The organism is Micromonospora sp. WMMD882 (assembly GCF_027497255.1).
Lineage (GTDB): Bacteria > Actinomycetota > Actinomycetes > Mycobacteriales > Micromonosporaceae > Micromonospora.
Window position 1 is genome coordinate 5,516,243 of record NZ_CP114903.1, and the last position, 56,983, is coordinate 5,573,225.

General features: G+C 73.0%; 54 protein-coding genes and 1 riboswitch (2 of these 55 cut by a window edge). Of the genes, 36 read left to right on the plus strand and 18 right to left on the minus strand.

Features of this window, described 5'->3' with window-relative positions:
- The 15 genes from rpsE to truA all read left to right on the plus strand — a co-directional run.
- On the plus strand, nt 1–267 hold the final stretch of the coding sequence (gene rpsE / locus O7606_RS23770) for a 30S ribosomal protein S5 (protein ID WP_013288621.1). Its footprint begins 348 nt before the window's first position; the window shows 267 of its 615 coding nt (coding positions 349–615); its start codon lies off the left edge, out of view; the stop codon is at nt 265–267.
- A complete protein-coding gene (rpmD, locus tag O7606_RS23775; protein WP_088982062.1) occupies nt 267–449 on the plus strand; it encodes a 50S ribosomal protein L30 in 183 nt (60 codons plus the stop codon). The genes rpsE and rpmD overlap by 1 nt, the downstream gene beginning before the upstream one ends.
- The gene (gene rplO, locus O7606_RS23780; protein ID WP_281596224.1) at nt 449–892 is read left to right on the plus strand and encodes a 50S ribosomal protein L15; all 444 of its coding nucleotides are present in this window, start codon (nt 449–451) and stop codon (nt 890–892) included. The genes rpmD and rplO overlap by 1 nt, the downstream gene beginning before the upstream one ends.
- 241 nt (nt 893–1,133) lie before the next feature.
- Nucleotides 1,134–2,462: a preprotein translocase subunit SecY gene (secY, locus tag O7606_RS23785; RefSeq protein ID WP_281596226.1), complete on the plus strand. Its 1,329-nt coding sequence runs from the start codon at nt 1,134–1,136 to the stop codon at nt 2,460–2,462.
- A complete protein-coding gene (locus O7606_RS23790) occupies nt 2,463–3,116 on the plus strand; it encodes an adenylate kinase (protein ID WP_281596227.1) in 654 nt (217 codons plus the stop codon).
- A gap of 95 nt (nt 3,117–3,211) precedes the next feature.
- Entirely contained in the window at nt 3,212–4,063 is an 852-nt protein-coding gene (gene map / locus O7606_RS23795) for a type I methionyl aminopeptidase (RefSeq protein ID WP_281596228.1), read from the plus strand.
- Between the two features lie 75 nt (nt 4,064–4,138).
- Complete coding sequence (locus O7606_RS23800) at nt 4,139–4,753, plus strand: DUF1707 domain-containing protein (protein WP_281596229.1); 615 nt, start codon at nt 4,139–4,141, stop codon at nt 4,751–4,753.
- A 228-nt stretch (nt 4,754–4,981) separates the two neighbouring features.
- Nucleotides 4,982–5,203 (plus strand): translation initiation factor IF-1, encoded by a 222-nt coding sequence (gene infA, locus O7606_RS23805; RefSeq protein WP_007073013.1) that lies wholly within the window; start codon nt 4,982–4,984, stop codon nt 5,201–5,203.
- Between the two features lie 94 nt (nt 5,204–5,297).
- Nucleotides 5,298–5,411: a 50S ribosomal protein L36 gene (gene rpmJ / locus O7606_RS23810; RefSeq protein ID WP_012184307.1), complete on the plus strand. Its 114-nt coding sequence runs from the start codon at nt 5,298–5,300 to the stop codon at nt 5,409–5,411.
- A gap of 266 nt (nt 5,412–5,677) precedes the next feature.
- The gene (rpsM, locus tag O7606_RS23815; protein WP_043965541.1) at nt 5,678–6,058 is read left to right on the plus strand and encodes a 30S ribosomal protein S13; all 381 of its coding nucleotides are present in this window, start codon (nt 5,678–5,680) and stop codon (nt 6,056–6,058) included.
- 88 nt (nt 6,059–6,146) lie between these two features.
- A complete protein-coding gene (gene rpsK / locus O7606_RS23820; protein WP_030329919.1) occupies nt 6,147–6,554 on the plus strand; it encodes a 30S ribosomal protein S11 in 408 nt (135 codons plus the stop codon).
- A 14-nt stretch (nt 6,555–6,568) separates the two neighbouring features.
- A complete protein-coding gene (gene rpsD / locus O7606_RS23825; protein ID WP_281596230.1) occupies nt 6,569–7,195 on the plus strand; it encodes a 30S ribosomal protein S4 in 627 nt (208 codons plus the stop codon).
- A gap of 101 nt (nt 7,196–7,296) precedes the next feature.
- Entirely contained in the window at nt 7,297–8,319 is a 1,023-nt protein-coding gene (locus O7606_RS23830) for a DNA-directed RNA polymerase subunit alpha (protein WP_076466647.1), read from the plus strand.
- Between the two features lie 34 nt (nt 8,320–8,353).
- Nucleotides 8,354–8,914 (plus strand): 50S ribosomal protein L17, encoded by a 561-nt coding sequence (gene rplQ, locus O7606_RS23835; RefSeq protein WP_281596231.1) that lies wholly within the window; start codon nt 8,354–8,356, stop codon nt 8,912–8,914.
- Between the two features lie 71 nt (nt 8,915–8,985).
- The gene (truA, locus tag O7606_RS23840) at nt 8,986–9,816 is read left to right on the plus strand and encodes a tRNA pseudouridine(38-40) synthase TruA (protein ID WP_281596232.1); all 831 of its coding nucleotides are present in this window, start codon (nt 8,986–8,988) and stop codon (nt 9,814–9,816) included.
- Between the two features lie 128 nt (nt 9,817–9,944).
- On the opposite strand, the gene O7606_RS23845 is transcribed toward truA, so the two are convergent.
- Complete coding sequence (locus tag O7606_RS23845; protein WP_281596233.1) at nt 9,945–10,991, minus strand: hypothetical protein; 1,047 nt, start codon at nt 10,989–10,991, stop codon at nt 9,945–9,947.
- Nucleotides 10,992–11,103: 112 nt separating this feature from the next.
- On the opposite strand from O7606_RS23845, the gene O7606_RS23850 reads away from it, so the two are divergent.
- From O7606_RS23850 to O7606_RS23860, 3 genes are all read left to right on the plus strand, one after another.
- Nucleotides 11,104–11,709: a methyltransferase gene (locus tag O7606_RS23850; RefSeq protein WP_281596234.1), complete on the plus strand. Its 606-nt coding sequence runs from the start codon at nt 11,104–11,106 to the stop codon at nt 11,707–11,709.
- 40 nt (nt 11,710–11,749) lie between these two features.
- Nucleotides 11,750–13,423, plus strand: coding sequence for an ATP-binding cassette domain-containing protein (locus O7606_RS23855; protein WP_281596235.1), 1,674 nt, complete (start codon nt 11,750–11,752; stop codon nt 13,421–13,423).
- A gap of 191 nt (nt 13,424–13,614) precedes the next feature.
- Nucleotides 13,615–14,559: an aldo/keto reductase gene (locus O7606_RS23860; RefSeq protein WP_281599838.1), complete on the plus strand. Its 945-nt coding sequence runs from the start codon at nt 13,615–13,617 to the stop codon at nt 14,557–14,559.
- A 155-nt stretch (nt 14,560–14,714) separates the two neighbouring features.
- Here O7606_RS23860 and O7606_RS23865 read toward each other — a convergent pair whose 3' ends face one another.
- From O7606_RS23865 to O7606_RS23875, 3 genes are all read right to left on the minus strand, one after another.
- Entirely contained in the window at nt 14,715–15,572 is an 858-nt protein-coding gene (locus tag O7606_RS23865) for a hypothetical protein (RefSeq protein WP_281596236.1), read from the minus strand.
- Between the two features lie 149 nt (nt 15,573–15,721).
- Entirely contained in the window at nt 15,722–16,285 is a 564-nt protein-coding gene (locus O7606_RS23870; protein ID WP_281596237.1) for a hypothetical protein, read from the minus strand.
- Between the two features lie 79 nt (nt 16,286–16,364).
- A complete protein-coding gene (locus O7606_RS23875) occupies nt 16,365–22,217 on the minus strand; it encodes a ThuA domain-containing protein (protein WP_281596238.1) in 5,853 nt (1,950 codons plus the stop codon).
- A 434-nt stretch (nt 22,218–22,651) separates the two neighbouring features.
- A riboswitch (TPP riboswitch) is annotated at nt 22,652–22,760 on the plus strand.
- On the opposite strand from O7606_RS23875, the gene thiE reads away from it, so the two are divergent.
- The 7 genes from thiE to thiC all read left to right on the plus strand — a co-directional run bounded on the left by thiE (nt 22,757) and on the right by thiC (nt 28,584).
- The gene (gene thiE / locus O7606_RS23880) at nt 22,757–23,380 is read left to right on the plus strand and encodes a thiamine phosphate synthase (protein WP_281596239.1); all 624 of its coding nucleotides are present in this window, start codon (nt 22,757–22,759) and stop codon (nt 23,378–23,380) included. It overlaps the preceding riboswitch by 4 nt.
- Nucleotides 23,377–24,528: a glycine oxidase ThiO gene (gene thiO, locus O7606_RS23885; protein WP_281596240.1), complete on the plus strand. Its 1,152-nt coding sequence runs from the start codon at nt 23,377–23,379 to the stop codon at nt 24,526–24,528. The genes thiE and thiO overlap by 4 nt, the downstream gene beginning before the upstream one ends.
- Nucleotides 24,519–24,719, plus strand: a complete 201-nt coding sequence (gene thiS, locus O7606_RS23890) for a sulfur carrier protein ThiS (RefSeq protein WP_281596241.1) — start codon at nt 24,519–24,521, stop codon at nt 24,717–24,719. Before thiO ends, thiS begins: the two co-directional genes overlap by 10 nt.
- Nucleotides 24,716–25,492, plus strand: coding sequence for a thiazole synthase (locus O7606_RS23895; protein WP_281596242.1), 777 nt, complete (start codon nt 24,716–24,718; stop codon nt 25,490–25,492). The genes thiS and O7606_RS23895 overlap by 4 nt, the downstream gene beginning before the upstream one ends.
- Before the next feature lie 35 nt (nt 25,493–25,527).
- Nucleotides 25,528–26,187, plus strand: a complete 660-nt coding sequence (locus O7606_RS23900; protein ID WP_281599839.1) for a thiamine phosphate synthase — start codon at nt 25,528–25,530, stop codon at nt 26,185–26,187.
- Nucleotides 26,184–26,972, plus strand: coding sequence for a bifunctional hydroxymethylpyrimidine kinase/phosphomethylpyrimidine kinase (thiD, locus tag O7606_RS23905; RefSeq protein WP_281596243.1), 789 nt, complete (start codon nt 26,184–26,186; stop codon nt 26,970–26,972). The genes O7606_RS23900 and thiD overlap by 4 nt, the downstream gene beginning before the upstream one ends.
- Before the next feature lie 16 nt (nt 26,973–26,988).
- Nucleotides 26,989–28,584: a phosphomethylpyrimidine synthase ThiC gene (thiC, locus tag O7606_RS23910; RefSeq protein WP_281596244.1), complete on the plus strand. Its 1,596-nt coding sequence runs from the start codon at nt 26,989–26,991 to the stop codon at nt 28,582–28,584.
- Nucleotides 28,585–28,621: 37 nt separating this feature from the next.
- Here the strand turns inward: thiC and O7606_RS23915 are convergent, their stop codons facing one another.
- The 4 genes from O7606_RS23915 to O7606_RS23930 form a co-directional block, all read right to left on the minus strand.
- The gene (locus O7606_RS23915; RefSeq protein ID WP_281596245.1) at nt 28,622–30,421 is read right to left on the minus strand and encodes a hypothetical protein; all 1,800 of its coding nucleotides are present in this window, start codon (nt 30,419–30,421) and stop codon (nt 28,622–28,624) included.
- 87 nt (nt 30,422–30,508) lie between these two features.
- The gene (locus O7606_RS23920; protein ID WP_281596246.1) at nt 30,509–30,829 is read right to left on the minus strand and encodes a cupin; all 321 of its coding nucleotides are present in this window, start codon (nt 30,827–30,829) and stop codon (nt 30,509–30,511) included.
- On the minus strand, nt 30,826–31,776 hold the full coding sequence (locus tag O7606_RS23925; protein WP_281599841.1) for an LLM class F420-dependent oxidoreductase: 951 nt from the start codon (nt 31,774–31,776) through the stop codon (nt 30,826–30,828). Before O7606_RS23925 ends, O7606_RS23920 begins: the two co-directional genes overlap by 4 nt.
- Before the next feature lie 2 nt (nt 31,777–31,778).
- Nucleotides 31,779–32,567 (minus strand): ABC transporter ATP-binding protein, encoded by a 789-nt coding sequence (locus tag O7606_RS23930; RefSeq protein WP_281596247.1) that lies wholly within the window; start codon nt 32,565–32,567, stop codon nt 31,779–31,781.
- Between the two features lie 270 nt (nt 32,568–32,837).
- On the opposite strand from O7606_RS23930, the gene O7606_RS23935 reads away from it, so the two are divergent.
- On the plus strand, nt 32,838–33,872 hold the full coding sequence (locus O7606_RS23935; protein ID WP_281596248.1) for an ABC transporter substrate-binding protein: 1,035 nt from the start codon (nt 32,838–32,840) through the stop codon (nt 33,870–33,872).
- Between the two features lie 88 nt (nt 33,873–33,960).
- Nucleotides 33,961–34,806, plus strand: a complete 846-nt coding sequence (locus tag O7606_RS23940; protein ID WP_281596249.1) for an ABC transporter permease — start codon at nt 33,961–33,963, stop codon at nt 34,804–34,806.
- Between the two features lie 61 nt (nt 34,807–34,867).
- On the opposite strand, the gene O7606_RS23945 is transcribed toward O7606_RS23940, so the two are convergent.
- Nucleotides 34,868–36,049 (minus strand): ABC transporter substrate-binding protein, encoded by a 1,182-nt coding sequence (locus O7606_RS23945; RefSeq protein WP_281596250.1) that lies wholly within the window; start codon nt 36,047–36,049, stop codon nt 34,868–34,870.
- A gap of 446 nt (nt 36,050–36,495) precedes the next feature.
- On the opposite strand from O7606_RS23945, the gene O7606_RS23950 reads away from it, so the two are divergent.
- The 5 genes from O7606_RS23950 (at nt 36,496) to O7606_RS23970 (ending at nt 42,272) form a co-directional block, all read left to right on the plus strand.
- Nucleotides 36,496–39,714 (plus strand): nitrate- and nitrite sensing domain-containing protein, encoded by a 3,219-nt coding sequence (locus O7606_RS23950; protein WP_281596251.1) that lies wholly within the window; start codon nt 36,496–36,498, stop codon nt 39,712–39,714.
- Nucleotides 39,711–40,118 carry a roadblock/LC7 domain-containing protein gene (locus tag O7606_RS23955; protein WP_088982086.1) on the plus strand — a complete coding sequence of 136 codons (408 nt, stop codon included), beginning with the start codon at nt 39,711–39,713 and terminating at the stop codon, nt 40,116–40,118. The genes O7606_RS23950 and O7606_RS23955 overlap by 4 nt, the downstream gene beginning before the upstream one ends.
- 57 nt (nt 40,119–40,175) lie before the next feature.
- A complete protein-coding gene (locus O7606_RS23960) occupies nt 40,176–40,541 on the plus strand; it encodes a DUF742 domain-containing protein (RefSeq protein ID WP_281596252.1) in 366 nt (121 codons plus the stop codon).
- Entirely contained in the window at nt 40,522–41,145 is a 624-nt protein-coding gene (locus O7606_RS23965; RefSeq protein ID WP_275032006.1) for an ATP/GTP-binding protein, read from the plus strand. The genes O7606_RS23960 and O7606_RS23965 overlap by 20 nt, the downstream gene beginning before the upstream one ends.
- 164 nt (nt 41,146–41,309) lie before the next feature.
- On the plus strand, nt 41,310–42,272 hold the full coding sequence (locus O7606_RS23970) for a ferritin family protein (RefSeq protein ID WP_281596253.1): 963 nt from the start codon (nt 41,310–41,312) through the stop codon (nt 42,270–42,272).
- A gap of 210 nt (nt 42,273–42,482) precedes the next feature.
- On the opposite strand, the gene O7606_RS23975 is transcribed toward O7606_RS23970, so the two are convergent.
- The 4 genes from O7606_RS23975 to O7606_RS23990 all read right to left on the minus strand — a co-directional run bounded on the left by O7606_RS23975 (nt 42,483) and on the right by O7606_RS23990 (nt 46,182).
- Nucleotides 42,483–43,130, minus strand: a complete 648-nt coding sequence (locus O7606_RS23975) for a hypothetical protein (protein WP_281596254.1) — start codon at nt 43,128–43,130, stop codon at nt 42,483–42,485.
- Between the two features lie 225 nt (nt 43,131–43,355).
- Nucleotides 43,356–45,119, minus strand: a complete 1,764-nt coding sequence (locus O7606_RS23980; RefSeq protein ID WP_281596255.1) for a tetratricopeptide repeat protein — start codon at nt 45,117–45,119, stop codon at nt 43,356–43,358.
- Nucleotides 45,116–45,613 (minus strand): hypothetical protein, encoded by a 498-nt coding sequence (locus O7606_RS23985; RefSeq protein ID WP_281596256.1) that lies wholly within the window; start codon nt 45,611–45,613, stop codon nt 45,116–45,118. The genes O7606_RS23980 and O7606_RS23985 overlap by 4 nt, the downstream gene beginning before the upstream one ends.
- A gap of 329 nt (nt 45,614–45,942) precedes the next feature.
- Nucleotides 45,943–46,182 (minus strand): winged helix-turn-helix domain-containing protein, encoded by a 240-nt coding sequence (locus O7606_RS23990; RefSeq protein WP_281596257.1) that lies wholly within the window; start codon nt 46,180–46,182, stop codon nt 45,943–45,945.
- A gap of 339 nt (nt 46,183–46,521) precedes the next feature.
- On the opposite strand from O7606_RS23990, the gene O7606_RS23995 reads away from it, so the two are divergent.
- Together O7606_RS23995 and O7606_RS24000 are read left to right on the plus strand one after the other, a co-directional pair.
- Complete coding sequence (locus tag O7606_RS23995; protein ID WP_281596258.1) at nt 46,522–46,797, plus strand: DivIVA domain-containing protein; 276 nt, start codon at nt 46,522–46,524, stop codon at nt 46,795–46,797.
- A complete protein-coding gene (locus O7606_RS24000; RefSeq protein WP_281596259.1) occupies nt 46,794–47,069 on the plus strand; it encodes a hypothetical protein in 276 nt (91 codons plus the stop codon). The genes O7606_RS23995 and O7606_RS24000 overlap by 4 nt, the downstream gene beginning before the upstream one ends.
- A 15-nt stretch (nt 47,070–47,084) precedes the next feature.
- Here the strand turns inward: O7606_RS24000 and O7606_RS24005 are convergent, their stop codons facing one another.
- From O7606_RS24005 to O7606_RS24025, 5 genes are read right to left on the minus strand one after another with little or no spacing between them, the layout of a single operon-like run.
- Nucleotides 47,085–48,173: a uroporphyrinogen-III synthase gene (locus O7606_RS24005; protein ID WP_281596260.1), complete on the minus strand. Its 1,089-nt coding sequence runs from the start codon at nt 48,171–48,173 to the stop codon at nt 47,085–47,087.
- The gene (gene nirD / locus O7606_RS24010; RefSeq protein ID WP_281596261.1) at nt 48,166–48,555 is read right to left on the minus strand and encodes a nitrite reductase small subunit NirD; all 390 of its coding nucleotides are present in this window, start codon (nt 48,553–48,555) and stop codon (nt 48,166–48,168) included. The genes O7606_RS24005 and nirD overlap by 8 nt, the downstream gene beginning before the upstream one ends.
- Complete coding sequence (nirB, locus tag O7606_RS24015; RefSeq protein WP_281599842.1) at nt 48,552–51,062, minus strand: nitrite reductase large subunit NirB; 2,511 nt, start codon at nt 51,060–51,062, stop codon at nt 48,552–48,554. Before nirB ends, nirD begins: the two co-directional genes overlap by 4 nt.
- A 32-nt stretch (nt 51,063–51,094) precedes the next feature.
- Nucleotides 51,095–52,576, minus strand: a complete 1,482-nt coding sequence (locus O7606_RS24020; protein ID WP_281596262.1) for an FAD-dependent oxidoreductase — start codon at nt 52,574–52,576, stop codon at nt 51,095–51,097.
- On the minus strand, nt 52,573–54,696 hold the full coding sequence (locus tag O7606_RS24025) for a molybdopterin oxidoreductase family protein (RefSeq protein WP_281596263.1): 2,124 nt from the start codon (nt 54,694–54,696) through the stop codon (nt 52,573–52,575). Before O7606_RS24025 ends, O7606_RS24020 begins: the two co-directional genes overlap by 4 nt.
- 241 nt (nt 54,697–54,937) lie before the next feature.
- Between O7606_RS24025 and O7606_RS24030 the strand changes: the two genes are divergently transcribed.
- Nucleotides 54,938–56,320, plus strand: a complete 1,383-nt coding sequence (locus tag O7606_RS24030; protein WP_281596264.1) for a nitrate/nitrite transporter — start codon at nt 54,938–54,940, stop codon at nt 56,318–56,320.
- A gap of 226 nt (nt 56,321–56,546) precedes the next feature.
- Nucleotides 56,547–56,983: the 5' portion of a 50S ribosomal protein L13 gene (gene rplM, locus O7606_RS24035; RefSeq protein ID WP_281596265.1), read on the plus strand. 7 nt of this gene lie beyond the right edge of the window; 437 of the gene's 444 nt are visible here — the first part of the coding sequence; it begins with the start codon at nt 56,547–56,549; its stop codon lies off the right edge, out of view.

Here is a 56,983-nt window from a genome sequence, read left to right on the forward strand (position 1 = left end):
GCCGGTGTGGTGCTGCTCAAGCCGGCCTCCGCCGGTACGGGCGTCATCGCCGGTGGTCCGGTGCGTGCCGTGCTGGAGTGCGCGGGCATCCACGACGTGCTCTCCAAGAGCCTCGGCTCGTCCAACCCGATCAACATCGTGCACGCCACCGTGGCGGCCCTGAAGGGGCTGGAGTCCCCCGAGCAGGTCGCGGCGCGTCGTGGCCTGCCGGTGGAGGACGTCGCGCCGGCCGCCATGCTGGCGTCGCGTGCGGGGGTGGCGTCCTGATGGCGCGCCTGAAGGTCACCCAGGTCCGGTCCGGGATCGGGACCAAGCACAACCAGCGTGAGTCGCTGCGGTCGCTCGGTCTCAAGCGGATCAACGACGTGGTGGTGAAGGAGGACCGCCCCGAGATCCGGGGCATGATCTTCGCGGTCAACCACCTCGTGAAGGTCGAGGAGGTCGAGTAATGACGATCAAGGTCCATCACCTGCGCCCGGCTCCGGGAGCCAAGACCGCCAAGACCCGCGTGGGTCGTGGTGAGGGCTCCAAGGGCAAGACGGCCGGTCGCGGTACCAAGGGTTCGAAGGCCCGGAAGAACATCTCGCCGGCGTTCGAGGGTGGTCAGATGCCCATCCACATGCGCCTGCCGAAGATGAAGGGCTTCAAGAACAAGTTCAAGGTGGTCTTCCAGGTGGTCAACCTGGACCGGCTCGCCGAGCTCTTCCCCAACGGTGGCCAGGTCGGCCCGGCCGAGCTGGTCGAGGTCGGCGCGGTCCGTAAGGGCCACCCGGTCAAGGTGCTCGGCACCGGGGATCTCGGCGGGGTGGCGCTCCAGGTGTCGGCGCACGCGTTCAGCGCGTCGGCCAAGGACAAGATCGCCGCTGCCGGTGGTTCGGCCACCGAGCTGTAGGGCATCCAGGACCGTGGCGCTCGTCCAGTTGGCGACAACTGGCGGGCGTCACGGTCTACTGCGTGTCAGTGGTCCGAATCACATCGTTACTGATATATGTTCCCGGGCAAGCCTGCCCGGATGGCGGTCGGGCTGTTAGAGTCCGTTCCCAGCTATGCATATCGGGCGCTCGCCCGAAGCCACGCCACCCCACCCCGCCCGGGACCACCACCGGCGGCCCGCCTCGCGCAGGAGGAAGAAGTTGCTGTCCGCCTTTCTCAGTGCGTTCCGTACGCCTGACCTGCGCAAGAAGCTGCTGTTCACAGTCGGCATCATCGCGGTCTACCGGCTCGGCGCCACGCTGCCCAGCCCGGGCGTCTCGTACGCCAACGTCCAGAAGTGCATCGACAGCATGGAGGGCGGGTCGAACGGGGTCTTCAACCTCCTCAACCTCTTCTCCGGCGGCGCGCTGCTGTCGCTCTCGGTCTTCGCGCTGGGCATCATGCCCTACATCACCGCGTCGATCATCCTGCAGCTCCTGACCGTGGTCATCCCGCGACTGGAGCAGCTCCGCAAGGAGGGGCAGGCCGGTCAGGCGAAGATCACCCAGTACACCCGCTACCTGACCCTCGGCCTGGGCGTGCTCCAGGCGTCGGCGTTCGTCGCGCTGGCCCGCTCCGGGCAGCTCTTCAACAACCAGTGCGACCAGTTCCCGATCATCCCGCAGGGCACCGGCATCCCGGACTGGCTGACCCTGACGATCCTGGTCATGACCATGACCGCGGGCACCGGCATGGTGATGTGGCTCGGCGAGCTGATCACCGACCGGGGCGTCGGCAACGGCATGTCCGTCCTGATCTTCACCTCGATCTCCGCCCGCCTCCCCAGCGAGGGCTGGCAGATCAAGCAGACCAAGGGCTGGGGCTGGTTCGCGCTGGTCGTCGCGCTGGTCCTGCTGGTCATCACCGCGGTCGTCTTCATCGAGCAGGCGCAGCGCCGGATCCCGGTGCAGTACGCCAAGCGCATGATCGGCCGGCGGATGTACGGCGGCACCTCGACCTACATCCCGCTGAAGGTCAACCAGGCGGGTGTCATCCCGGTCATCTTCGGTTCGTCGCTGCTCTACCTGCCGCAGCTCGCGCTCCAGTTCTTCGACCAGACCGACCCGGGCAAGACCCAGGCGTGGATCCAGAACAACCTGGTCGACCCGACCAGCCCGATCTACATCTCGGTGTACTTCCTGCTGATCATCTTCTTCACGTACTTCTACGTCTCGATCACGTTCAACCCGACCGAGGTCGCGGACAACATGAAGAAGTACGGCGGCTTCGTGCCGGGCATCCGCCCTGGCAAGCCGACCGCCGAGTACCTCGACTTCATCCTCAGCCGGATCACCCTGCCGGGCGCGCTCTACCTCGCGGCCATCTCCGTCCTGCCGAACTTCTTCTTCATCTGGCTCGACAGCCAGGCGTACGTGAACTTCCCGTTCGGCGGCACCGCTGTGCTGATCATGGTCGGCGTCGGTCTGGAGACCGTGAAGCAGATCGAGAGCCAACTCATGCAGCGGAACTACGAAGGGTTCCTGCGGTAGATGCGACTCGTTCTGGTTGGACCGCCGGGGGCGGGCAAGGGCACACAGGCGGAGTTCATCGCCGCGCACCTGTCCGTCCCGAAGATCTCGACCGGCGACATCTTCCGGTCGAACGTCTCGCAGGGCACCCCGCTGGGGGTCGAGGCCAAGCGCTACATGGACGCCGGCGAGCTGGTGCCCGACGAGGTCACCATCAACATGGTCCGGGACCGGCTCGCCGAGCCGGACGCCGGTGAGGGGTTCCTGCTCGACGGCTTCCCGCGCACCACGCCGCAGGCCGCCGCGCTGGACAAACTCCTCGCCGACCTCGGTACCGCGCTGGACCTCGTCCTGGAGCTGGTCGTCGACGACGACGAGGTGATCCGGCGGCTCTCCGGCCGCCGGACCTGCCGGGGCTGCGGCAAGATCTGGCACGTCGAGTTCGACGCCACCACCCGGGACGGTGTCTGCGACCGGTGCGGCGCCGAGCTGTTCCAGCGCGACGACGACCGGCCGGAGACCATCGCGACCCGGCTGCGCGAGTACGCGGACAAGACCGCGCCGCTGGTGGACTACTACGGCGCCCAGGGCAAGCTGGTCGGCATCGACGCGACCGGCCCGGTCGAGGACGTCACCGTCCGGGCGATCGACGCCCTGCGCTCGTACGGCGGCTGACGTTTCGCCGTCCGCACGCTGGATAGAGTGCGGGGAGCGGAGCGCGCAGCTTCCGGCGTGCCCCCGCCTCCCCGTCGACGAAAGGTGATCGCGTCATGCGCCGCCAGCAGCTGGACATCCAGCTGAAGACTCCCGAGCAGATCGAGAAGATGCGGGCCGCCGGTCTGGTGGTGGCCGCCGCGTTGCAGCGGATGCGCGAGGCGGTGACGCCCGGCGTGAGCACCGCCGACCTCGACGCGATCGCCGAGTCGGTGATCCGGGAGGCGGGCGCGGTGCCCTCCTTCAAGGGCTACCACGGCTTCCCGGCGTCGATCTGCTCCTCGGTGAACGAGCAGGTCGTGCACGCCATCCCCGCGGCGGACCAGGTGCTCCGCGCGGGTGACCTGATCTCCATCGACTGCGGCGCGGTGCTGGACGGCTGGCACGGCGACGCCGCGATCACGGTCGGGGTCGGCGAGGTCGACCCGGCGCTGCTGCGGATGGCCGAGGTGGCCGAGGACGCGATGTGGGCCGGGATCGCGGCGGCGGCCCGGGGCGCGGCGAACGGTCGGGGTCGGCTCACCGACATCTCGCACGCGGTGGAGACGGCGGTCCGCCGGGGCGGCCGGTACGGGATCGTCGACGGCTACGGCGGGCACGGCATCGGCACCGAGATGCACCAGGACCCGCACGTGCTCAACCACGGCCGGCCGGGCAAGGGGCCCCGGCTGGTGCCCGGGATGGCGCTGGCCATCGAGCCGATGATCACGATGGGCTCGCCGCGGACGGTGGAGCTCGCCGACGGCTGGACGGTGGCGACCCGGGACGGGTCGGTCGCGGCGCACGTCGAGCACTCGATGGCGTTGCTGGAGGACGGGGTCTGGGTGCTCACCGCCGTGGACGGCGGCCGGGCCCGCCTGGGCGACCTGGTGACCGCCCGCCAGCCCGCCGGCACGCCGGCTTCCTGAGCGCTTCCGGCGGCCTGCCCGGTCCCCGTTGCTCGGCGGCAGGGGGCCTGGTGACCGGCTGGCATGCTTGGTGGCATGGAGCGACGTGACGGGATGCGGGCCGCCGACCCGGATCGGGAGGCGGTGGCCGGCCGGTTGCGGGTGGCGCTCGACGAGGGCCGACTGGATCTGCACGAGTACGACGACCGGCTGCGGCGGACGTACCTGGCCCGGACGTACGGCGAGCTGGACGCCCTGGTGGCCGACCTGCCCAGCCCGGCGGGCGGCGTGGCGACCGGCGCGGACCGGGGCGGGTTGGCGTCCCGCGAGGAGGCCGCGACCCGCTCGGTGACGGCGCGGTGGCTGGCGGAGACCTGGGAGTCGTACCTGACGGTGGTGGCGGTCACCGTGTCGGTCTGGGCGATGGTCTGCCTGCTCGACGGTCGACTGCTCTACTTCTGGCCGGCCTGGGTGGCCGGACCGTGGGGCGCGGTCCTGTTGGTGCGGACGGGGCTCGGCCTGTCCCGGGGCGAGCCGCGGCGGTGGGCGGTCGAGCAGGAGGGCAAGCGACGGCGGCGGGCCGAGAAGCGGCAGCGGAAGCGGGAGCTCCGGGCGGACGGACGGGGCCGGGACATCACCGCCGGCGGGGTCACGGATCCGCCGGGAGGGGTCGCCGATCCGCCGGGCGGGGTCGTCCGGGGCGACGACTGACCTGTCATCGTTCGTCCGGTTTCCGGGTGACCGGGGTGGCCGGTTTGGCGAGCGCCGGACGCCCGGCGTACACTTTCAGATCGGCGCACAGCGTCCACTCCGGCATGCCCATCCTGCGCTTCGGTGGGGCCGGAGCCGCGGCTGGTCCGGACAATCTGATCATGGTCAGTGGTTCGGGTAAGACGTTGTGGGCCGTCCGGAGGAACCGACGTCAGGACAGCGGAGGACATGCCGAAAAAAGACGGAGCCATCGAGATCGAGGGTCGAGTCATCGAGCCCCTACCGAACGCCATGTTCCGGGTGGAGCTCGCGAACGGTCACAAGGTGCTGGCTCACATCAGCGGCAAGATGCGGCAGCACTACATCCGCATCCTGCCGGAGGACCGGGTCGTCGTCGAACTCTCGCCGTACGACCTGACTCGCGGCCGCATCGTCTACCGCTACAAGTAACCGCCTGACGGCGGCCGGGTCGTCCCGTGTCCGTCCTCGACGTCCGGTGTCGCGCCTCGTCGCGTCGTCGGGCCAGATGGGAAGTAAGGCAACCGTGAAGGTCAAGCCGAGCGTCAAGAGGATCTGCAACAAGTGCCGGGTGATCCGCCGGCACGGCCGGGTCATGGTCATCTGCACCGACCCGCGCCACAAGCAGCGCCAGGGCTGATCCGGCGTCGCCCGACCGCACGCCGGTCGGTCGTGGTCGGTTCGGGCCGCAGGTCCTGACAGCACATCATCAGCTCGTCCCAGCCGCGGGCGGTGCGCGTCGCGTACCGGATCGTGGCTGACCCCCGGTCGGAGGCCGGGGCCCGCTCGGGCAGCGACCGATCCCGGTCGCCGGCGCGGCAAGCGCCGGAAGGACAGGGACGGCCGGTAGCGGGGCGGGACGGGTCCACACCTCCGCCAAGAAAACCAGAGGGAGTACGCCCGCACATGGCACGTCTAGTCGGCGTCGACCTTCCCCGCGAGAAGCGGATGGAGATCGCGCTCACCTACATCTTCGGCGTGGGCCGCACCCGCGCCCTGGAGACGCTCGCCGCCACCGGCATCTCGCCGGACAAGCGCGCCCGGGACCTCACGGACGAGGAGCTGGTCCAGCTCCGCGACCACATCGAGGGCAACTACAAGGTAGAAGGCGACCTGCGCCGCGAGGTCGCCGCTGACATCCGTCGCAAGGTCGAGATCGGCTGCTACGCGGGTATCCGGCACCGCCGGGGCCTGCCGGTGCGCGGCCAGCGGACGCGGACCAACGCCCGCACCCGCAAGGGCCCGAAGCGGACCGTCGCCGGCAAGAAGAAGCCCGGCAAGAAGTAAGACGTGAACCGGGATCCGGGTCGGCGCCCGCCGAGGTAGGCCGGACTCCAACCCGAACCGGTAAGTCAACTAGGAGCGCAGAAGACTTATGCCACCGAAGGCTCGTGCCGGAGCCGCCGTCAAGAAGGTCCGGCGCAAGGAACGCAAGAACGTCGCCCACGGGCAGGCGCACATCAAGAGCACCTTCAACAACACGATCGTGTCCATCACGGACCCGACCGGCGCGGTCATCTCGTGGGCCTCCGCCGGTCAGGTCGGCTTCAAGGGCTCGCGCAAGTCGACCCCGTTCGCCGCGCAGCTCGCCGCCGAGGCGGCCGCGCGTCGGGCGATGGAGCACGGCATGCGCAAGGTCGACGTCTTTGTGAAGGGCCCCGGCTCCGGCCGGGAGACCGCGATCCGTTCGCTGCAGGCCGTCGGGCTGGAGGTCGGCCAGATCGCCGACGTCACCCCGCAGCCGCACAACGGGTGCCGTCCGCCGAAGCGTCGCCGGGTCTGAGAGGTTAGAGAGAGATGGCTCGTTACACCGGTGCTGACTGCCGCCGTTGCCGGCGGGAGAAGATGAAGCTGTTCCTCAAGGGCAGCAAGTGCGATGGCCCGAAGTGCCCGTTCGAGTCCCGGCCGTTCCCGCCCGGGCAGCACGGCCGCGGCCGGACCAAGGAGACGGAGTACCTGCTCCAGCTCCGCGAGAAGCAGAAGGCCCGCCGGGTGTACGGCGTGCTGGAGAAGCAGTTCCGCGGTTACTACGAGGAGGCCGTGGCCAAGCAGGCCAAGACCGGCGAGATCCTCCTCCAGATCCTGGAGTCGCGGCTCGACAACGTGGTCTACCGGGCCGGCTACGCCAAGTCCCGGGACATGGCCCGCCAGCTCGTCAAGCACGGGCACTTCACGGTCAACGGGAAGAAGACCGACATCCCGTCGTTCCGCGTGAAGGAGCACGACATCATCGAGGTCCGGGGCAAGAGCAAGGAGCTCACCCCGTTCATCGTGGCCCAGGCCGAGGCCGGCTCGAAGTCCGTGCCGGCGTGGCTGGAGGCCATCCCCAGCCAGATGAAGATCCTGGTGCACTCGCTCCCGGCCCGGCAGGTCATCGACACGCAGGTCCAGGAGCAGCTGATCGTCGAGCTCTACTCCAAGTAGTCGGAGCTCGTTGCGGTGGTCCGTCCCGGTCGCGGGGCGGACCACCGGAACACTTTGTCGTGGGCGTCATATGGCGGGCGCCCCGGAAGAGAAGAGACACCATGCTCATCAGTCAGCGACCGACCCTCTCCGAAGAGTCGATCAACGAGACCCGGTCCCGGTTCACCATCGAGCCGCTGGAGCCCGGCTTCGGCTACACCCTCGGCAACTCGCTGCGGCGTACGCTGCTGTCGTCCATCCCGGGCGCGGCGGTGACCTCGATCAAGATCGACGGGGTGCTGCACGAGTTCACCACGATCCCCGGCGTCAAGGAGGACGTGGTCGAGCTCGTCATGAACATCAAGGAGCTGTGCGTCAGCTCCGAGCACGACGAGCCGGTCAGCATGTACCTGCGCAAGCAGGGTCCGGGCGACGTGACCGCGGGCGACATCCAGCCCCCGGCCGGCGTCTCGGTGCACAACCCGGACCTCAAGCTCGCCACCCTCAACGGCAAGGGCCGGCTCGACATGGAGCTGACCGTCGAGCGGGGTCGCGGCTACGTCACCGCCGCGCAGAACAAGCAGGCCGGCGCCGAGATCGGCCGGATCCCGGTCGACTCGATCTACTCGCCGGTGCTGAAGGTGACGTACCGCGTCGAGGCGACCCGGGTCGAGCAGCGGACCGACTTCGACCGGCTGATCATCGACGTCGAGACCAAGCCGTCGATGGGCCCGCGTACCGCGCTGGCCTCCGCCGGCTCGACGCTGGTGGAGCTGTTCGGGCTGGCCCGGGAGCTGGACGAGACCGCCGAGGGCATCGACATCGGGCCGTCCCCGCAGGACGCCCAGCTCGCGGCGGACCTGGCGCTGCCGATCGAGGAGCTGGACCTGACCGTCCGCTCCTACAACTGCCTCAAGCGCGAGGGCATCAACACCGTGGGTGAGCTGATCGGGCGCACCGAGGCCGACCTCCTCGACATCCGCAATTTCGGTCAGAAGTCGATCGACGAGGTCAAGATGAAGCTCGCCGGGATGGGGCTGGGTCTGAAGGACTCCGCGCCCAACTTCGACCCGGCACACGTCGTGGACACCTTCGGCGAGGCTGACTACGACACCGACGACTACCGCGAGACCGAGCAGCTGTAAGCCCGGCTGAGCATCTAAACGAGGAGCACCAACCATGCCCACGCCCACGAAGGGCGCCCGCCTCGGCGGCAGCCCCGCGCACGAGCGGCTGATGCTGGCCAACCTGGCCATGTCGCTGTTCCAGCACGGCAAGATCAAGACCACCGAGACGAGGGCCCGGCGGCTGCGTCCGCTCGCGGAGCAGCTCATCACCAAGGCCAAGCGTGGTGACCTGGCCTCCCGTCGGCGGGTGCTCGCCGTCGTCAAGGACAAGGACGTGGTCTACACCCTGTTCGACCAGATCGCGCCCCGGTACGCCAACCGTCCCGGTGGCTACACCCGGATCGTGAAGACCGGTCCGCGCAAGGGTGACGCCGCGCCGATGGCGATCATCGAGCTGGTCGAGGAGCTTCAGGTCGCCGAGCCGAAGGCGAACAAGAAGACCGCCGCCCGCAAGGCCGCGCAGCAGGACAAGGTCGAGGCGCTCGCGCCGACCGAGGAGGCCCCGCAGGCCAAGGCCGACGACCAGGACGCCGAGGCGCCCGTCTCGGCCTCGGGGGACACCCCGGCCGCCCGTGAGGACAGCGACGAGGCCGGCGAGAACGACAAGGCCTGAGTTCGTGGCACCATCGGGCCCGACATCCCATCCGGATGTCGGGCCCGACGCATGAGCGGAAGAGGTACGAGGTGGACGAACGGATCCGGCTGCGGCTGGACGTCGCGTACGACGGCACGGGGTTCTCCGGGTGGGCCGCGCAGCCGCAGCGGCGCACGGCGGCCGGGGTGCTCGTCGCGACGCTGGACCAGATCCTCGGCGCGGGCGTCGCGACCGGCCTGACCGTGGCCGGGCGGACCGACGCCGGGGTGCACGCCTCCGGCCAGGTCTGCCACCTCGACCTGCCCGCGCAGGTGTGGCGGGCGTATGCCGGCTCGCTGCTGCGCCGGCTGGCCCGGGTGCTCCCGACGGACCTGCGGGTCCGGGCGCTGACCGAGGCGCCGGCCGACTTCGACGCCCGGTTCTCGGCGACCTTCCGCCGGTACGAGTACCGGGTCACCGACGCCCCGTGGGGGGCCGAGCCGCTGCGCCGGCACGAGGTGCTGGCCTGGCCCCGGCCGTTGGACCTGACCGCGCTGGAGCAGGCGGCGGCCGGGCTGGTCGGCGAGCACGACTTCGCGGCGTACTGCAAACGCAAGGAGCACGCGACCACGCTGCGCGAGGTGACCCGGCTGGACTGGCGACGCGACCCGGACGGCCTGCTGGTGGCCACGGTGCAGGCCGACGCGTTCTGCCAGGCGATGGTCCGGAGTCTGGTCGGTGCGATGCTGTCCGCCGGGGACGGCCGGCGGCCCGTCGACTGGCCGGCGGGCCTGCTGACCCGGCGGGAACGGTCCAGCGAGGTGACCGTCGCGCCCGCGCACGGGCTGACCCTGGTCGCCGTGGGCTACCCGGACGACCCGGCCGAGTACGCCCGCCGCGCCGACCTGACCCGGCGGCTGCGCGTACCGGCCGCGTCCTGACCGGTCCCGGCGGTACCGGCCGCGTCCTGACCGGTCCCGGCGGCGCCTGAGCCGGCCCCGGGGAACGCCGGCGCGGGTCTGCTGGATCCCGGGCGCCGGGCAGGGTTCGTCACGTGCCCCGCGGCGCGTCAGTCGTTGGGGTCGGGGCGGTGGGTGGGGCCGTCCTGCGTCAGGTCGGGGTCGGGGGCGGCCCGGCGGCCCAGCACCGTCTTGTCGAGGTGGGTCTGGACCAGGTCGGCGAGCACCTGTCGGGCGTTCTGGTCGGCCGGATCGAGCGCCTCGCCGTCGGCCCGCACCACCATGCAGTACGCGACGTAGTGGCCGCGCGCCTGCCAGGACACCCGGGCCGGGGCGGCGCCCAGGGCCTCGGTGTCCTCGTCCTCGTCCTCGCTCACCAGGCCGTTGAACCGGCCCCGCTGCTGTTGGAGGATCTCCCGGATCCGTTCCTGGACCCGGTCGGCGGTGGCCCGGTCGGTGACGTTGAACAGCCCGGCGGTGGCCAGGTACTTCTCGTCGGAGGTACGCAGGGTGCCGCGTACCACCTGGTTGCAGCCGAGCCGGACGAGCAGGTCGGCGATGTCGTCGGTGGCCGCGACGGCGCAGCTTCCGCTGGACTGGGTACGCAGCACCTGGTAGGCCGGTCGTCCCCGGTCGACGACGAGTTGGCTGCCGGGGAAGACCTCCTTGGCGGTCAGCGGCAGCGGATCCGTGTCGCGGGAGTCCAGGTCGGTCTCGTCGGGGGCGTCGGTGCGGGCGGCTGCCGGCGGCGCGCTCGGCTCGGCGGGTCCCGGCGTGTTGTCACGTTCCGCCAGGTACACGGCGGTGCCGAGGCCGCCGAGGCCCAGCAGCATCAGGACGGCGGCGGCGCCGAGGAGCGCCTGCCAGAGCCGGCCGCCGGAGCCCCGGGGCCGGGGCGGTCGGCGCGCCGTCCGGGCCGGGTCGTCGTAGCGGACGGGTTCGGTGGCGAAGCGTCCCGCCGGTTCCGTTCCGCCCACCGGGGGGCCGCCGAAGCCCGGCGCCGGGTCGGGGGTCCGGGGGAGGGCCGGGGGTGGGAAGCGGGAGGGCGAAGGGCCGGTGGGCGCCGGCGCGCGTCGGGCATCGGGGGCCTCCGGGTCGGCCTCGTGGCCGGGGAAGCCTGCTGTCGCGTCCTCATCGGACTCGTACCGGTACACCATGACCCCTAGATTAGGCTCATTGCCTCTTTAAGGGATAAAAACCAAAAAAACCGGCGTACTTCGTTCCCGGTCCCCGATCCGCCCTGGCCGGGCCGTGGGAGAGAATGCGGGCGTGACCGCCGACCACTACTTCAGCCCGCATCCCGGCAGCCCGTCCCCACCGCGTGCGGTCGAGTTCAACGTCGCCGGTCGGGACTACACACTGGACTCGGCGGGCGGGGTCTTCTCCGCCGACCGGCTCGACCCCGGCACCGCCGTCCTGCTGCGCAAGGCCGACCTGCCCGACGCGGGCACCGCCGGGGCGCTGCTCGACCTCGGGTGCGGCTTCGGGCCGATCACCTGCGTGCTGACCACCCACGCGCCGACGGCCACCGTCTGGGCGGTCGACGTCAACGAACGCGCCCGGCGGCTGACCACGGACAACGCCGCCCGGGTCGGCGCCGCCGACCGGGTCCGGGTGGTCGAGCCGGACGACGTGCCGGACGGGCTGACGTTCGCGCAGCTCTGGTCCAACCCGCCGATCCGGATCGGCAAGGACGAGCTGCACGCCCTGCTGCGCCGGTGGCTGCCCCGGCTCGCCCCGGACGGGGTCGGCTGGCTGGTGGTGGCCCGCCACCTCGGCGGCGACTCGCTGCACCGCTGGCTCACCGAGCAGGGCTGGCAGGTCCACCGGCACGCCAGCCAGAAGGGCTACCGGGTGCTGCGGGTCACCCGGTAAATCGATGTCCCGGCCCGGGCCGGTCGGGCAGGATGCCGGCGTGGGATACGTGGACGTGGCCGGGGTGGCGCACACCCTGCCGGACGGTCGGGAACTCTTCGCCGAGGTGTCCTTCCGGGTCGGCGAGGGAGCGAAGGTGGCCCTGGTCGGCCCGAACGGGGCGGGCAAGACCACCCTGCTCCGGATGGTCGCCGGTGACCTGCCGGTCCGGGTCGGCGGCATCGCCCGGGCCGGCGGGCTCGGCGTGATGCGCCAGTTCATCGGCATGATCGGCGACGACTCCACGCTCGCCGACCTGGCGTTGAGTCTCGCCCCGCCCGCGCTGCGCGACGCCGGCCGCCGACTGGCCGAGACCGAGGCGGCGATGGGGGCCGCCGAACTGCGCGGCAAGTACGGCGCCGCCGCCGCGAAAGCCCAGATGGCGTACGCGGACGCGCTCGCCGCCTGGGGCGAGGCCGGCGGGTACGACGCCGAGGTGCTCTTCGACACCGTCGCCACCATCGTGCTCGCCCTGCCCTGGGAGACCGCCCGGTCCCGGCCGGTCCGGACCCTCTCCGGCGGGCAGCAGAAGCGCTTCGCCCTGGAGCTGCTGCTGCGTGGCCCGGACGAGGTGCTGCTGCTCGACGAGCCGGACAACTTCCTCGACGTGCCGGGCAAACGCTGGCTGGAGACGCGGCTGCGCGAGTCGGCCAAGTCGGTGCTCTACGTCTCGCACGACCGGGAGCTGCTGGCCCGCAGCGCCGACCGGGTGGTCGCGGTGGAGGGCGGCAGCGCCTGGGTGCACCCCGGCGGCTTCGGGACCTGGTACGAGGCGCGGGTGGCCCGGCACGCCCGCCTCGACGAGCAGCGCCGCCGGTGGGACGAGGAGCACCAGAAGCTGCGCGAGCTGATGCTGATGTACAAGCAGAAGGCCGCGTACAACGACGGGCTGGCGTCGCGGTACCAGGCCGCGCAGACCCGGTTGCGCAAGTTCGAGGAGGCCGGGCCGCCGCCCGTACCGCCGAAGGAGCAGGACATCCGGATGCGGCTGACCGGCGGACGCACCGGCAAGCGCGCGGTGATCGCCGAGCAGCTTGAGATCGACGGCCTGACCTACCCCTTCGACCTGGAGATCTGGTACGGCGACCGGGTGGCCGTCCTCGGCGCGAACGGCACCGGCAAGTCGCACTTCCTGCGGTTGCTGGCCCGGGGCGGCACCGACCCGGACCCGGCGAACGGTCCGGTCGACGGGGCCGCCGCGCTGGCCCCGGTCGCCCACGACGGGGTGGTGCGGCTCGGCGCGCGGGTCCGCCCCGGGCACTTCTCGCAGACCCACGACCGGCCGGAGCTGACGGCGCGGACCCTGGTCGAGATCCTGTGGCGGGGCGACGAGCACCGCGCCGGCATGGACCGGCACGCGGCGATGGCGGCGCTCGGCCGGTACGAGCTGGCCGGCCAGGGCGACCAGCGCTTCGGCACCCTCTCCGGCGGCCAGCAGGCGCGTTTCCTGGTGCTGCTGCTGGAGCTGTCCGGGGCGACCCTGCTGCTGCTCGACGAGCCCACCGACAACCTGGACCTGGCCAGCGCGGAGGCGCTGGAGGAGGGGCTGAAGGCGTTCGCCGGCACGGTGGTGGCGGTGACCCACGACCGCTGGTTCACCCGGTCCTTCGACCGGTTCCTCCTGTTCGCCGGTGACGGCGAGGTCCGCGAGACCCCCGAGCCGGTGTGGGGCTGAGCACCGACCCCGGACGCGCCGACCCCGGACGCGCCGACCCCGGACGCGCCGACCCCGGACGCGCCGCCCTCGGACGCGTTGCCCCCGGACGCGGGATGCCGGGGTGTCCGCCCGCCGCGAAGGCCCCTTTTCCAGGAAGTGGATCCGGGCCGGCGGGGGCGCGATGGGCATAGGGTCGGGGCGTGACTGAGATGACCTATCGCCGGCTGGGCGACTCCGGGCTCGTGGTGTCCGTGGTCGGGGTCGGCTGCAACAACTTCGGCCGCAAACTCGACCTGGACGGCACCCGGGCGGTGGTGGACGCCGCCCTGGACGCCGGCATCAACCTCTTCGACACCGCCGACATCTACGGCGAGCCGCACGGCGGGTCCGAGGAGCTGCTCGGCGCGGCGCTGCGCGGGCGGCGGGACGACGTGGTGGTGGCCACCAAGTTCGGCATGGACATGGCGGGCATGAACGGCCCCGACCACGGGGCGCGGGGCGCCCGCCGCTACGTCGCCCGGGCGGTGGAGGCGTCGCTGCGTCGCCTCGGCACCGACCACATCGACCTGTACCAGATGCACGAGCCCGACCCGGGCACCCCGATCGAGGAGACCCTCGCCGCCCTCGACGACCTGGTCCGCGCCGGCAAGGTGCGGTACCTGGGCAACTCCAACTTCACCGGCTGGCAGATCGCCGACGCCGACTGGACCGCCCGGACGGCCGGCACCAGCCGGTTCGTCAGCGCCCAGAACCACTACAGCCTGCTGGAGCGCGCCGTCGAGGCCGAGGTGACGCCGGCCTGCGAACGCTTCGGGCTGGGGCTGCTGCCGTTCTTCCCGCTCGCCAACGGGCTGCTCACCGGGAAGTACCGGCGGGACGAGCAGCCGCCGGCCGGCAGCCGGCTCGCCGGCGGCGGGCGGTACGCGGCCCGGTTCGCCGCCGCCGACTGGGACACCATCGAGGCGATCGAGGCGTACGCCGGGCAGCGGGGGCTGAGCCTGCTCCAGGTGGCGATCGGCGGGCTGGCCGCCCAGCCGGCGGTGACCTCGGTGATCGCCGGGGCCACCACGCCGGAGCAGGTACGCGCCAACGCCGCCGCCGGGGTCTGGCAGCCGGACGCCGACGACCTCGCCGCCCTGCCGACCCCCGGCTGAGCCGCCGGGGCTTCCCACAGCCGGACTGAGCCGCCGTGCCGGCCTCCGGCTGAGCCGAGAGCCGGCAGGGGGCGGCAGCCGACCGCCCACGGCCGGCGGGGCGGCCGGCGACAGCGACGGGTCGGCCGGCGACAACCGACCGCCCGGCCGGCGGGTCAGTGGGGGCTGGCCGCCCGGGGGTTGGGGCGCACCCGGAGCGCGCCGGCCACCATCCGCGCCGTCCGGGCCGGATGCCGGAGCACGTCGTCGGCGGTGCACCGGACCACCCGCCAGCCCGCCGCCCGCAACGCCTGGAACCGGGACGCCTCCTGGCGGACCTGGGCCGGCTCCCGGGACGGCGTGCCCTCGTACTCGACGGCGACCCGGCGGGCCGGGTAGGCGAGATCCACCCGGCAGACGAACCGGCCGGCGGCGTCGTGCACGTCGTGCTGGGTGGCCGGCGGCGGCAGCCCGGCGTCCAGCAGCAGCAGGCGCAGCCGGGACTCCATCGGCGACCCGGCGAGCGGGTCGGCGAGGGCGAGCACCTCACGTAACTGGGGCAGGCCGGGCCAGCCGGAGCGCGCGGCAGCGTACTCCCGCAGGGTGGGCAGGTCGACCACCCGGCGGCGCAGCAACGCGTCGACGGCGACCACCGCGTCCGTGCGCGGCGGCCGGCGGGCCAGGTCGAAGGCGGTGCGGACCGTGGTGGTCACCGGCAGCCCGGCCTGGGTGGTGAGGTCGTCGTCGGCGAGGACGGACCGGGTGACCGACACCCGGGCGTGCGGTCGCATCCGGGCCGCGCGGGGCAGCACCACCGTCACCGGCGCGCCCGCCGGGAGCCCGCCGGCCCCCCACAGGTACGCGGCGCTCAGCCCGGCGATCGCCGCGCCGGGCGGCAGCACCAGCGCCACCGCCTCGCACCAGAGGCGGTGGTCGTCGGACTGGTGGCCGGCGCGGTGGACGTACACGTCGGGCAGCAGGCGCTGCCAGGCCCGTCCGCGCAGCATCGTCCAGGTGAGAAGCCCGTCGGCCACGGCTGTGCTGCCCCGGAAGGGGCGAGAGGCCAATGTGGACGGTACCTGGGGAGATCGCGGCATCAGGACAGCATGCCGTGACCGGACGGTCACGCGCTGCCCCGTAGTAAGGATTGTGAGATTTTCTCTTCCCGCGCCGGGGCGGCGGCTCAGCTCCGGCGGCGTCGGCCGGTGAGCACGGTGACCGCGCCGGCCACCACCAGCAGCGCCACCGCGCCGATACCGACCGGGAACCACCAGGCCCGCTCGTCGGCGCGTCCGTCGGCCCGGATCCGGGTGACGTCGGGGGCGCCGGCGAGCGCCCGCGCGGTCGGCGGCGGCGGGACCGGCTCCGCCGCGGTGGCCTCGACGGTGGCGGTGGCCGTGCCGCCCGGCGGGTTGGGGGCGGCGACCGTCACCTTCCACCGGCCCGGGGTGAGCAGTGGGCCGGTGGCGTAGAAGCCCCGTCCCTCGCCGGCCGGTTCGAGTGGCCGCGGGCCGAGTTTGCGGCCGTCCGGCCCGGTGGCGGTGAGCACCAGCCGGATCGGGAGGTCCGGCCGGCGACCGTCGGCGTGCACCGCCTGGACGGTGACCCCGTCGGCGCCGTCACCGGCCACGGTGAGCTTCAGCGTGCCGGGGTCCGCCGCGACCGGAGCCGCCGGCAGGAGGGCCAGGGTCGGGACGACGAGCGCGGCGAGGGCGACCCGGGCGCGCCGGGAGGTGCGGGTACGCATGGGGCAGGTCTCCTGGAGGTGGCGGGACGGAAGGGGCCCCTTCCCGACGCGTCAGCGCCGGAAAGGGGCCCCGGGGGAACTACAGGCCGCGACCGCGGGCGAGCCGGGTCGGGTCCTCGCCCAACCGGCCGGCGCCCTTGACCGATTCGCCGTCGTTCGCCTTGACGCCGGCCTTGCTGGCCGTGCCGCCCAGGCGGACGATCATCGCGTCGGCGTCCCGGACCAGCACGTCCCGGACCTCCGCCTCACCCACGAGCGAGGTGGTGCCGGCGAGCGTGCGGAACTCGGTGAGCTGCTTGATCGCCTTGGTGTCGTTGCCGTTCGCCTCGGCCTTGCGGGCCGCGTCGAGCTTGGCGGTGAGCTTCTTGTGCGCGTCGGCGGACAACCGCCCGGTCGCCTTGAACCGGTCCAGCAGGTTCTGCATGTCCCGGAACGAGGTGGTGACGAAGAACCGGACGTTCGCGGTGGTCCGGTTCCCGGCCTTGTCGGTGGCGGTCACGGTCAGCTCGTGCAGGCCGAGCGACAGCTCGTACATGGCCTGCAGGGTGCCGCTGTCGTACCGCTCGCCGTCCAGCCGGCCGACCACGCTCTGCAGGCCGGACGTCGGGTCGACCGCCTGCCAGGACACCCGGACGTCCTGGCTGTCGCCGTAGAGCTGACCGTCGGCCAGCCCGGAGACCAGCAGCGTCGGCTTCGTACCGTCGATCTTGATGATCGCGGACTTCAGCGTCTCTTCGTTGCCGACCTTGTCGGTGGCCCGGTAGAGCAGCTCGTGGCTGCCGTCCCCGGTCACCGCCACCGGCTCGGTGTACGCCGTCCAGTCGCCACCGTCGAGCGACCACTGGAGGGCCTTCACCCCGGAGCCGGCGTCGGTGGCCGTGAGGACCACCGGCACCGTCCCGGCGTGCCAGCCCTCGTCGTTGGCCGGGGCGAAGGTCGCGGTGCTGACCGGCGCGGTGGCGTCGATCCTCACCGGGACGGACTTCGTCTCCTCCACGTTGCCGGCTTCGTCGGTCGAGCGGAACCGCAGCTCGTGCTCGCCGTCACCGGAGACCGCCACCGGGGCCGTGTAGTCGGTCCAGGTGGTCGCGTCGTCCAGTTGGTACTGGGTGCCGGCGACCCCGCTGCCACCGTCCTCGTCGGTCGCGGCCAGGGTGACCGTGACCGGACCCGGGTACCAGCCCTCGACGGCGGTGCCGGAGACCGTGGCGGTGGTCACCGGCGCGGTCTCGTCCGTCTCGCCCTGCCCGGCGGTGAGCCGGAAGTAGTCGAACGTTACGGGCTTCGACGCGGTCTGGTTCCCGCTGAGGGCGAACACCCCGACCTTCGGGGTCTCGCCGACGACGGCGCTGGTCAGCGTGCCCAGCTCGGTCCACTCTTCACCGTCGGCCGAGTAGGACGCGGTGAAGTCGTCGCCGGACCGGGCCAGCCGCAGGTGCCACACCCCCTGGGTCAGCGCGGTGACCCCCGGCTGCGGGTCCTGGATCACGCCGGCGATCTCGCTGAGGAACTCGATCCGCCGGCTGACCGTCGAACCCGGGGAGTTGTCGACGACGTAGTCGAACTTGAGGTAGTTGTCGTCGTCGGCGTACACCAGCAGACCGCCCTGCTGGTACTGCTCGTTCAGGGCGCTGCCGTCGACCTTCGTCTCCATCGTCCAGTCGCCGCTCGGCGCGGTCTGCAGGATGAAGTTCGTCGGCCCGGTGTTGTCGGTGCCGTAGATGTCACCGTTCGGCACGTCGATCCGGAGGGCGCCACCGGTCACCTGGTACTTCGTGGCGTCCTCGCGGAGGATCGCGTTCCACCGGCACTTGTCCAGCGTGGCGCCGTCGAACTCGTCCGACGGGTCCACCGACCCGGCCGGCTCGTCCGGCGTCACCTGGAACCAGTCGAAGACCGCGTCCACCACCGGGGCCTCGGTGCCGCCGTTGAGGGCGAACACCCCGATCCGCGGGTTGGTGATGCCGGCCAGCGCGGCGGACCGGCCGACCGGGGTGAAGGTCTGCCCGTCGGCGGAGAACGCCGCGGTCAGGTTCGTCCCGTCGCTGATCAGTCGCAGGTGGACGGTGTCACCGGCCGGCGCGGCGGCGCTGTCGCCGCTCTCGTTGCGCGGCGTGCCGTCGGTCTCCCGGATGAACTCGACCACGCGGCTGCCGTTGTACAGCAGGTCGACCTTGGCGTAGTTGTCGTCGTCGCCGTAGACGATCAGACCGGCCTGCTGGTACGTGGCGGTCACCGGCACGGTGACCTTGGTGGTGGCCTGCCAGGCCCCGCCCGGCGCGGGCTGGAGGACCAGGTTGGTGGCGTCGTTGCGGGCGCCGTAGAGGTCACCCACCGCGGTGGGCAGCCGCAGCGCGCCGTCGGCCACCGAGTAGAGCTGGTTCTCCCGGACCACCGTCCAGCGGTCCTTGTCCAGGCCGGAGCCGAGGAAGTCGTCCGAACGCGCCCCGAAGCAGGACGTGCTCGGCGCCTCGACCTTCACCGGCACCGTGGCGTACGCCTTCGCGCCCTTGGCGTCGGTGACGGTCAGGGTGGCGGTGAAGTTGCCCGGGGCGGTGTACGTGTGGCTGGCGTCCAGGGTGGTCGCCGTGCCGCCGTCACCGAAGTCCCAGGCGTACGTCAGCGGGGTGTCGCCCTCGGCGTCGGTGGCCGTGCCGTCGAACGCCACGGTCAGCGGCGCGGTGCCGCTGGTCGGGGTGGCCGTGGCGCTGACCTGCGGCGGCGCGTTCTCCGTGACGCCGCGACCGAGGAAGTCCATCCAGTTGACGTTGAACAGCGAGTCCGTGCCGCCGGTCGGGTCCTCGGCCACGAAGTACAGCGTGCCCGAGGTCAGCTCACCGGTGATCTCCGCGGTGACGTCGACGTACGTCTGCCACGCCCCGGTGCCCGGCACGTCCACCGAGCCGACCAGCGGGCCGTCGGCGGCGTTCGCGCGGATCTCGATCCGGCCGCCGGCGTTGGCCGAGGCCACCCGGAAGCGGATCGAGTCGATGTTGGTCAGGCTGGCCGGGTCGACCGACCACCAGTCGCCGTCCTCGATGAAGCCGATGTTCTGGCCGCCACCGGCGGTGTCGCTGCCGGTCTCCTTCTGCACGCCCGGGTCGCCGCCGCCGGTGCCGCCGTCGACGCGGCCGGTGGCGGTGAAGTACTCGGCCTGCTTGCGCTTGGGCTGGAGCACCTCGATGGCCCGGCCGGTCAGCGGGCTGGCCCCGCCGGCCCCGCCGTCGTCGGTGTAGGTCGCCTCGAAGACCGCGAACACGTTCGCCTCGGCGCCGTGCCCGGAGGCCAGCGACGTCTGCACCAGGCCGGTGCAGCCGGTGTGCTGCTCCAGCGGGTGGGCGTGCTCGTCGTGGCCGAGCAGCACCTGGAGCTGCACCCGGTCACAGTCGATCTCGCCGTCCTCGGGGTCGGTCACCTTGATCGTGTAACGGACCTGGTCGCCCCACTCGAAGAACCCGCCGGCCGGCGGGAACTCGATGGTCACCGTGGGCGCGGTGTTGCCGACCGTCACCGGCACGTTCGCCACCGCGGTACGACCCTTGGGGTTGGTCACGGTGAGCTGCGCGGTGTAGTCGCCGGCCTCGGCGTACGTGTGGGTCGGGTTCGCCTCGGTGGAGGTGCCGCCGTCGCCGAACGCCCAGGCGTAGGTCAGTTCGCCGCCGTCCGGGTCCCGGGAGCCCTCGCTGGAGAAGCTCACCGTCAGCGGGGCCGCCCCGGAGGTCGGGTCGGCCTTGGCCACGGCGATCGGGGCCCGCTCACCGGCGATGTAGTCGATCCGGTAGACGCCGGAGTTGTCGTTGTTGCCGCCGAAGCCGGTGCCCCACTCGATCATGTAGAGGGCGCCGTCCGGGCCGAACTCGAAGTCCATCGGCCGCAGGAAGCTCATGCCGGTCAGCAACTGGTTGATGTCGACCAGCTCCTTGCCGTCCGCGCTGACCTGCATGGTGTACATCTTGTTCTGGTTCCACTCGCCGAGCAGCGCCTTGCCGTCGTAGTAGGCCGGCCACTTGCGGGTCGAGTTCAGGTCCGCGTCGTACCGGTAGACCGGGCCGCCCATCGGCGCGCCGCCGCCGCCGATCTCCGGGAAGAGCGGGTTCGCGGCGTAGCCGTACCAGACGGTGGCCGGGACGGCCGGCGGGAGCTGGGTCAGACCGGTGTTGTTGGGCGAGTTGTTGACCGGGGCGGCGCAGTCGAACTTCGCGCCGCTCGGGCCGGACGGGAACTGGTAGTCGTTGTACGCCGAGTTCGCCCCGGTGCAGTACGGCCAGCCGTAGTTGCCGGGCGCGCCGACGATGTTCCACTCGACCAGGCCCTCCGGGCCACGGTTCGGGTTCGCCGAGTTGGCGTCCGGTCCGTAGTCGGCCACGTACAGGGTGTCGGTGAGCGGGTCGATGCCGAGCCGGAACGGGTTACGGAAGCCCATCGCGTAGATCTCGGGACGGGTCTTCTCGGTGCCGGCCGGGAAGAGGTTGCCCTCCGGGACGGTGTACGTGCCGTCGTCCTCCGGGTGGATCCGGATCACCTTGCCGCGCAGGTCGTTGGTGTTGCCCGAGGTGCGCTGGGCGTCGTAGTCCTGCCGACCCGGCCGCTCGTCGATCGGGGTGTACGCGCTCGACTCGAACGGGTTGGTGTTGTCCCCGGTGGCCAGGTACAGGTTGCCGGCCGAGTCGAAGGTCATCGTGCCGCCCGCGTGGCAGCAGGTGTTGCGCTGGGTGTCGACCTGCAGGACCCGCTTCTCGCTGGACGCCGCGATGGTGTCCCCGGTGACGGTGAACCGGGCCAGCACGTTGCGCGGCGCCCCGTCGTTGGGCGCGTAGTAGAGGTACACCCAGTTGTTGGTGGCGAAGTCCGGGTCGAGGCGGATGCCGATCAGGCCGTCCTCGTTGCCGGTGAAGACGTCCAGGTCGATCGCGGTGACCGTGTTGCCGGTGTCCGGCTTGACGATCTGCACCCGGCCGTCGCGCTCGATGTAGAAGACCCGCCCGTCGGGAGCGACGTCCAACTCCATCGGGTTGCTGGTGTTGCTGTCCAGGGTGACCTTCTCGAAGTTGCCGGTCTTCGAGGCGCCGCAGTCGGCGTCCAGCACCCCGGCCGCGGTCTGGATGCCGCCGAGCAGGTGGGCGAGGAAGTCGGGCTCGGCGTACGACTCGTTGGTGTGGCCGCCGCCGGTGTACCAGGCCCGGCCGCCGTCGTAGTCCTGGCACCAGGCGATCGGGTGGTCCGCGCCCATCGCGCCGGAGCCCGGGGTGTACGACTTCTCGTCCAGACTGGCCAGGACGTGCACGTCGCCCCGGGGGTTGGTGCGGTAGTTGTACCACTCGTCGTACCGGCTCCACCGGTCCGGCAGGTCCGCCGTGGACGGGTGCGCCGGGTCCTCGACCTTGACCGTGGCGGTCTGGTTGGCCGGGTGGCTGTTGAAGTACGCGCCGACCAGCTCGCCGTACCACGGCCAGTCGTACTCGGTGTCGGAGGCGGCGTGGATGCCGGCGTAGCCGCCGCCGGCCTGGACGTACCGCTCGAACGCCGCCTGCTGGTCGGCGTTGAGCACGTCACCGGTGGTGGAGAGCCAGACCACCGCCTGGTACTTGGCGAGGTTGGCGTCGGTGAACGCGGCGCCGTCCTCGGTGGTGTCGACGGTGAAGTCGTTGGCCGCGCCGAGTTGCTTGATGGCGGTGATGCCGGCCGGGATGGAGCCGTGCCGGAAGCCTGCGGTCTTCGAGAAGACCAGCACCGAGAACGGGTCGGTCTCGGCCGCCACGGAGGGCGCGGTCGGCGCGGCCACCGTGTCGTTCGCGCCGGGCCGGGCGACCGGCCCCTTCGGCGCGGCCTGCGCGGCCGGGACGCTGAGCAGGGCGGTGGTGGTGAGGGTGAGGGACAGCAGAGCAGCGGTCAGCGGGGCACGTGGTGTGCGTCCCCGGTGGAGTCGGGACACTAAGGTCTCCTTTGTCCTGATGGACAGGGCGTACGCGAGGGCCGGTTCGCCGAAGACCGCCCCGGTGGCCGGTACGGGCGCCGTGCCAGGGCGTTCGTACCGGATTTTGCTTATTCGATGAACAAATTAGCGTTGCTCGAAGTGTGTCGGGCAAGGCGTGGCTGTGTAACGTTTGCGTAACGGGCGGGCGCAATGTGCCGCAAAAGCGGACGGAAGCCTGCCGGGCCGCTGCACAGTGACCGGTCCGGGCCCTGCCGGCAGTCGCGGCCGGAGAGCGGCCGGCAGGTCGTGGCCGGACAGGCGGCCGGGGCAGGTGGTGGCTGGGGCAGGTGGTGGCCGGTGCCGGCCAGCCACCGTGACCACCTTCACGGTTATCCGGAAAACCGGACCCGGCCCCTTGGCGGACACCGCGGACCCGACCTATGGTGGCAGCCAAGTGACCCACGGGAGCCCGGTGGACCGGGCTGAGAGGGGGGCTGCGAGCCCCCGACCGTCGAACCTGATCCGGGTAATGCCGGCGCAGGGAGGAGAGAGCTGCCGTGCCGTCCCTCGGACGACTGCATCTGATCACCGACACCCGACCCGGGCGCGGCCCGCTCACCGTGGTCCGCGCCGCCCTCGGCGTCGCCGGCCCCGAACTGGTCGTGCAGGTCCGGGTCGCCGACGACGCCACCGACCGCGAGGCGTACGAGCTGGCCCTGCGGATCCGCGAGCTGTGCGCGGCGGCCGACGCCACCTGCCTGGTCAACGACCGGCTGCACGTGGCGCTCGCGGTCGGCGCGGCCGGCGGCCACGTCGGCGCGGACGACCTGCCGGTGGCCGCCGCCCGCCGGGTCCTCGGCCCGCAGGCGGTGCTCGGCGCGACCGCCCGGGAACCGGTCACCGCCGCCCGCGCCGTCGACGCCGGCGCGAGCTACCTCGGCGTCGGACCCTGCCACGCCACCACCACCAAGGACGGACTGCCCCCGCCGATCGGCCCGGACGGGGTCCGGGCGGTCGCCGAGGCCGTACCCGTGCCGGTCGTCGCCATCGGCGGCGTCACCGCGGCGACCGTGCCGGCGCTGCGCGCCGCCGGGGCGTACGGGGTGGCGGTGGTCGGCGCGCTCTCCGCCGCCGCCGACCCGGCCCGCGCCACCGCCGACCTGCTCGCCGCCCTCCGATGAGCCCGACGCGCGGATCCGGCCCGCCCGCGCCCGCCGCCGGTACGCCGGAGGTGGCGGTGGTGGGTGGGGGAGTGATCGGGTGGGCGGTCGCCTGGCGGTGCGCCGCCCGGGGGCTGACGGTGACCGTGCACGACCCGGCCCCCGGCTCCGGGGCGTCCACGGTGGCCGCCGGGATGCTCGCCCCGGTCGCCGAGGCGTACTTCGGGGAGACCGAGCTGACCGGGCTGCTCGTCGAGTCCGCCGCCCGCTGGCCGGCGTTCGCCGCCGAGCTGACCGCCGCCAGCGACGTCGACCTCGGCTACCGTACCGAGGGCACCCTGGTCGTCGGGCTCACCGGCGACGACCTGGCCGAGGCGCGCCGGCTCTGGGCGTACCAGCAGGGGTTGGGGTTGCCGATCACCCCGCTGCGCCCGAGCGGCCTGCGGGACCGCGAGCCGGCGCTGGCCCCCCGGGTGCGCGGCGGCGCGTTCGCCCCCGGCGACCACCAGGTCGACCCGCGCCGGCTGCTCGTCGCGTTGCGCGCCGCCGCCGAACGGGCCGGCGCGCGGCTGGTCCCCGGCCCGGTCCGGGCCCTCGCCGAGCTGTCCGCGCCGGTCACCGTGGTCGCCGCCGGCTGCGGCGCCGCCGCCCTCACCGGCCTGCCGGTCCGCCCGGTCAAGGGCCAGATCCTCCGGCTCCGCGCGCCCGCCGGCGGGCCGCCCGGCTTCCGGCACGTCATCCGCGGGTACGCCGACGGCGAGCCGGTCTACCTGGTGCCCCGCGCCGACGGCGAGGTGGTCGTCGGGGCGACCGTGGAGGAACGCGCCGACGACGCGGTCACCGCCGGCGCGGTGCTGCGGCTGCTCCGGGCGGCCGTCGACCTGGTCCCCGAGATCGCCGAGTACGACCTGGTGGAGACGGCCGTCGGGTTCCGCCCCGGCACCCCGGACAACGCGCCGCTGATCGGGGCGCTGCCCGGCCGCCCCGACGTGCTCGCCGCGACCGGCCACCACCGGCACGGCATCGTGCTCACCCCGGTCACCGCCGACCTGGTCGTCGACCTGGTCACCACCGGCGTGCCCGACCCGCTGCTGGCCCCCTTCACCCCGGCCCGCCTGACCCCGGTGGCCGGCCCGCGCGCCCGACAGGAGGACGACAGGTGGAACTGACGGTGAACGGCGTCGGCCGTACCGTGCCCGGTGGCGCGACGGTCGCGGACCTGGTCCGACTGGTCACCGCCGCGCAGCGCGGCGTGGCGGTCGCGGTGAACGGCGAGGTGGTGCCGCGTACCGGCTGGCCGGCGACCGAGCTGCGCGACGGCGACCGGGTCGAGGTGCTCAGCGCCGCCCAGGGCGGGTGATCCCGGTGACCTTCCTGCTCGGCGGTACGACGTTCGGGTCCCGGCTGATCCTCGGCACCGGCGGCGCGGCCAACCTGCACGTGCTGGAGAAGGCCATCCGCGCCTCCGGCACCGAGCTGGTCACCCTGGCGCTGCGCCGGGTCGACACCGCCGCCACCGCCGGCGGCCTGCTCGACCTGCTGGACCGGTGCGGGGTGGGCCTGCTGCCCAACACCGCCGGCTGCTACACCGCGGGCGAGGCGGTGAAGGTCGCCCACCTGGCCCGGGACGCGTTCGACACCGACCGGATCAAACTGGAGGTGATCGGCGACGAGCGCACCCTGCTGCCCGACGGGGTGGAGCTGCTGCGCGCCGCCGAGCAGCTCGTCGACGACGGGTTCACCGTGCTGCCGTACACCTCGGACGATCCGATCCTGGCCCGTCGGCTGGCCGACGTGGGCTGCGCGGCGGTGATGCCGGCCGGCGCGCCGATCGGCTCCGGCCTGGGGATCTGCAACCCGCACCACATCGCGCTGATCCGGCAGGGCGTCGACGTGCCGGTGATCCTGGACGCCGGCATCGGCACCGCCTCCGACGCCGCCCTGGCCATGGAGCTGGGCTGCGACGCGGTGCTGCTGGCCAGCGCGGTCACCCGGGCCGCCGACCCGGAGGCGATGGCCACCGCGATGCGGCACGCCGTGCGGGCCGGTCGCCTCGCGTACCGGGCCGGCCGGATCCCCCGCCGCACCCACGCCCTGGCCTCCACCCCCGACGACGGTCGGCCCGACCTGTGACCGCCCTACCCGCCCACCCCGTCCCGGCGCGGCCGGTGGATCGCGCGGCGCCGCCGTCAGGGGTGGTGCTGCTCACCGAGCGGCGGCTGGCCGGGAAACCGCTCGCCGCGGTGGTCGCCGGGGCCGTGGCCGGGGGAGTGCGCTGGGTGGTGCTGCGCGAGCAGGACCTGCCCCGCGCCGAGCGCGCCGCCCTCGCCGCCGACCTGCGGGCCGTCCTCGCCGAGGCGGGCGGGACGCTCGTCGTCGCCGGCCCCGACCCGCTCGACGGCGACGCCGTGCACCTGACCGCCGCCGGCCCGTACCCGCCGCCGGCGGTCGCGCTGGTCGGCCGCTCCTGCCACGACGCGGCCGAGCTGGGCCGACTCACCACCGAGGACTACGCGACCCTCTCACCGGTCTACCCGACACCCACCAAACCCGGGTACGGCCCGGCCCTGCGCCCCGCCGGGCTGGCCGACCTGGTCCGGGTCAGCCCGGTCCCGGTCCTGGCCCTCGGCGGCGTGCGGACCCCGGAACAGGCGTACGCCTGCGCCCGGGTCGGCGCCGTCGGCGTCGCCGTGCTCGGCGCGATCATGCGCGCCCCCGACCCCGCCGCCGTCGCCGCCGAACTCACCCGAGCCCTCACCGACGCGCCCACCCCGCCGACGGTCTCCACCCCGTCGGCCACCGCGCCCGCCCCCAGGGAGAACCCGTGACCCCGACGACAGTGCTCACCATCGCCGGCTCGGACTCCGGGGGCGGGGCCGGCATCCAGGCCGACCTGAAGGTCTTCGCGGCCCTCGGCGCGTACGGGACCAGTGTGCTCACCGCCGTCACCGCGCAGAACACCCGGGGCGTGGACGCCGTCCTGCCGCTGCCGCCGCGCACCGTCACCGACCAGCTCGACAGCGTGCTCGCCGACTTCGCCGTACGCGCGGTGAAGACCGGCATGCTGGGCAGCCCGGCGATCGCCGACGCGGTGGCCGAGGCGGCGAAGGCCGGCCGGCTGCCGAACCTGGTCGTCGATCCGGTGCTGGTCGCCACCAGTGGACACCGGCTCGGGGTGGTCGGGGCGGTCGAGCGGCTGCTGCCGTACGCGGTGGTGGCGACGCCGAACCGGGCGGAGGCCGAGGCCCTCACCGGCGCCCCGGTGACCACGGTGGAGGAGATGACCGCCGCCGCCGTGGCGCTCGCCGCCGGTGGACCGGCCTGGGTGGTGGTGACCGGCGGCGACGTGGACGCCGACGGCGAGGCGGTCGACGTGCTGCACGGCGACGGGGGCACCACGGTGCTGCGGGCGTCCCGGGTGGACACCCGGCACAACCACGGCACCGGCTGTTCGTTCTCGGCGGCGATCGCCGTCCGACTGGCGGCCGGTGACCCGGTGCCGGTCGCGGTCCGGGCCGCCAAGGAGTACGTCACCCGCGCGCTGACCGGCGCGCGGCACTGGGCGCTCGGTTCCGGGAGCGGCCCGCTGGACCACTTCGGCTGGTCCCGCTGATCACCAGGAGGCTGTCATGCAGGCACGTCGCAAGGTCTACGTCACCGGGAGCCGGCCGGACGTCCGGGTGCCGTTCGCCGAGGTCGAGCTGAGCGGGGACAATCCGCCGGTCCGGCTCTACGACACCTCGGGGCCGGGTTCCGACCCGGAGGTCGGGCTGCCGCCGCTGCGCGGCCCGTGGATCGCCGAGCGCGGTGACGTCGCCCCGGCGCGCGGCGCGGGCACCCCGCTGGCCGGCACGGACGGCGCGCGGCCGACGCAGCTCGCGTACGCGCGGGCCGGGGTCGTCACCCCGGAGATGGAGTTCGTGGCGGTCCGGGAGAACATGGCCCCGGAGTTCGTCCGGGACGAGATCGCGGCCGGGCGGGCGGTGCTGCCGCTCAACGTCAACCACCCCGAGTGCGAGCCGGCGATCATCGGCAAGGCGTTCCTGGTGAAGGTGAACGCCAACATCGGCACCTCGGCGGTGACCTCGTCGGTCGCCGAGGAGGTGGAGAAGCTGACCTGGGCGACCCGGTGGGGCGCGGACACCGTGATGGACCTGTCCACCGGGAAGCGGATCCACGAGACCCGGGAGGCGATCGTCCGCAACTCGCCGGTGCCGATCGGCACCGTGCCGATCTACCAGGCGCTGGAGAAGGTCGACGGCGACCCGGTCAAGCTGAGCTGGGAGGTGTTCCGGGAGACCGTGATCGAGCAGGCCGAGCAGGGTGTGGACTACATGACCGTGCACGCCGGGGTGCTGCTGCCGTACGTGCCGCTGGCCGTGGACCGGGTCACCGGCATCGTCTCCCGGGGCGGCTCGATCATGGCGGCCTGGTGCCTGGCGCACCACCAGGAGAACTTCCTCTACACCAACTTCCGGGAGCTGTGCGAGATCCTGGCGAGGTACGACGTGACGTTCTCCCTCGGCGACGGGCTGCGTCCCGGGTCGATCGCGGACGCCAACGACGAGGCGCAGTTCGCCGAGCTACGCACCCTCGGCGAGCTGACGAAGGTCGCCTGGGAGTACGACGTCCAGGTGATGATCGAGGGCCCCGGGCACGTGCCGATGCACAAGATCAAGGAGAACGTGGACCTCCAGCAGGAGTGGTGCCACGAGGCCCCGTTCTACACGCTCGGCCCGCTGACCACCGACGTCGCGCCCGCGTACGACCACATCACCTCGGCGATCGGCGCGGCCATGATCGGGATGTTCGGCACCGCCATGCTCTGCTACGTCACCCCGAAGGAGCACCTGGGCCTGCCGGACCGCGACGACGTGAAGGCCGGCGTGATCGCGTACAAGATCGCGGCGCACGCCGCCGACCTGGCCAAGGGCCACCCCGGGGCGCAGGCCTGGGACGACGCGCTCTCCAAGGCCCGGTTCGAGTTCCGCTGGGAGGACCAGTTCAACCTCTCGCTGGACCCGGAGACCGCCCGGTCGTACCACGACGCGACGCTGCCCGCCGCGCCGGCCAAGACCGCGCACTTCTGCTCGATGTGCGGACCGAAGTTCTGCTCCATGAAGATCACCCAGGAGCTGAAGGAGTACGCGGCACGCGGCATGCAGGACAAGTCGGACGAGTTCCTCGCCTCCGGCGGGCGGGTCTACCTGCCGCTGACGCAGTGACCCGTCGCCCCGTTCGGCGGGACCGGGCGGAACGGGGTCAGTCGGGTCGGTGGTGCCGGCCGCCGGACCGCAGGCTGCGCCGCTCGTCGGGGTCCGGTCCGGGTCTCGGCTCGGGTACGGGCTGACTCAGTCCGGTGACCCAGTCGACGTACTCGGCGTCGTCGGCCGGCACGGTCGGCTGACCCCGGCCGTCGTCCCCGTCGTCGGGGGCGGCGGTCCCGCCGCGCCGGTTCCGCCGGAACAGGCCCCGCCGGCCTCGACCGGCCCGGCTGCGGTCGTCCCCGGCGGTGGTCTCCTCCGGGTCGACCCCGGCGGTCTCGTCCTGGCTGACCTCGGCGGTCCCGTCCCGGTCGACCTCGGTGGCGCGGGTCTCGGCGGGACCGGCCTGGGTGGCGCCGGCCTCGGTGGGACCGGCCCCGGTGGCGCGGGCCTCGGTGGGACTGGTCGGGACGGTGCCGGCCCCGGCGGGGACGGGCGGAGCGACACCGCTCGCGGGTGGGGCGCCGGATTCGTCGTCGGGGTCGGAGCTGGCGTGCCGGCCCCGGCTCGGCATCGACCAGTCCAGCGTGCCGAGGTCGACGGTCGGGCCCCGGCTGCCGCCGGGCCGCGTCGGCCGGTCGGCGACCGGCCCCGGCTCCGGCCAGTCGAAATGGACCGGGAACACCGACGGCCGGGCCGGGCCGCCGCCACCGGTCCGGTCGTCGTCACCGGTCCGGTCGTCGTCACCGGTCCGGTCGCCGCCGGCGATCGGGTCGGCGGGGCTCCGTTCCTGGTCGCTCCGTTCGACGCTGAGCAGGGCTCCGGTGGCCTGGTCCCCGGTGGGCTGCGGGGTGGTCGCGCCCGGCGTGTCGGGGGAGCCGGGCGGACCGGCGAGGGGCGGGAGCGGACGAAGGATGTCGGTGGGCTCGATGGCGTCGCTCGCCGACCGGCGTCGCCGCGACAGCGCCCCCGGCAGCAGGGCCCCCGGCAGCAGCGAGCCTGACCGCAACGAGCTCGGCAGCAGCGGCCACCGCAGATAGGCGGCGGCGGCCGAGCCGAGCGCGCCGGTGCCGACGGCGGCCAGCGCCGCCCGGTACGGCGTCGACTGGTGCCCGCCGTCACCGGGCCCGGCGGCGAGGTACGCGCCCAGCACCAGCAGCGGCCCGGCCAGTCCGCTCAACGCGCCGACCAGCGGCGGCCGGGCGAGCCACCGGGCCACGCCGGCTGCCGCCGCCCCGACGAGCAGCGCCAGGACCGGCAGGACCAGCATCGCCAGCCGGTCGGCCAGGGCCGGGTCGATCGACGCCGGGTCGACCGCGCCGAGTCGCACGGCGGGCGGCGGGTCGACCACGTCCAGCGACGGCGTCACGGAGAGCAGCGCGAGCAGCCAGAGGACCGCGACGTGCGCCGCGACGTTCCACCGCACGGGCGCGTACCGGAACGCCAGCACGGCGGCGACCGCCCCGGTGAGCGCGCCGCACGACGCGACGAGCACGACGGAGAGCGCCGGGTCACCGGCGGCGGCCTGGGCGTCGCGGGCGGGGAGCAGGCACAGTGGGGCGACCACCAGCGCGCCCAGCGCGGCGGCGACCGCTAGACCCGCCTGCACGGCGGCGCTGACCGGGCCGTCGTCGCGGCGGGCGTAGCGTCCGGCGAGCAGCGCGCCGACGAACGCGGCTACGGCGGCGGACCAGCCCACCCAGACGAGCTGCGCGGGCCACTGGTCGGGGGTGGGGCCGAAGGACCGGGCGAGCCGGAGGACGCCGAGCCCGTACCCGATGCCGAGCTGACCGGCCCCGGCCAGCAGGCTCGACCCGAGCGCCAGCGGCAGCCATCTACCCCAGGTCCGATTGGCCATGTGCGGAACGTTACGGCTCACGGACCCCGATCGCCACCTTGACCAGGCGGGGCGCGTCCGGCGTGCCGCGCCGGGCGGCCGGCCACCTCACAGCAGCTCGACCAGCCGGGCCAGGTACGTGGTGTCGCCCACGTTGGTGAGCATGTGGACCGCGCCCGGATCCCGGTAGACCACCCCGCCGGTCGGCTCGTCGGCGTCGATCCGGACGCCGTCGACGGTCTGGATGACGTTCTTCGCGCCCTGCACCGCGACCACCAGGTAGGGGTGGTCGTGGCGGTGCAGCGGCTGCCGCTCACCCGGTTCGAGCCGGATGTGCCAGACCCGTATCCGGTCGTTCTCCAGGACGATCTCCTGCCCGACCGGCGCGAGGGGGCCGTGGTCCGCCGGCGGGGCGGCTGGCGCGCTCACCGGGCGCCGCCCAGTTGCGGTAGCACCTCGGTGGCGATCAGTTCGAGGTGGTCCAGGTCGTCGAGGTCGATCAGCCGCAGGTGGACGCGGGTGGCGCCGATCGCGGCGAACTCGCCGAGCCGGTCGACGAGCTGGGCGGGCGAGCCGACCACCGGGTCCTCCGGCGGCAGCGCGCTCTTGACGTGCAGGGGCGCGGCCCGACGTCGGGCCTCGGCGTCGGTGCGTCCGACGGCCACCACGATCCCGGCGGAGAGCACCAGCGGGGCCCGGTCGGACTCGGTCCGGCCGTGCCGGTCACACGCCTCGCGTACCCGCTCGTACGCCGCCGCGGTCTCGGTGACGCTCTTGAACGGCATGTTGAACTCGTCGGCGTACCGGGCGGCGAGCTCGGGGGTGCGCTTCGGCCCCTTGCCGCCGACGATGACCGGCGGGCCGGGCGTCTGCACCGGCTTCGGCAGGGCCGGCGCGTCCCGCAACCGGTAGTGCTCGCCGAGGTGGGTGAAGTTCTCGCCGGGCGGGGTGCGCCAGAGGCCGGTGACCACCGCCAACTGCTCGGCGAGCCGGTCGAAGCGCTCCACGACGGGCGGGAACGGGATGCCGTACGAGACGTGCTCGCGCTCGTACCAGCCGGCCCCGATGCCCAGCTCGACCCGGCCGCCGCTCATCTGGTCGACCTGCGCCACCATCACGGCCAGCGGGCCGGGCAGCCGGAAGGTGGCCGAGCTGACCAGGGTGCCGAGCCGGATCCGGGTGGTCTCCCGGGCCAGCGCGGCCAGGGTCAGCCAGGCGTCGGTGGGGCCGGGCAGGCCGGGGTCGGCGCCCATCGACTGGTAGTGGTCGGCGCGGAAGAACCCCTCGAAGCCGCCCGCCTCGACGAGCCGGGCGAAGCGGAGCTGGTCGTCGTAGCTGGCGCCCCGGTGCGGTTCGGTGAAGACGCACACCCGCATGGTCATCGTCCCGCCGTCCCGGCCGCGACCGGCGTCGGGTCGCGTTCCATCAGCAGCTCGTGCAGCTCCGCGCTGACCCGGGCGACGTCGGCCAGGTGGTCGTTGCGGCCGAGGCTGCGGGGCCGGGGAATGTCCACGTCGACCACCTTGCGGATCCGGCCGGGGCGCGGGCTGAGCACGACCACCCGGTCGGCCAGCAGCACCGCCTCGTCGATGGAGTGGGTGACGAACACGATGGTGGCCCGGTTGTCCATGTGGACCCGTTGCAACTCGACGGAGAGCTCCTCGCGGGTGAGCGCGTCCAGAGCGGAGAACGGCTCGTCCATCAGCAACACCCGGGGCTCGGCGATCAGCGACCGGCAGAGCGAGACCCGCTGCTGCATGCCGCCGGACAGCTCGTGCGGCAGGCGTTTCTCGAACCCGGCGAGCCCGGCCATCTCCAGCAGCTTGCGGGCACGTTCGCGGTGCGCGGCGCGACGCCAGCCGAACATCTCCACCGGCAGCAGGACGTTGTCGAGCACGCTGCGCCAGGGCAGCAGCGCCGGCCGTTGGAAGAGCATGGCGATGTCCGGCCGGGGTCGGGTGATCGGCGTGCCGGCCACCTCGATCAGCCCACCGGTGGGCGGCAGCAGCCCGGCGATCAGCCGGAGCAGAGTGGACTTTCCGCAACCGGAACGTCCCACCACCGCGACGAACTCACCGTCGGTGACGTCGAGGTCGATTCCGCGTAACGCCTCGACCTCACCGGAGCGTCCACTGAAGGTGCGGGACACTCCCGACAGTCGGATCATCCGACGCTCTCCCATCCCTGGTCATCCCGAGCCTCGCAAGGCTAACGGGAACCCAAGGTATTGACACCGTCCGGAATGGACAACAATCTGTTGTCGTTCCGTAACCGGATCCACCTGGTGTCGCAAAGGTGACTCTCTCGTACGCTGTGCCGGCGAAGAGTCCCCCGCGACGGTGACGCCGGTCCCCACCCCCTCTCACCACGGCGTCGTCGGGTTCGACAACTCCTCCGGTGGCCGTCGCTACCGGTCTGGAAAGGACATGGTGCACAAATGAGAAGGTTGACCCGTACTGCTGCCGCGGCTGCCCTCGCCGCGGCGCTGGCTCTGGTCTCCGCCTGCAGTAGTGGCTCCGACTCCTCCGACGCCGCCAGCGGCGACGGCTCGTCGCTGCGCAAAGTGACGTATCTCACCTCTTTCGGTAACTTCGGCCGGGACTCCTACGCCTGGGTGGCGAAGGAGAAGGGCTTCTTCAAGGAGGCCGGCTTCGACGTCGACATCAAGCCGGGCCAGGGCACCGGTGGCGTGATCACCACCATCGTCGGCGGCCAGGCCGACTTCGGCCCGATCGACCTGACCGGCGGCATCCTCCAGCTCGGCGGCGACGACCCGAAGAACAAGGAGTTCGTCGCGGTCGCGGCCATCCAGCAGCGCACCATGGCGGCCATCGTGACCACCCAGGACAAGGGCATCGCGTCCCCGAAGGACCTGGAGGGAAAGACCCTCGCCGACACCCCGGTGTCCGTCGTGCGCAACCTCTTCCCGACGTACGCGAAGCTGGCCGGCATCGACGCCAGCAAGGTGACCTGGGTCAACGGCCAGGCGCAGGAGCTGATCGGCACGCTCGCCGCCGGCAAGGTCGACGGCATCGGCCAGTTCGTCGTCGGCGCCCCCACCGTCAAGGCGGTGGCCAAGAAGGAGCCGGTGCTGCTCCCGTACAGCAACGTGATGACCGACCTCTACGGCAACGCGCTGATCACCTCCAAGAAGCTCGCCAAGGAGGAGCCGGAGATGGTCAAGCGGTTCACCGCCGCGCTGCTCAAGGGCCTGGAGTACAGCCTGGCCAACCCGAAGGAGGCCGGCGAGATCCTGAAGAAGAACGTCGAGGCCGCCAACCCGCTGGCCGCCGCCGCCGAGCTGGAGCTGATGGCCGCGTACGTGCGGTCCAGCAACTCCGGCACCGCGATCGGCGCGCTGGACAGCGGCCGGGTCGCCAAGAGCATCGCGATCCTGCAGGGCGCCGGGGCGCTCAAGCAGAACATCACCCCGGACCAGGTCGTCGACTTCAACCTGGCCCCGAAGGCCTGATCGATCCGTACGGGGGCGCGTCCGCCGCAGGTGGCGGACGCGCCCCCGGTTCGGCGTCGCGCCGACGGACCGACGAGGAGAAGGAGACATGACGGAGTTACGGGCACAGGCCGTCGATCCGCCCACAATCAGGCCGACCCTCGTCCGGGCGGCGTCCCGCCGGCTCGGCGCGGGGTCGGCGACCGTCGGCCTGCCGCTGCTCGGCGTGGTCGTCGCGCTCACCGTGTGGTGGCTGGTCACCTCGGTGTTCCAGCTCATCCACCCCGCGTCGCTCCCCCCGCCGCAGGACGTGTTCCGGTCCCTGACCGAGTACTGGCCGCTGCTGCTGCGCTCCACCGGAGCGACCACCCTGTCCACGGTCGTGGGCTTCCTGCTGTCCACGGTCGCGGGCGTCCTGATCGGGTTGGCGCTGGCCGCCTCCCGGCGGGTGGAACGGATGTTCTCGCCGCTGCTGGTGGCGATCAACGCGGTGCCGAAGATCGCCCTCGGGCCGCTGCTGGTGGTCTCCCTCGGCTGGGGGCAGAAACCCATCCTGACCATGGTGTTCCTGCTCTGCTTCTTCCCGATCGTGCTCTCCACCGTGACCGGGTTGACCACCACGCCGGCGGACCTCGCGGAGCTGGCCCGCTCGCTCAACGCGTCCTGGTGGCAGGCGTTCCGCAAGGTGCGGTTCCCCGCCGCGCTGCCGCAGATCTTCGTGGGGCTCAAGGTGGCCATGCCGCTGGCCGCGATCGGCGCGGTGATCGGGGAGTTCCAGGCCGGTGAGGCCGGCCTCGGGTACCAGATCCTCCAGTTCAACGGGGTGGGCGACTACCCCACCTCGTGGGCCGCGATCGTGCTGATCGCCGCCATGAGCATCGGCCTGTACTTCGCGCTGGTGCTGGTGGAGCGGCTGGCGTTGCCCTGGGTCCGGGCCACCACGTCCAGCCGCTGAGCGGCCCCCGGACGTGAACGCGGGTGGGGCGGGGAGGCGGCTCCCCGCCCCACCACGCGGGTCAGCCGGCCAGCCGCCACCGGCCGCCCTGGGCGACCAGGGTGGTCAGGGCCTGCGGCATCAGCCCGGAGTGGTTGTCCGGGGTCATCCGGATCGGGCCGGAGAGGCCGTCCATCTGGGAGGTCTCCAGCACGTCGCGGATGCCGTCGCGGTCCACCCGGCCGGTCTGGCCGCCGGCCCGCAGCTCGGCGTCCGCGATGAGCTGAACGGCGTCCGCGGCGAACGAGGAGAAGCCGTTGTACCCGCCGAAGCGGGCGGTGTAGTCACGGAACCACTGGCGGCGGGCGGCCTTCGCCGGGGTGGTCGCGATAACGTCGTCGATGACCATGGTCTGGGTGAAGACCAGGGTCGCCTGCTCGGCGGAGCGGGCCGCCGCGCCGAGGAACAGCTCGCCGGCCGCCGCCGCGTCGAAGTAGAGCTGGCCCTTGAAGTTGGCCTCCCGGGACGCGGTCGCGGCGAGCATCGCCTGCTCCGGCTGGGTCCACAGGATCACCGCGTCGGGCTTGCGGCTGGTCAGCGCCCGGACGGGCTGGTTCACGTCCGTGTCGGTGGTCTTGACCGCCTGCTGCGCGAGCAGCCGGATGTCGGCCTTGGCGAGCTCGGCCCGCAGCGCCTCCGACCCCTCCCGCCCGTACTCGTCGTCGCTGTGCAGCAGGGTGGCCTTCTTGACGTTGCGTCGGGTCAGCTCGCCGACCAGGGCGGCGGCGCTGTCGGCGGCGTTGGGGGCGAGCTTGAACACGTACCGCCGGTCGGCGACCGGGTTGGCGACCGCGCCCGACGGGGCGAGGGCGACGGTCGGCACCTTCTTCTCGTTGATGGTGCGGACGGCGCCGACCGCGCACTCGTTGCAGCCGCCCATGATGATCGCGCTGACCGAGGAGTCGTTGCCGAAGTCGCCGATGTTGCGCTGGGACTCGGCCGCGTCGGAGCGGTTGTCCTTGACCCGCAGCTCGACCTTGCGCGCGCCGAGGGCGCCGGAGGCGTTGAGCTGCTGCACCTTGAGTTCGAGAGCGCGCTGGTACGCCTTGCCGACGGTGGCCTGCGAGCCGGAGAGCTCCAGGTCGGCGCCGATGACGATGGGGCTGGTGTCCTGGGGCTCCTCGCCGAGCTGGCAGCCGGTGAGCGTGACGGCCAGCACCGCCGACGCGAGCGCCGCGGTGGTCACGGAGCGAAAGGGGCTCAACACTTGTCCTCCAGATGCGGGTGGGTGGATGGCCCGATCCCCGCTATTACCGTCCTCAGTAGAGGCACGGGATGGGTCTGCCGTACGGTATGCGCGAAGCCTGCAAAACCTTGCCAATGCCGGGCCCCCGTGGTCAAGCTGCGGAGGGCCGAGGCGTTTCGGGATACTCGTCCCACATGCTGGCGGCAACCGGGGTTTGCAAATGCTCACTCAGCAGAAGCGGACGAACACTGTGGATCATCAGCCCTGATCAGGGCCTTGTGGAAATGAAGGTAATCGTTGACCACTTCAGCGGTTGAGTGCCGTCTTACCGTTTCCTGTCTCACTGCGGCTTCCCAAATCAGATCTTCTCTGATGAAATCGCGGCCGTGCCGCGCGTGGCGCTGTCCGCTGCACCAGGCGCGGGTCGGCGGGTCAAGCGTGGAAGAAACGACGGAGGCGATGTCGTGAGCACCGCACCTACGACCCTGCCCGAGAGCGGTCAGTCAAACCCGGACAAGCGCCGGCGCCGGCTCCCCCGGCTGCGCGACGCGCGAATCCGGTCCAAACTCGCGCTGATCCTCGTCGTGCCGGTCGCCGCGGTCCTCGCGCTGGCCACCGTCCGGCTCATCGCCGTCGGCGAGGGAGCCTACGAGGCCAACCAGGCCCGGTCGTTGACCGCGCTCTCGGTCGACCTCTCCGCGCTCACCCAGGACCTGCACCGGGAGCGGATGGCGGCGGCCACCTACCTGGCCGCACCGGACGCCAAGCCGGAGCCGTACAACCTGCACGTGCGCCGCACCGACCAGCGGGTCGCGCAGTACACCGCGCGGCGCGGCGAGATCGGCGAGGTCCCCTCGGCGGTCCGGGACCGGCTGCGGATCATCGATGAGCACCTGGCCACCCTGAACACCACCCGGCAGGAGGTGCTGGACCGCCGGCAGATGCCGGTCTCCGCGGTGGTGCTGCGCTACGGCGTGGTCCTGGCCGACCTGGTCGGTTACGGCGACGCGCTGGCCCAGCTCCCCGGTGACGGCGCGCTGGCCGACAGCCGCCGCGCGGTGGCCGCCTTCAGCCGCGCCAAGTCGTCGGTGGCCGAGGAGGAGGCGGTCGCCTTCACCGCGCTCGCCGCCGGCCGGGTCGACCAGGAGCAGTTCTCCTCCTTCGTCGCCACCCTGACCAGCCAGCAGGAGGCCCTGCTCGCCTTCTCCCTCGCCGCCGCCCCCGACCAGCGGTCCCTCGTCGACGGCACCGTCACCGGCGACGCCGTGGTGCTCGCCGACCGGGTGGCCGCCGACGTCAGCCGCTCCGTCGGGCTGAACCGCCCGCTGGTCGCCGCGGACGACGCCACCTTCGCCATCGGCGCGGTCAACGACCTGATGCGCTGGACCGAGGTGGAGCTCCAGGACCGCCTGTACGCCCAGACCGACCAGGCCCGGACGAACGTCATCCGGCAGGCCGTCATCGAGTCGCTGCTGGTGCTGCTCACCCTCATCGCCGCCATCACGCTCGCCGTGGTGCTGGCCCGGTCGCTCAACCACTCGCTTCGCCGACTGCGCGAGGGCGCGCTGTCGGTGGCCAACCACGACCTGCCCGAGGCCGTCAAGCGGCTGCAGAACATGGGCAACGCCGGGGACGGTGGCGTCGACGAGGTCGTCAAGGAGGTGCGCGACCCGATCAAGCTGACCAACAAGGACGAGGTCGGCCAGGTCGCGCAGGCGTTCAACGTGGTCCACCGGGAGGCCGTCCGGATCGCCGCCGAGCAGGCCGCACTCCGTAACAGCGTGTCGGCGATGTTCCTCAACCTGGCCCGCCGGTCGCAGACCCTGGTCGACCGGATGATCGGCGAGCTGGACGCGATCGAGCGCGGCGAGGAGGACCCGAAGCGGCTCGCCCAGCTCTTCGAGCTGGACCACCTGGCCACCCGGATGCGCCGCAACGACGAGAACCTGCTGGTGCTCGCCGGCGCGGACTCGGCGGTGCCGCGCCGCGACGACGCGCTCCTGGTCGACGTGCTCCGCGCCGCGCAGTCCGAGGTCGAGCTGTACAACCGGATCGAGTTCGGCACCGTGGACACCGACATCTCGGTGGCCGCGCACGCCGTCAACGACGTGGTCCGGCTGGTCGCCGAGCTGCTCGACAACGCCACCCGGTTCTCCCCGCCGACCACCACCGTGGTCGCCGACGGCCGGCGCATCCGCGACTACGTCCTCATCCAGATCGAGGACCGTGGCCTCGGGCTGACCGACGACCAGCTCGACTCGCTGAACCGGCGGCTGGCCGCCCCGTCGACCGTGGACGTGGCCGCGTTCCGGTTGATGGGTCTGGCCGTGGTCAGCCGGCTGGCGTCCCGCTACAACATCCGCGTCGAGCTGCGTCGCAACGTCGAGGGCGGCACCGTCGCCCAGGTCACCCTGCCGAACTCCACCGTGGTGCTGCCGCAGACCCGGGGCCGCGACCAGGCGCTGCCGCCCCGGCAGCGTCAGCCGCTCGCCGTCGAGCAGGCGCCGCTCACCCCGTCGGTGTCCCCGTTCGGCGAGCCGTCGACCGGTCTGGGCCGTACCTCGACGGCGACCCTCGCCAACGACCAGTGGGGCGTCAAGACGCCCACCTCGGCGCAGTGGCCGGCGAGCAACGACGCCCGGGACACCGGGCCGACGGTGAACGTGGGCGGCCCGACGACCGCCTCGCCGAGCCTCGGCGGGTCGCTGTTCACCCCGGTGCCACCGTCGAGCAACACCAACGGCGCGCTGGCCGGCACGCCGACCACCGCGTTCCCCACCCTCAACCCGCTGCCGCAGCGCAGCCCGGGAACGGGCGGTGACCTGGGGACGCCGACCTCGTCGTTGCCCGCCGGCCCGGTGGCCGGACCGACCACCCCGCTGGCCGGACCGACGACTCCGCTGGCCGGGCCGACCTCGCCGCTCGTGACGCCGTCCGGCACGCCGGGTGTCCCGGCGGTGCGCCGGCCCGACGAGCCGGCCGAGGCGGCGCCGATCTTCCGGGAGATGGAGACCGCCTGGTTCCGGTCGCACGGCAACGACGCGACCGCCATCTTCACCCGTCCGCAGTTCGAGCAGGAGGCGGCGCCGACCAGTGGCCCGACCATGGCGAACAGCGGCCCGGCCCTGGCCGCCCCGACGGCGCAGCCACCCCGACTGCCCGGCCGTACCCCGGGGGCCACGGTGACGCAGCCGCCGCCCCCGTCGTACACCCCGCCGCCCCCGGCGGTGACCCCGGACCCGGTGGTGACGCCCGCGCCGACCCCGGCCCCCGAACCGGTCCCGACCCCGGTGGCCCACACCATGCCGCCCGCCCCGACCGCGCCACCCCAGCCGGTCGCCACGCCCACCACCCCCACGCCGCAGGCGGTCCCCACCCCCCAGCCGACCGCCACGACCGGGGCGGACGCCTGGCGGACGGCGGCGGACGAGGGCTGGTCCCGCGCCGTCAAGGCGGCCGAGCCGGCCGCCGGCGGCCAGACCCGGTCCGGGCTGCCCAAGCGCGTCCCGCAGGCCCAACTGGTCCCCGGTGGCGTCGAGCCCACCGGCGGCCGGGACCGCAGCCGGCGTACCCCCGACGAGGTACGTGGTCTGCTGTCGGCCTACCACCGCGGCGTGCAGCGCGGCCGGACGGCCGGCGCCACGGACCTGAACAGCAATTCGACCAAGGAGACGAGCCGATGAACAGGCCAGCGGCTATGCAGGACATGGGTTGGCTGCTCACCAACTTCGCCGACAGCGTGGCGGGCATCGCCCACGTGGTCGCGGTGTCCGCGGACGGGCTGCTGCTCGCCTCCTCCCGGGACCTGCCGGCGGACCGCGCCGACCAGTTGGCCGCGATCACCTCCGGCGTGGTCAGCCTGACCGAGGGCGCGGCCCGGATGTTCAGCGCGGGCGGCGTGCTCCAGACCGTCATCGAGATGGACAGCGGCTACCTGTTCCTGATGTCCATCAGCGACGGCTCGTCGATGGCGGTGCTCGCCGCCCGGAGCTGCGACGTCGGCCAGGTCGGTTACGAGATGGCGCTGCTGGTCGAACGGGTCGGGGCGGCGCTGGTGCCGCTGCCCCGGGAGGCCGTGGTCCGGTAGCGGCCGCAGACGAGCCCGGTGCCGACGGTCGGCGCCGGTGGAAGGAGGTGATCGCGAATGGACCGTAGGCGAGAGGACCCGCGCGGCGCGTTGGTGCGTCCGTACGCGGTCACCCGGGGCCGAACAGAGCCCCGGCGGGAGATCGCCCTGGAGGCGGTGATGACGGCCAGCCCCACCGCCGTCGCGGAATCCCGTTTCGCCGGCCACGACAAGCACCGCATCGCGACGATCTGCGAGGGACGCGCGCAGTCCCTCGCAGAGATCGCCGCGTACACCCGGATGCCGTTGGGGGTGGCCCGGGTGCTGGTCGCCGACATGGTGGCCGAGGGCCTGCTGACGCTACACACTGCCGCTCCCGCCGAGGCGTACGAGGAGCGGATGGAACTGCTTGAGAGGGTGCTAAGTGGACTTCGCAGGCTATGACCCCGCCGGGGCACGCCGTAACCGGGGTATCACCTCCGCGAAGATCGTGGTCGCGGGCGGGTTCGGCGTGGGCAAGACAACCCTGGTCGGCGCGGTCTCCGAGATCACCCCGCTGACCACCGAGGCCGTGATGACGGCGGCGGGCGTCGGTATCGACGACCCGTCCAAGGTGCCGGGTAAGCAGACCACCACGGTCGCCATGGACTTCGGCCGGATCACCATGGCCGAGGACCTGATCCTCTACCTGTTCGGCACCCCGGGCCAGACCCGCTTCTGGTTCATGTGGGACGAGATCATCAAGGGGGCGGTGGGCGCGGCCGTGCTGGTCGACACCCGCCGGATCACCGACGCGTTCGCGCCGCTGGACTACTTCGAGAACCGGAACCTGCCGTACGTGGTGGCGCTCAACCACTTCGACGGCGCGCCCCGCTACGACCTCGAAGAGGTACGCGAGGCGCTGGCGATCTCGCCCCAGGTGCCGCTGATCCTGACCGACGCCCGGCACCGGGAGGCGGTCAAGCAGGTGTTGGTGACCGTGGTCGAGCACGCCATGCTCCGGCTCCAGGCCGAGCACGGCCGGGGCTTCCCGACCCCCGTCGGCTGACCTCCGGACGCCGGGAAGGGCGCCTCCCCGACGCCGTGTGCGTGGGGGAGGCGCCCTCCCTGCGCCTCGGACACGCGGGAGGCGTGCCCAATACAACCCTGCTGAGCAGGGAAAACATAAGCTCCCTCGAAGGGTTGTCACGCAACGTGATCGAGGGAGCGCGGATGAGAGTTGTCGGTGGGATCTCCGCCGTGGCGGCGGGCATGGTGCTGGGGGCCGGCCTGGCCGTCCCGGCGCAGGCGGTGGAAGCGCCCCAGGAGAAGCCGGCGGCGAAGCTGGCCCCGGGAACCCGGGCGGACGCGCTCGCCGCCATGCAGGACGAGGCGTACGCGTACGCCAGCTACCAGGCGTACGCCCAGGAGGCGGCCCGGCGCGGCCAGGCGGCGGTCGCCCGGCTGTTCCGGCAGACGGCCCGCGAGGAGTTCGACGACCACTTCGTGGCCGAGGCCCGGCTGATCGGGTTCGTCGACGGCAACCAGGCCAACCTGCGCGACTCGATCGACGGGGAGACCGAGGAGGCGACCAGGACGTACCCGTCCTTCGCCGAGCAGGCGACCGACGACGGCTGCCCGAGGGTGGCCGCACACTGGGTCGAGCTGGCCGGGGACGAGCTGGTGCACGCCGGCCGGTTCACCACCGCGCTGACCGCGCTGCGCTACCCGTCCGCCGGCATCGAGGCGCCCACCGGCGAGCCGGTGCCGCCGGTGCCGATCGAGCCGTCCGAGCCGCGCTGCGGCGGCCGGACCCTGGCGAACCTGCGGGCCACCCTGCACGGCGAGGCGTTCGCCTGGGCGACGTACACCCTCTACGCCCGGCACGCCGCGCGGACCGGCCAGGACCGGCTGGCCCGGCTCTGGACCAACACCGGCGGCCAGGAGCTGGGCGAGCACTTCGCCGAGACCGCGAATCTCGCCGGCCTGGTCGGCGCCACCACCGAGAACCTGCGGACCGCCATCGCCGCCGAGGACGAGGCCGCCGCGACCTACCAGCGGTACGCCCGCCGCGCGCTCGCCGCCGGGGACGTCGCGGCGGCGAAACTCTTCGTGGAGATCCGCCTGGACGAGCTAGGACACGCCGCCGCCTTCCGCCGCGCCCTGACCGACCTGGAGAGCAGGCGGGCCGGGTAGCCCGCGCCGCCACGCCGCTCGGGGCGGTGGACCGGACGCCGGCCCGCCGCCCCGCTCCGTCGACCACCCTGGCCGCCCGCGTGAGCTGGCCGAACACCGCGACCAACAACCCGGCGGTACGGGCGACCGAGCAGCCCTTCCGCGCCGGGGAGGTACCACTTCGCGAAGGCTGTCGAGCTGCCCCGGATATGGGGCACGCCCGATGGCCGGTCAGATCTCGGAGGCGCAGGCGGTCTGACCCCCGGAGGAGCCCGGTCGCGTGATCACGAAACTCAGGTCAGTGCCGGACGGACAGATCACGCCCTTACCGATCTTCGTGACCTCGTAGGTCGGCGGATCGACGTCAGCCTTGGCGCAGCGGATCTCGATGATCCGCTGTGTCTCCAGGGGACCGGTGCTGAACGAGCCGTTCGGCTTGACGCAGTCGCCGACCGTGATGGGAAGGTTGCCGCCTCCGGGCTCCTGCCCGCGTGGCCCCTTCGTGATCTCCATGCACGCGAACTGTCGGCCTGACCCGTAGAGGCTACGCTCGGTCGGCGGCTCGGCATCCAGATCGAGGATGAAGTCGACGTCGTCGAGCCTGCAATCGTATTGATACAGGTCGTCGGCGTTCCGGTGCTCGGCGAAATTGATCTGCACGACCTTCGCCTCGGCGGCCGGGTCGGTGCACTCCACCTTGCGGTAGGTGTCGGCGGGCTTGCGATTGTGCGCATAGCACCAGCCGGCCCGCGCCTTGAGGTGCGGCATGGACGTGGTAGCCGCAGGCGACGGCGTGGGGTCGGGCGACGACGTATCCGAGGCGCAGGCGGAGACGGAGACTACCAACGCGGCCATCACCGCGATCGATGCACGACGCATGACCTCATGATGCGCTGACGACGCTCGTGGAAGCCCGGCGGGGCCGAGCTGTCTGCCCGTACCGGCGTGGTCGTTTCCCCGTCCGAACGTAGCCCACGACGATCCGCCGGAAAACCGCGAGCTACCCTCCGCTGCCGGCACCCCTTCCACGCGGGGGAGATACCACCTCTCCGAGGCTGTCGAGCTGCCCCGAATCTGGGGCCGCCACATCCAGGCACCCGGGTCTCACGATTCCAGCTCATCGAGGAGCGTGCGGATCAGTGTGGCGGCGTGCGTGTCGCCGGTCTCGGCGAAGGCCGCCACCGCCTGCTCCCAGCAGACACGCGCCTCGTCAAGCCGGCCTGCCTCGGCCAGGGCGAGGCCGAGGTTGTTCAATGCCTGGCCTTCGCCGTGGCGGTCGCCGAGTTGGTGGAAGATGTCGCGGGCGTTGGTGTGGGCGGTGATGGCGTCGTCGAATCGGCGTACCTGCCGCAGGGCGAGACCGAGACTGTTCCACGCCCGGCCTTCGCCATGGCGGTCGCCGAGCTGTTGGAAGATCTCGCGGGCGAGGGTGGCGATGGTGATCCAGTCGGTGAAGTGGCGGCGGAAGCTCAGGAAGCGGGCGAGCGCGAACACGAGGCTGGTGGTGATGTGTGGCAGGTCGTGGGTGGGGGCGTTGGCGCAGACGCTGACGAGGTTGGCGTGTTCGGCGTCGAGCCAGCGCAGGGCGTCCTGCCGGCTGGGGAACCGGGTGGTGTCGGTCGGGCCGGTCGGCACCAGGTGGGTGTTCGCGGTGCTGGTGGTGTCGAGGTAGTGGGTGAACAGCCGCTGTCGGGCGGTGGGGGTTTCGTCGGGGCTGGCGACGGGTTGGGTGGCGGCGTGCAGGCGGATGAGGTCGTGCATGCGCCACCGGTCGGCGGCGGGCTCGTCGACCAGGTGCGCGCGGTGCAGATCCTCCAGCAGCACCGCGACCCGCGCGGCGGGTAGGCCGGTCAGGGCGGCGGCGCCGTCCGTAGCGACGTCGGGGCCGGGGTTGACCGGCAGCAGCCGGTACAGCAGGGCCTGCTCGCCGGCAAGATTCCGGTACGACAGGTCGAATGCGGCCCGCACGGCGACCTGCTGGCGGGACAGTCCGTCGAGGCGGGCCTGGTCGTCGCGGAGCCGGTCGGCCAGGGCCGCTGGTCGCAGAAGGGAACGGTCGGCCAGCAGCGCGGCGACGACCCGCAGCGCCAGGGGCAGGCCCGCGCACAACCCGGCCAGGTCGGTCATCGCCTGCTGCTGGTCCGGCGCGTGCAGGCGCGGATCGTCAGCGCCACGGCGCTGAGCGATGACCTCGCGGATCAGGTGGACGGCGGGCCCGGTGTCGAGGACGTTGAGGTCGTGCAGGCTGGCGTCGATGTCCAGGGTGTGCCGGGAGGTGACCAGCACCGGAATCTCGGGGTCGGTCGGCAGCAGCGGGGTGACCTGGTCCTCGGTCGCGGCGTTGTCGACGATCAGCAGCAGCCGGCGGTCCTGGCTGGTGTAGGCGTCCAGGACGCTGCGCCACAACCGGGCCCGGTCCTGCACGCTGGCGGGAATGTGCTCACCGGGGATGCCGATGGCCTGCAACCAGCCCAACAGCGCGTCGGCGGCGGAGAGTCGTCGGGCGGCGTCGTAGCCGAACATGTCCACGAACAGCACCCCGCCCGGGAACCAGCCCGGCTTCCGCAGGGCCCGATGCGCGGTCTGGACCACCAGCTCGGTCTTGCCGACCCCGGCCATCCCCGCCACCGCCGACACCAGCACCGGCCCGCCCGCGCCCTCCGGGGACAAACCAGCCAGCAGGGCGTCGACCTGAACGTCGCGGCCGGTGAAGACCGCCGCCGGGCGGGGCAGCCCGGTCAACGCGGGACGGATCTGCGCGGGCAGGGTCACCTGGATGTCCCGTCCCATCACCACCGCGTGGAAGAACACCCCGTCGCTGATCCGGTTCGACACGCCCACCGGCTCGTCGGCCGGCGTCCCGCTCACCGGGCCGACCCGTCCGCGTCGCCGGCCGGGGCGCCGCCAGACGGGGGCAGGACAATGCCCCGGATGTCCCGACCCATGATCACCGGCCCGCCGAAGCTGCCGTCGTCGATCCTGTTGGAGACGCCGCCCGACCGGGAGGCACCCGTGAGCGGCGACCGACCCGCGGCCGGATCCGGAGCTGGTCCACCGGTGGCGGACACCTGCTCCACGTCCCGACCCATCACCACCGCGTCGGTGAACTGACCCTTGGTGATCCGGTTGTCGACGTCCCCACCCACCACCGGAGGCGGGGCGGGCAGGGTAGCGGCGCGGCGGGCCTGCACCGCGCTGTAGCCGGCCACGACCACCCCGGCGAGGTTCAGGAACACCCCGAGCACGCTGGCCCACCGGTCGGCGTCCGCCAACCCCGCCCGCGCCAGCAACACGCCCAGGGCGCACACCGCCAGCCCGACCGGTACGCCCACCAGCCACCAGCCCCTGCCACGTACCCTCATCAGTCCATTGTCGACCGACCAGGCCACCTGACGGTTCCTCAACCGCCCAACGCCGAAGCCGCAACGGCCATCGACAGTCCGGCCACCCTTGACTCCCCGGTCGCCGTTACGGCCTGTCGCGCTCGGCCTGTCGCCGCAGCCAGCGCTCCTTCCGCGCTCGGTGAGGGTGTCGCCTCTCCGAGCCTGTCGAGCTGCCCCGAATATGGGGCACGCGGTTCCGGCCTCGGTGTCCCAGATATGGGGCAGCTCGACAGGCTCCGACCACCCATGTCCTGGTCTCCCCGGTTACTATGAGTGACGAACTCTCGCGAGCGTGTAGCCGCGACGGGTCAGGGCTCGCGTAGCCAGAGGGCGGGGTCGTTGACGAAGACGCCCTTGCCCTGTTGACGCCTGATCACCCGCATCGCTTCCAAGCGAACGTAGGCCAACTGCACGGTGCCGTAGCTGACGTCATAGGTCGCTCGTGTGTCGGCGACGGACGGCAGTTGATCACCAGGTTTCAGCTTCCCGGACCTGACGTCGGCAATCACCCGGTCGGCAATTTGGAGGTATGAGGCTGATTCGGGCATGTCGCTCCTCGTGTGGCAACCCGAATTCGACCACACCTCAAACACTTGAACAATGTGCTTTGACTTCCCTGTGTTCACTAGTTAAGTTGAATCGGAGCCGTTCCTCGTGTGGCAACGGGATCGGCTCACTCCCCGGTCGGGGTGGGTCACGCGTGCCTGCCCCGACCCTCGGGCCGGCTCGGCCTCCGTACCGCTGAAGGAAAGGCTGCGGGGGGCGGGCCTGGCGGGTCGCCGCGTGCCGGCGTGCGGCGGCCCGCCCTCCACCCCGCGCGCCGCAGCGCCGCGCGGCAAAAGCGCTACCGCACCACCGCACGGACCTCCGCACCGGAAAGGACCGACGTGGCTCAGGTGTACCGCTCCGGGCAGCCCTACGGGACCGGGCTGCCGTACCGGAAGACCCCGCACGAGGTGCGGACCCGCGAGTTCAGTCCGCGTCGGCGTGGCGTCGACGCGGGGGAGGTGCGCGCGTTCCTCGACGAGCTGGCCGACGAGTTGGCCGACCTGTACCGCCGGTTGGGAATGCTCGACCAGGAGAACGAGCGGCTCAAGCGGGCGCTGCGCGACTGGCAGACCCGGCACGCCCGGGAGTCCCGGCCCAACCGGGGGCGCTGGTGAGCGCGCCGCTGAAGCCGGGTGACCTGGTGCGGGTGGACGGGTGCGCGTCGGTGCAGTTCGGCGGGGACTGCGCCCTGACGCTGCGGGTGGTGGCGGTGCTGCGGGACCGCCCCACCTTCGACGGGTGGATCTGGCTGGCCGGGTACGCGCTGGACGACGACGGCCTGGCCACCGCCAAGCGGGAACTGTTCGTCCAGGTCGCCGGCCTGCACCCGGTACGACACGTGCTCGCGCCCGCCCCGTGCGCTACGGCGCAGCCGGTCCACCCGTGACGAGCGCGCGGGGGATCAGTCGACGCGTAGGCGGTAGCCGCGTTTCACCACCGTCTGCACGATGCTGGGGGCCTCCAGGCCGGCGCGGATGCGGGCCACCGCCATCTCCACGGCGTGCTCGTCCGCGCCGCGCGGCAGGGTCCGCAGCAGCGCGGTACGGGAGAACACCCGGCCGGGGGAGCGGGCCAGCGCCCGCAGCACCGCCATCGGCGCGGGCGCGAGCGGGCGCAGCTCGCCGTCGATCACCGCCGCGTGGCCGCGCAGGGTCAGCAGGTGACCGGCGGCCTTCAGGGTGACGGTACGGCCGGGCAGCTCGTCGACGATGTGCCGGACCAGCGCGCCGAGCCGGGCCCGGTTGGGCATGCTGACCGGTATTCCCCTCCGGTGCAGCGGTTCGGCGGTGACCGCCCCGACACAGCTCGCCATCACGTCGCTGCGGAACGCCCCGATCACCGCCTCGGCGCGGTCTCCGGCGGCCCGCAGCATCGCCTCGGCGGCCGGCGCGGAGGTGAAGGTGACCGCGTCGACCAGCCGGGAGGCGACCAGGTCGACCAGCCGGTGCAGCGGCGCGGAGTCGGTCGGCGGGGCCCACCGGTAGACCGGCACCTCGATCACCGTGGCGCCGGCCGCCTCCAGCGCCTCGGTGCACTCCGGTTGCCGGTCGCCGTGCAACTGCATGGCGATGACCTGGCCGGCGACGCCGCGTCGGCGCAGGTGCTCGACGACCTCGTCGCAGCTCTCCGAGTCCGGGGACCACTGGTCGTGCAGGCCGGCGGCCCGGATCGCGCCCCGGGCCTTGGGACCCCGGGCCACCACGTACGTGTCGGCCAGCACCGACCGCAGCGACTCGGCCAGCCCCCAGCCCTCGGCCGCCTCCAGCCAGCCACGCATGCCGATGCCGGTGTTCGCCATCAGGATGTCCGGCGGGCGGGCCAGGCAGGCCCGGGTGGCGTCCCGCAGGTCGGTGTCGTCGGCGAGCGGCACGATCCGCAGCGCGGGCGCGAGCACCACCCGCGCGCCACGCCGTTCCAGCATCGCGGCGAGCTCGTCGCGCCGCCGGTCGGCGGTCACCCCGATGGTGAAGCCGGCCAGCTCGTCAGCCATCGTGACTCCCGTGCAGCGGTTCCGGACCACCGGGGACAGCGTTGGCCCCGGTGGTCAGCCTTATCTCCACCACGCCGTCGCGGCAGCGCACCCCGTGGGCGGTCACCGCCGCGCCCGGCCGGTCCAGGCACTCGCCGGTACGCAGGTCGTACACCTGCTTGTGCAGCGGGGAGGCGACGGTGGGCGCCCCGCCCCGGCTGCCCACGATGCCCCGGGACAGCACGTACGCCCCGGAGACCGGATCCCGGTTGTCCAACGCGAACAGCCCGTCGAGGGTACGGAACAGGGCCACCTGCGCCCCGTCGACCAGGGCGGCGACGCCCCGGTCCAGCTCCAGCCGGTCGTGCCCGCAGACCGGCGTCCAGCCGTCCGTCGTGCTCATCGCCGTACCTCCGGCAGGCCCAGGGTGACCGGCTGCCGGCCGGTGACGGCGGGGACCGGCTGGCCCCGTTCCTCGGTGAAGGTGATGGACGGGTCGGGCACGTCCGGCGCGTTGACGAACGACGAGAAGCGGCGCAGCCGTTCCGGGTCGGCGAGGGTGTCCCGCCACTCGTCCGAGTACGACCCGACGTGCCGGGCCATGGCCGCGTCGAGTTCGGCGGCCAGCCCGAGCGAGTCGTCCACGATCACCGCGCGCAGGTGGTCGAGGCCGCCGTCCATCGCCTCGATCCAGGCGGCGGTGCGTTGCAGCCGGTCGGCGGTGCGGATGTAGAACATCAGGAACCGGTCGACGTAGGTGACGAGCTGCTCGGTGGTCAGGTCGGTGGCGAACAGGTCGGCGTGCCGGGGCCGGAAGCCGCCGTTGCCGCCGACGTAGAGGTTCCAGCCGTTGTCGGTGGCGATGACGCCGAAGTCCTTGCTGCGCGCCTCGGCGCACTCCCGGGCGCAGCCGGACACCGCCGACTTGATCTTGTGTGGGGCGCGCAGACCCCGGTAGCGCAGCTCCAGGGCGACGGCCAGCCCGACCGAGTCCTGCACCCCGTACCGGCACCAGGTCTCGCCGACGCACGACTTGATGGTGCGCAACGCCTTGCCGTACGCGTGACCGGACTCGAAACCGGCGTCGACCAGCCGTCGCCAGATCGCCGGCAACTGGTCCACCCGGGCCCCGAACAGGTCGATCCGCTGCCCGCCGGTGATCTTCGTGTAGAGGTGGAAGTCCCGGGCCACCTCACCGATCACGATGAGCTTCTCCGGGGTGATCTCGCCACCGGGGATCCGGGGCACCACCGAGTAACTGCCGTCGCGTTGCAGGTTCGCCAGGAAATGGTCGTTGGTGTCCTGCAACGACGCCTGTTCGCCGTCGAGCACGTACCCGCTGCCCAGCGAGGCCAGGATCGAGGCGACCACCGGCTTGCAGATGTCGCAGCCCCGACCCCGCCCGTGCTCGGCGATGAGCTGCGAGAACGTCCTGATCCCCCGGACCCGGGCGATCTCGAACAACTCCTTGCGGCTGACGTCGAAGTGCTCGCAGAGCGCCGTCGACTGCGCCACCCCGGCGGCGTCCAGCAGTTGCTTCAGCAGCGGCACGCAGGAGCCGCAGCTCGTCCCGGCCCGGGTGCACGCCTTCACCGCCGGCACGTCGGCGCAGCCGTCGGCGATGGCCGCGTCCACCTGCCCCCGGGTGACCGCGTTGCAGGAGCAGACCTGCGCGGACGCCGGCAGCGTGGCCGCCCCACCGCCGCCCTCGCCGCCGGCCGGCGCGAGCAGCGCCAACGGCGGACCGGGCAGCTCGCCGCCGACGCTGGCCCGCAACGTCGGGTACGCGCTGGCGTCCCCGACCAGCACCCCACCGAGCAGGGTGCGCGCGTCGTCGGAGAGGACCAGTTTCGCGTAGACCCGGGTCGCCGGGTCGGTGAACGTCACGTCCAGGCAGCCCTCGGTGACGCCGTGCGCGTCACCGAACGACGCCACGTCCACCCCGAGCAGCTTCAGTTTCGTCGCGGTGTCCGCGCCCGGGAAGACCGCCGCCCCGCCGAGCAGCCGGTCCGCCACCACCTCCGCCATCGCGTAGCCGGGCGCGACCAGCCCGAAACAGACCCCGTCGACCGCCGCGCACTCGCCGACCGCCCACACCCGGTCGTCGTCGGCGCTGCGGCAGGTCGCGTCGACCAGCACCCCGCCGCGCGGCCCCACCGGCAGTCCGGTCGCGCGGGCCAGCTCGTCCCGCGGGCGGATGCCGGCGGCCACCACCACCAGGTCCGCGTCGACCGTCGCGCCGTCGGAGAGGACCAGCCCGGCGACCGTGCCGTCGGCGCCGGCCCGCAGCGCGGTGGTGCCGACCCCCAGGTGGGTACGTACCCCCAGCTCCTCGACGTAGCGGCGGAGCATCGCCCCGCCCGCCTCGTCCACCTGCACCGGCATCAGCCGGGGCGCGAACTCCACCACGTGCGTGTCCAGGCCGAGCAGCCGCAGCGCGTTCGCCGCCTCCAGGCCGAGCAGCCCGCCGCCGATCACCGCGCCGACCCGCCGGCCCCGGGCGTGCGCCCGGATCGCCTCCAGGTCGTCCAACGTCCGGTAGACGAACACCCCGGGCAGGTCCGTGCCGGCCACCGGCGGCACGAACGGGTACGAGCCGGTGGCCAGCACCAACGCGTCGTACGGGTACTCGCCGGCCGGCGTGCCCACCACCCGCCGCTCCCGGTCGAGCGCCGTGACCGGCTCGCCCAGCCGCAGGTCGACCCCGTCGTCCGGGGTGTGCAGGTTCAGCTCGTCGGCGTCCGCGCCGTCGAAGAACGCCGACAGCCGCACCCGGTCGTACGCCGGGCGGCGCTCCTCGGCGAGCACCGTGACCCGCCAGCGGCGGTCGACGTCGCGGGACCGCAACGCCTCCACGAGCCGCTGGCCGACCATGCCGTTGCCGACCACCACCAGGTTCCCGCCGGTCAGCGTGCCCCCGGCGTCCCCTCGGTCCGTTCCACTCATCGCGTCACCTCCACCGAGTCCACCTCGGACAGCCATTCGACGATGCCGGTGACCGCGTCCCGGCACGATCCGCACCCGGTGCCGGCCCGGGTCGCGGTGACCACTTCCGGCACCGAACGCGCCCCGGACCGCCAGCACCGGACCAGGTCGGCCTTGCTGACCGCGTTGCACCGGCAGATCGTCGCGCTGTCCGGCACCAGCGCCGGGGACGTCGCCTCCGGCACGGCGGTCGCCCCGCCCAGCGCCCGGCCCAGCAGCAGCGCGCGCCGGTCGGCGGGCACCGGGCCGCCCCGGTCGAAGAGCTGGATCACCGTGCCGACGCTCGGGTTGTCGCCCAGCAGGATCGCGCCGGTCAACCGCTCGCCGGTGATCAGCAGCCGGGCGTACGTGCCCCGGGACGGGTCGGCGAAGGTCAACTCCTCGCGCCGGTCCCCGCCCGCGACGCCCGGGTCGCCGGCGCCCGGCGCGGCCGGCGGGGCCAGCTCGCCCATCGCGGCCAGGTCGATGCCGGCCGCCTTGAGCCGGGTCACCCCCGGCTGCGGCCGGTACCGGTCGTGCCCGTCGTCACCGGTCAACAGCCGGGCCACCACCCGGGCCTGCGCCCAGGCCGGCGCGACCAGCCCGGTCACCACCCCGTCGTACTGGGCGCAGTCGCCGATCGCCGAGATGTGCGGGTCGCTGGTGCGCAGCCGGTCGTCGACCACCACGCCCCGCTCCACGGTCAGCCCGGCCGCGGCGGCCAGCCCGGTCTCCGGCCGCACCCCGCAGGAGAGCACCAGCAGGTCCGCGTCGAGCGTCCGGCCGTCGGCCAGCTCCAGGCTCACGCCGTCCGGGCCGGCGGTCACCCCGGTCGCCCCCACCCCGAGCCGGGTACGCACCCCGAGACCGGCCAGGGTGTCCGCGAGCACCGCCCCGGCGGCCGGGTCGAGCTGGCGTTCCATCAGGTGCCCCACCGGGTGCACCACCTGCACGTCCAGTCCCCGGGCGGCGAGCCCGCGGGCCGCCTCCAGCCCGAGCAGCCCGCCACCGAGCACCAGCACGCTGCGCGCGTCCCGGACGGCGGCGAGGATCCGCCGGCAGTCGTCCAGGGTGCGGAACGGGACCACCCGGTCGGGCAGCCGGCGCACGTCCAGCCCGGCCAGCGGCGGCACCGCGGCGCGGCTGCCGGTGGCGAGCACCAGGTGGTCGTACCCGACCTCCTCGCCGGCGTCGGTGCGGACCGTGCGGGTGGCCCGGTCGATCGCGGTGACCGCCACCCCGGACCGCACGTCCACGCCCTGCCCGGCCAGCTCGGTCAGCTCCACGTCGGACTCGTCGACCTTCCCGGCGAGCAGCGTGGAGAGCATGATCCGGTTGTACGCGCGGTGCGGCTCCGCCCCGAACACGGTGACCTTCCGGTCGCCGGGGCGGGCGTGCAGCTCGGTGGCGAGCCGGGAACCGGCCATGCCGTACCCGACGACGACGATGCGCTGGCTCACGGCGTCACCTTCTCCACCCGGACCGCGCAGACCTTGAACTCCGGCATCCGGGAGACCGGGTCGAGGGCGTCGTTGGTGACGGAGTTCGCCCGACCCGCGCCGCCCCAGTGGAACGGCGCGAAGACCGTGTCCGGGCGGATGGTCGGGGTGATCCGGGCCGGCGCGCGCAGCTCACCCCGGCGGGAGGTGACCCGCAGCTCGTCGCCCTCGGCCACGTCCAGCCGGGCGGCCAGGTCGGGGTGCAGCTCGACGAAGGGCTCCGGCGCGGCCCGGCGCAGCGCCGCCACCCGCCGGGTCTGGGCGCCCGACTGGTACTGGGCCAGCACCCGACCGGTGGTGAAGTACAGCGGGTAGTCGGCGCAGACCTCCTCGGCCGCCGGCCGGTGCTCCACCGGGTGGAACCGGGCCCGCCCGTCGGGCGTGGCGAACCGCTCGGTGAACAGGCGCGGGGTGTCCGGGGCGTCCTCGTCCGGGCAGGGCCAGAAGACCCCGTCGGCGGCGTCGATCCGCTCCCAGGTCACCCCGGCGTAGTCGGCCGACCCGCCCGCCGACGCCCGCCGCAGCTCCGCGAACACCACCCGCGGATCGCCCTGGTCGGGTGCGAGGAAGGGCGCCGGCCCGCGCAGCAACGCGGTCAGGTCGGCCAGGACCCGCAGGTCGGTGCGGACGCCGGGCGGCGGCTCGCGCAGCGCGCGACGCCGCAGCACCCGGCCTTCGAGATTGGTCATCGTGCCGTCCTCCTCGGCCCACTGGGCGGTGGGCAGCACCACGTCGGCGATGGCGGCCGTCTCGGAGAGCAGGAAGTCCGCGACGACCAGCAGGTCCAGCGAGCGCAGCCGGGCCTCGACCCGGGCCGCCCGGGGCGCGGAGACCACCGGGTTCGAGCCGAAGACCAGCAGCGCCTTCGGGCCGCCCCCGGCGCCCAGGGCATCCAGCAGCTCGTACGCGGAGACCCCCGGGCCGGGCAGGTCGGCCGGGTCCACCCCCCACACGTCGGCCACGTGCGCGCGGGCCGCCGGGTCGTCGATCTTCCGGTACCCGGGCAGTTGGTCGGCCTTCTGCCCGTGCTCGCGGCCACCCTGGCCGTTGCCCTGACCGGTCAGGCAGCCGTACCCGGAGCCGGGTCGGCCGGGCAGCCCCAGGGCGAGCGCCAGGTTCACGAAGGCGCTGACCGTGTCGACCCCCTTGGCGTGCTGCTCCGCGCCCCGGGCGGTCAGGATGATCGCGTTGTCGACGGTGGCCAGCGCCCGCGCCGCCGCCTCCAGGTCGGCCACCGGCACGCCGGAGAGCCGCTCGGCGCGCGCCGGCCACCAGCCCGCCGCGACCCGCCGGACCGCGTCGAAGCCCTCGGTACGCTCCGCGACGTACCCCCGGTCCACCCAGCCCTCGGTCAGCGCGACGTGCAGCAGCGCGTTCGCCACCGCCAGGTCGGTGCCGGGCAGCGGTTGCAGGTGCAGGTCGGCCAGCCGGGCGGTGGCGGTGACGCGGGGGTCGACCACGATCAGTTTCCCGCCGCGTTCCCGCAGCTCGGTGAGGTAGCGGGCGAGCGGCGGCATGGTCTCCGCCGGGTTCGCCCCGACCAGCAGCAGGGTGTCCGCCCGGCCCAGGTCGGCCAGCGGGAACGGCAGCCCCCGGTCGAGGCCGAAGGCACGCATCCCGGCCGCCGCCGCCGAGGACATGCAGAACCGGCCGTTGTAGTCGATGTTGCGGGTGCGCAGCGCGACCCGGGCGAACCGGCCCAGCGCGTACGCCTTCTCGTTGGTCAGGCCGCCGCCGCCGAAGACCGCCACCGCGTCCCGGCCGTACGCGGTCTGGGTGTCGCGGACCCGGGAGACGATCCGGTGGTACGCCTCGGCCCAGGTCGCCGGGCGCAGCTCGCCGGTCGGGGCGCGCAGCAGCGGGGTGGTCAACCGGTCCGGGTGGTCGAGCAGGTCGGTCGCGGTCCAGCCCTTCTGGCAGAGCCCGCCCCGGTTGGTCGGGAAGTCGCGGGACCGGACCTCGATCCGTCCGTCCTCGTCACGCAGGATCATTCCACACTGGAGGGCGCAGTACGGGCAGTGGGTGGCCGCCTCGCGGGGCGCCCGCCCCGGTCGGGTCGCGGCTCGTGCACCGTCTGTCATGTCGGCAAAGCGTGCCGGTGGGCGGTTTCCGCGCCGGGTCCCGTTTGTTTCGGCCCTGTCAAGAGCCGCTCACTTCCTCCCGGGGCAGCGGATCGGCGGGGATCGACGCCTCATCCGTCTCACCACTGGTCGGGCGGGTTCGTGCGGCGCATGTTTCCGCGGCGACGCGAAAGCGCGCACTCCCGGGTAACCGCCGCGCCCTAGCGTCCCTGCCCATCCCGCAGACCGAGGAGGAGCCGCCGTGAGCACCCTCGCCACCACCCCGCCCCGCACCGACACCCCGTCGCCCCCGGCCCGCCGGCACCAGTTGACCGACTGGCGACCCGAGGATCCCGGGTTCTGGCGCACCACCGGGGCGTCCATCGCCCGCCGTAACCTGTGGGTGTCGATCTTCGCCGAACACGTCGGCTTCTCGGTGTGGAGCCTCTGGTCGGTGACCGTGCTCTTCCTCGGCCCCGCCTACGGCATCGACCCGGCCGGGAAGTTCCTGCTGACCGCCGTGCCGGCCGCGCTGGGCGCGGTGCTGCGCCTGCCGTACACCCTGGCGGTCGCCCGGTTCGGCGGCCGGAACTGGACCATCGTCAGCGCGCTGATGCTGCTGCTGCCGGCGGTGCCGATGACGATCCTGCTGGAGCCCGGGGTGTCGTACCCCACCCTGATGGTGCTGGCCTGCCTGACCGGCGTCGGCGGCGGCAACTTCGCCTCGTCGATGGCGAACATCAACCTGTTCTACCCGGAGCGGCTCAAGGGCCGGGCGCTCGGCCTCAACGCCGGCGGCGGCAACCTGGGCGTGCCGGCGGTGCAACTGGTGGGCCTGGCGGTGCTGGCCACCGCCGGAGCCGCGCACCCCCGGCTGGTGCCGGCGGTGTACCTGCCGCTGATCGTGCTCGCGGCGCTGGCCGCCGCCCGCTGGCTGGACAACATCCCCGCCGCCCGCAACGAGCCCGGCGCGCTGCGGGAGACCGCCCGGGACGGGCACACCTGGGTGATGGCGCTGCTGTACATCGGCACGTTCGGCTCGTTCATCGGCTTCGGCTTCGCCTTCGGCCAGGTGCTCCAGATCGAGTTCGCCGACCGGTTCGCCACCCCGATCGACGCGGCCGGGCTGACCTTCCTCGGCCCGCTGGTCGGCTCGCTGATCCGGCCGGTCGGCGGTCAGCTCGCCGACCGCTTCGGCGGGGCGAAGGTGACGTTCTGGAACTTCGCCGCGATGGCCGGTGGCGCCTCGCTGGTGCTGTACGCCGCCGGCCAGAAGTCCCTGCCGCTGTACCTGACCGGGTTCATGGCCCTCTTCGTGACCAGCGGGATCGGCAACGGGTCGACGTACAAGATGATCCCGGCGATCTTCCGGGCCCGGGTCGCCGACGAGGTGGCCGAGGGGCGGCTCGACCCGGCGGACACCGAGCGGCGGGCCCGACGGCTCACCGGGGCGCTGATCGGCATCGCCGGCGCGGTGGGGGCCTTCGGCGGGGTGCTGGTGAACATCGCCTTCCGGCAGTCCTTCCTGACCTGGCACAGCGCCGACGCGGCGTACCTGGCGTTCATCGGCTACTACGCGCTGTGCCTGGCCCTCACCTGGGTGGTGTACCTCCGGCCGGGCCGGCGTACGCTGGCCGGCGTGTGAGAACTCTCACCTGGTACGCCGCCCCGCGCGTCGGGCGGACCCCGTTTTGACCGGCGCGTCGGGCGGCGGGTATCGTTGCCTGCTGTTGTACGACATTCAGCGGCGTACCGCTTCAGGTACGCTTGGTCGTTCGTGCGCGCTGGTCCGGCCTGGTTCCCTGGTCACCTCGGGTTATCTGGTCACCTCGACGCGCGACCCCAGACCGACGACGAGACAAGGTAGACCTGTGCGTACGTACAGCCCGAAGCCGGGTGAGATCGAGCGTCAGTGGCACGTCATCGACGCCTCTGATGTCGTGCTGGGCCGCCTGGCCACCCACGCCGCCACGTTGCTGCGTGGTAAGCACAAGCCGACTTTCGCGCCGCACGTCGACACGGGCGACTTCGTCGTCATCGTGAACGCGGGCAAGGTCGCGCTGACCGGCAACAAGCGGCAGCAGAAGATCGCCTACCGGCACTCCGGCTACCCCGGTGGCCTCAAGCGGGTCGGCTACGACGAGCTGCTGACCAAGCGTCCGGAGCGCGCCATCGAGCTGGCCGTCAAGGGCATGCTGCCGCACAACAAGCTCGGCCGTCAGCTCCTCAAGAAGCTGAAGGTCTACGCCGGCGCCGAGCACCCGCACGCCGCGCAGCAGCCGGCGCCGTTCGAGATCAAGCAGATCGC

Coding starts and splice junctions, on each gene's coding strand:
- rpmD (WP_088982062.1), top strand. CDS start 267: ATGGCGCGCCTGAAGGTCACCCAGGTCCGGTCCGGGATCGGGACCAAG.
- rplO (WP_281596224.1), top strand. CDS start 449: ATGACGATCAAGGTCCATCACCTGCGCCCGGCTCCGGGAGCCAAGACC.
- O7606_RS23790 (WP_281596227.1), top strand. CDS start 2,463: ATGCGACTCGTTCTGGTTGGACCGCCGGGGGCGGGCAAGGGCACACAG.
- map (WP_281596228.1), top strand. CDS start 3,212: ATGCGCCGCCAGCAGCTGGACATCCAGCTGAAGACTCCCGAGCAGATC.
- O7606_RS23800 (WP_281596229.1), top strand. CDS start 4,139: ATGGAGCGACGTGACGGGATGCGGGCCGCCGACCCGGATCGGGAGGCG.
- infA (WP_007073013.1), top strand. CDS start 4,982: ATGCCGAAAAAAGACGGAGCCATCGAGATCGAGGGTCGAGTCATCGAG.
- rpsM (WP_043965541.1), top strand. CDS start 5,678: ATGGCACGTCTAGTCGGCGTCGACCTTCCCCGCGAGAAGCGGATGGAG.
- rpsK (WP_030329919.1), top strand. CDS start 6,147: ATGCCACCGAAGGCTCGTGCCGGAGCCGCCGTCAAGAAGGTCCGGCGC.
- rpsD (WP_281596230.1), top strand. CDS start 6,569: ATGGCTCGTTACACCGGTGCTGACTGCCGCCGTTGCCGGCGGGAGAAG.
- O7606_RS23830 (WP_076466647.1), top strand. CDS start 7,297: ATGCTCATCAGTCAGCGACCGACCCTCTCCGAAGAGTCGATCAACGAG.
- rplQ (WP_281596231.1), top strand. CDS start 8,354: ATGCCCACGCCCACGAAGGGCGCCCGCCTCGGCGGCAGCCCCGCGCAC.
- O7606_RS23845 (WP_281596233.1), bottom strand. CDS start 10,991: ATGGTGTACCGGTACGAGTCCGATGAGGACGCGACAGCAGGCTTCCCC.
- O7606_RS23860 (WP_281599838.1), top strand. CDS start 13,615: ATGACCTATCGCCGGCTGGGCGACTCCGGGCTCGTGGTGTCCGTGGTC.
- O7606_RS23870 (WP_281596237.1), bottom strand. CDS start 16,285: ATGCGTACCCGCACCTCCCGGCGCGCCCGGGTCGCCCTCGCCGCGCTC.
- thiO (WP_281596240.1), top strand. CDS start 23,377: ATGAGCCCGACGCGCGGATCCGGCCCGCCCGCGCCCGCCGCCGGTACG.
- thiC (WP_281596244.1), top strand. CDS start 26,989: ATGCAGGCACGTCGCAAGGTCTACGTCACCGGGAGCCGGCCGGACGTC.
- O7606_RS23915 (WP_281596245.1), bottom strand. CDS start 30,421: ATGGCCAATCGGACCTGGGGTAGATGGCTGCCGCTGGCGCTCGGGTCG.
- O7606_RS23925 (WP_281599841.1), bottom strand. CDS start 31,776: ATGCGGGTGTGCGTCTTCACCGAACCGCACCGGGGCGCCAGCTACGAC.
- O7606_RS23930 (WP_281596247.1), bottom strand. CDS start 32,567: ATGATCCGACTGTCGGGAGTGTCCCGCACCTTCAGTGGACGCTCCGGT.
- O7606_RS23935 (WP_281596248.1), top strand. CDS start 32,838: ATGAGAAGGTTGACCCGTACTGCTGCCGCGGCTGCCCTCGCCGCGGCG.
- O7606_RS23940 (WP_281596249.1), top strand. CDS start 33,961: ATGACGGAGTTACGGGCACAGGCCGTCGATCCGCCCACAATCAGGCCG.
- O7606_RS23955 (WP_088982086.1), top strand. CDS start 39,711: ATGAACAGGCCAGCGGCTATGCAGGACATGGGTTGGCTGCTCACCAAC.
- O7606_RS23960 (WP_281596252.1), top strand. CDS start 40,176: ATGGACCGTAGGCGAGAGGACCCGCGCGGCGCGTTGGTGCGTCCGTAC.
- O7606_RS23970 (WP_281596253.1), top strand. CDS start 41,310: ATGAGAGTTGTCGGTGGGATCTCCGCCGTGGCGGCGGGCATGGTGCTG.
- O7606_RS23975 (WP_281596254.1), bottom strand. CDS start 43,130: ATGCGTCGTGCATCGATCGCGGTGATGGCCGCGTTGGTAGTCTCCGTC.
- O7606_RS23985 (WP_281596256.1), bottom strand. CDS start 45,613: ATGAGGGTACGTGGCAGGGGCTGGTGGCTGGTGGGCGTACCGGTCGGG.
- O7606_RS23990 (WP_281596257.1), bottom strand. CDS start 46,182: ATGCCCGAATCAGCCTCATACCTCCAAATTGCCGACCGGGTGATTGCC.
- O7606_RS24005 (WP_281596260.1), bottom strand. CDS start 48,173: ATGGCTGACGAGCTGGCCGGCTTCACCATCGGGGTGACCGCCGACCGG.
- nirD (WP_281596261.1), bottom strand. CDS start 48,555: ATGAGCACGACGGACGGCTGGACGCCGGTCTGCGGGCACGACCGGCTG.
- O7606_RS24025 (WP_281596263.1), bottom strand. CDS start 54,696: ATGACAGACGGTGCACGAGCCGCGACCCGACCGGGGCGGGCGCCCCGC.